The following is a 54,515-nucleotide window of genomic DNA, read 5'->3' on the forward strand; positions in this document are numbered from 1 at the left end:
TAGGGGTGATGCAGGGGGCCGCGTTGCGCGGTGCAGAATCGTCCGCATCCCGCTGCGCACTCGACGAATGCGCAGAAGTGATGGTCAACCTGATCCTGATTAGCGGGAATATCAGGTAGGTCGACTCCTACCCGTCAAAAAATCAGTTCGTCCAAGACGGCTTCGGCCTTCTCAGTGATCCGCACCCGCTCGCCTTCCATACAAACGAAGCCATCACGGTGCAGGTATCCCCAGAGCCTGTGCCCAATGGGGCCGTAATGGTCCAGAAAGGTGTCGAGCCTGGCGCTATGGCCTAAGCCGCGAATGTATTCAGCGGCCACCTTCATAATCGGTGTCATCTCGCAGGGATGGTCTGCGGATAAGCGAAGTGCTGTCATTTTGCGCTCCCAGCTTTGATTACAAGAGAGGCAAGGTGTACGGCTACCAGCGAAGCAGTGGTAATGAGCCGCAAAGTTCGGTTGCCGAGATCTGCCACCAGAATGGCGCGAGAGGTGTCAATCTTGGCTGCTGCGGGGATGCGAAACATTTTCTTAGATCGCATATGCGTAGCCCTCGACGCGACGGCTGATGCGCAGCTCGGCGGTACGGCGTTCCGGAGCCCGACGGTCACGGCGTATTGACTGGTCGTCAATGGCACTGTGAATAGCAATCAGCGCCGCTAGGACGATGCACATCGGCGATATTATCCGCCGTTTAATTGCCTCTGAAACCAAAGCCGTCTGCCGGTGCACACCCAGCTTGTACATAGCGTTGCTCAACCTCTTAACCACCGTGCCTGGCGCTATACCCAAGAGTTTCGCAATTTCTTTTGCTGTCATGCCTTGCGCCGTAGACAGCACGCACTGCAGTTCGCGAGTTGCCAGCCCCATACCGAGGTGGCCCTTCCAATTGCCGGTAATGATCGTCGAATCCATGTTGAATCCTCGGTGGTGTGGGGCTGCATTGGAATGTCGGGCCTGACCAAGATGCCTACTACGTCCGCCCGTTCGCATACAAACAGTTGGCCTGGATCAGCTTTTTTCACGGGGCGCCGACATTCCGATGCAGCCTTTTGCAAGGTGATCGGGCCGTCTCTTCCGGCTGTCATCCAGTCCTCGGCACTGGCGCCGCTCCGTGCCCGCCGCTGATTGCAGGTCGTGAGTAGTCGTTGGTTTGGGCCGTGAGCTTCCTCCCCGCGGCGTCAATCAGCATCTGTTCGCCGTGGATCGCAGGTCTATACAACATGCACGCTGCAGCTCGTTTGCCCGGGGAAGTGGGGCAGGGTGCATGAGGTCCGGCGCCCCTCAATGCCGAAGCTCGGGGCGCTAATTCGAATCGATGTGTCTCCCTTCTGCCGCTGGGATTCGCGGGGCGCATTGCTTGCCGGGTCTTTCGTGCCAACTGGGCTTAACGGTTTGAGCCTTTCGCTCTCGATCAGCCGTACAGGGTCGTCCCTGTCGTGGGCAGCCTTTCGGGGCTGTCTAATCGCCGGTCGCCGGTAGAGGCAATGCGGTCTGTTGTGTTTTAGCGTTGACTGTTAAAGAGCGGTCGGCCCGTAGGCCGTCGCCTGTACGTCGGCGATGTGAGAAAATTACAGCATGTAATTATCATGGTCAATACGCCGTGTAATAAATATCTGAAAAAGGGTCATGCGTCTGTTTCGGTAGGTGCTACCCAGGCAATTCGGACGACGGAATCACTGCTCTCCGTGATGCTCACGCCCTCCTGCTCAGCAATGTCGCTACGGAACTTCGCCCAGTCCTCCGCATTTTCGCCCTCGGCAATCGAGATGGTGAGCTCTCGAGACTTTTGCGCTGCGGGAGAGTTGATGAGCCGAGTAATTCGCGTGCACATAGCGCTGTAACTGGACGGGGTGGTTGTCGCACGTTTCGTCTTTGCCACTGGGTACCTCCTTGGTTTGCTGTATGGATATACAGTAAATTTCCTGTGGACCAAAGGCAAGGGAAAGCAGTACAAATTCTCCTTCCGCTGTGGAGCGGGCGTAAAAAAGCCCGCGCTTGGCGGGCTGTCTTATACAAGGTTTGGAGGCTCTAAGGCTTGTAGCCCGAAGCGTTGGTCGAGCGAACGCAACCGTTACGATCGAAATTGACGTTAAACGCTTGCTTGTAATGATCGCTCCAGTAGGTTGTGCTCCCGGCGCCAGCAGATCGCTTGTCTGTAGCGTTTCCGTAGATACTTTCTACCTGCGCTCTTGTCATTCCTGGCTGAACAACGCCTTGCACTTTGGCTTTGCGTAAATCCTGATCACCCAGCCCAGTAGAGCAGCCTGATGGCGTGGCTGCGCCTTTTGAATCTGAACGCGGCACTGCAGATGTTGTTCGGTAGGTGTCTGCCGTCTCCAGCCTCACCTTGGGGCGCGCCATGGTCGTTTCTTCTCCCCCCGGCTGATCGTAGGGTTGCGCGCGGACACAACGTCATCCAGCGCGTGGTGCGATGGGCAATTCGCGTTAGCCGTAAATGTGATTTTCCCTGCAGCGTCCACGCACTTGAACACCGTCTGCCCGCTGGCAGCGGTAGCTGTGATAGCGCACAGTAGCGCAAGCAATGATCCGGATAGATAGGGCAGTGACTTCATGCAAAATCGTCCATGACGTTGTTCCTATTCTGTGGCGAGAGAAGCGGTTACAGCTTCCCCATGACTCGAACTGCTACGCCGATGATTCGACAATCTTCGCCGCACTCAACCATCTTATAGGCTGGGTTAAGGGGTTTGAGATAGCGGATCCCGCCATCCTCGACCAGCTTCTTGAAAGTAGCTTCGTTGCTCGACGGCAGCTTGGCAATAACCAGTTTACCAGGCTTCACGTCAGCCTCTGTATCGACCAGGATCATCATTCCTTCAGGCACACTCGTTCCCGTAGGTGCGGTCATCGAATCTCCCTTCACATCAAGCCAGAACGCGGCGCCCTTCGAGTCGTAATCCGAAATCTCGTACCTGTCGGAAAATCCAGGTGGGAACGGTTCAATGGCTTCTGCCCAAGCCCCTGCTGATACCCAGCTTATGACCGGGTATCTGAAAGACATTTTCGGCTGAATCGTGGCGGCCACGTTGCTGGGTTCCGGGGCGGCGCCAACGTTCATCCTTGGAAGGTCCAACTCCTTGAGCACTTTCTGAATCATGTCCAAAGGGGGTTCACGCCGACCACCCAGCCAATGTGCAATCGCGCCCTGAGTTACGCCCACGCGCTCAGCCAAAGCCTCTTGTGTGACTTTGAGTTCTTTCATCCTGGCCTTCGCCAGCTCATACCAAGTTTTCATGCGCGCATCATTACGCTCTGTATTTAGGGCTTCAAGTGACATAGCGTAATAGTTCCTTGCCTGCCATAATTACTGAATGTAATATCCCCGGACACGCACGGAGACTCCATATGTCCAACATGAAGACGATTCGCGAGCAGGTTGACATGACGCAGTCTGCCTTGGCTGAAGCTGTCGGCCTCACGCAGGGCGCAATTGCCCATTACGAAAATGATCGCCGCAAGCCAGGGCTCGATGAATGCCGCCGGATCGTTGCAGCGCTAAACCAACGCGGTGCAAGGGTAACCCTCGATGAGGTTTTTCCTCCATCGAAGGCAGTGGCCTGACTGGTACCAATTCTGTACCTGCTGGCGCCGCGGCAGCAGTGGAATGAAATAGCTGTCGTTTCATCCAGTACTAGAAACAGCAGACGAAAAAAAACCGCCTGGCAGGGCGGCTTCTTCAACAACAAAACGTGGGACCGATTATGCACACCCAGATCACCCCCCGCAATACCCGCGATGATTCGTCATTGATGGTGCAAAACCAAACCATGACGCGCCATGTCATGTCTTCGCGCGAGATTGCTGAGCTTCTAGGCTCGCGACACGACAAGGTCAAACAGTCGATAGACCGCCTGATCGCGCGCGGCACAATTGTCCAACCCCCAGTGGGGGATGAACAGGAGCCAGACAGCCTGGGCCGTCCCCGCTCGATCAAGGTCTACCTGATCAAAAAGCGTGACACCTATGTGATCGTCGCCCAGCTCAGCCCCGAGTTCACCGCGCATCTCGTCGACCGCTGGCAGGAACTGGAAGAGCAGGGCCAGCATCCACGACTGCCGACCAACTTCGCCGAAGCACTACAAGTCGCCGCCGACCAGGCGCGCGAGAACCAGCACCTGCACCTGGTGATTGAGCAGCAAGCGCCCAAGGTGGCCGCACTGGAGCAGCTTGCCGGCACTCGCGGCTCGATCTGCATCACCGAGGCCGCTAAGCACTTGGGCATGGGCCCTTTGAAGCTTTTCGCCTGGATGGCCGCCAATCGCTGGATCTATCGTCGCACAAGCTTCGCCAACTGGTCGGCCTTCCAGCCTCGCCTTTCTGCTGGCCTGCTTGAGCACAAGCTGGTCCGTATCCCCAACAACGAATCCGAAGAGCTGAAGACGGTAGAGCAGGTGATGGTTACCCGCCGCGGTCTCGTCGTGCTCGCAGAAAAGATTGGAGCTGCATCGTGAGTGTTCAAGCAATGTCCTGGGCACTGTCCCGCCGCGACCTGGGTAAAGACTCGAGCGCGCGCCATGTGCTGCTGTGCCTGGCCAACTATGCCGCCGCCGACGGCCGTGGTGCTTTCCCATCGGCCAAGACCCTGACCGAAGACACTGGCCTGTCCGAGCGCACCGTGCGTTCGAAGCTGGACCTGCTGGAAGGTCGGGGCCTCATAGTTCGCGGCAATCAGGCCCTGGCCGCCGTGTACATCGATCGCCATGACCGCCGCCCAGTGGTGTACGACTTGATGCTCAAGCGGGGTGCAGTAGATGCACCCCGTGAAGTGGTACCGGGGTGCAGCCAGCAACAGAACGGGGTGCAACCTACGACAGAACGGGGTGCAGCCATTGCACCCAATACATCACTTAACCATCAATTAACCGAACAGCAGCAGTCGCACGAGTTTGCGGATGTCATCGCTGAGCAGGACATGGCCGCCGTTGCAGCGCTGGATGGATCTGGAGAAGCTCGCCAGCGCTTCTCGATGGACCCCGAATGGTCACCACGAACGGGAGCGCTGTCTGCCCAACTCAAGATCATGGGCATCGCCACGGAGCTCACCGATGAGACCTTCGGTTCGTTCATGGGCTTCCACATCGCCAAGCCTGATATCCGCGATACCGACGGCGGCTGGCATCACCGGCTGGCCAAGTGGATCAAGCGGCAGGCTGCCGAGAAGAGTTCGGCCCCGGACTTCAACGACACCAGCTGGGCTGATGACTTGGGGGTTCTATGACCAAGCCAAAGCCCACCCAAAGCTTCAAGGCGCTGATCGGCGACGTCCAAGATCGTACCCAACTGACCGCCAAGATGAGCAGGATCCCCGTTTCTGCGCATGCTCCCAAGCAGTTAGCGCCCGGCACCGTCGGCGTCGTGAACGCTCTGTTCAAGGAATTGCAGGCCATCTTCCCAGCCTTCAAACAGGCCTGGCCGGATGACGATGCCTTGGCCACTGCGAAGCGCAGCTGGATCAAGGCATTCATCGTTGCCGGTATCAACACGCTCGAGCAGATCAGGTTCGGCGTTGAGCGCTGCCGTGCACTGTGCAGGCCTTTCGTGCCGAGCGTGGGTGAATTCGTGGCCATGTGCCAACCGACGCCGGAGATGCTGGGTATCCCTGCATACGACAAGGCGTTCCGCGAGGCGCTGGAAAACGCCCACCCGAGTCGAGCCAGCTCCCGCACCTGGTCGCACCCAGCAGTGCGCCATGCCGCACTGCAATGCGAGATGCACAACCTGGGCGACCAAATCTCGGAGAAGGCCAGCAAGATTTTCGACCGCGCCTACGACATCACCATCCGTCAGCTGATGGCTGGGCTCCCGCTTGATGACATCGCGATCGGCATCGGGCACGACAGCCAGAAGTCCGAACTGGAGCGCGCCAATGAGCAAGCCGATCGGCAGACCCGGGAGCGAATCATTCAGCAAGGCATACCAGCAGACGGCGCCTCGGCGCGCGCGCTGCTGATGGCGAAATTTGGGAAGAGGGCTTCTTCATGACCAAGCGCAGCTGGCAGGTAGTCGTCCCTGGCTACAGCCCGTTCCGCATGGGCGGAGAACCCATGGATTACGCCGAGGCCTTGGCCACGGCTCGTTCGATTTGGCCGTTGGCCGAGGTGTACTGATGAATATTCGACAGACCAAGTTGACCAAGGCCGCCCGCGGCCGTGATTGCCAGGTGCGCGTCCCCGGTGTGTGCAACGGCAACCCTGAAACCACCGTGCTGGCGCACTACCGACTGGCCGGTACCAACGGCATGGGCTGCAAGCCGAACGACTTCCAGGCCGCCTGGGCTTGCTCGGCCTGCCATGACTACGTTGACGGGCGCGGCTCCAGCCGCCGGGGTGCCGATCGCGAGGAATCGCGCTTACTTCATGCCGAGGGCGTTATGCGCACTCAGCACATCCTGATTCGTGAAGGGAAGGTGGCATCGTGATGATCAGTAATGAGACGCGGGAGCAATTCGAAGTATGGGCGGCAACCAAGGGCATGGCTCTGCACCTGGATCGGGGCGAGTCCGGCCTGTATGTAAGCCGGGTCACGCAGAACTACATGGACTGCTGGGTTGCATCACGGGCGGCGGTGAAGCTGCCAGAGCCGTGCGCATGGATCGGCGATTACGCTGCTTGTGGCGGCGGCAAGGCCGTGTTTGATCGATTTTTAATGGAAAAGATAACTGACCGTATGTGCGAGAAGACGCCGGTATATGACATGGCGGGCTTGATGACCGTCGGCCTGATGGGGGGCGAACGGTGAAGCTTTTCGCGCCGAAGGTCATCAAGCCGCGCAAGGCGCGCGCTCCCTCGGTTGACCGCGAGGGGTTGGAGCAAGCAGCTTTGCTGCGCGAAATCGCCTTCCGCCACCCAGCCGCGTTCAAGCTGATTTATCACGTACCCAACGGCGGCCACCGTCACAAGGCTGTCGCGGTGAAGCTGAAAGAGCAGGGCGTCAAGGCAGGCATTCCCGACCTCGTCCTGCCGATGGCGCGTGGTGGGTACTTCGGCCTGTACATCGAATTCAAGGCCACGCCGCCTTTTGATGCCGCTGTATCGCCCGGCCAGGATGCCTACATCCATGCGCTGACCGAACAGGGCTATCTCGCCATTGTGTGCCGAGGGCACTTCGATGCGATCGAGCAGCTCCGCGCCTACCTGCTGCTCCCGCCGACGAGAGCTGCAGCATGAGCAAGACCCGCGCCGTGAAATTTTCCGACGCCGAGATCCGCAGGCAGGCCGCCGACCCGGACGTGCATGACTTGCGTGACCCCCGTCACCCCGGCCTGTACCTGCGCTTCGGACAGGACCGTCAGCGCGGCTCCTGGTACCTGGTCAAGGGCAAGTCCTGGAACCGTATCTCCGGCTATCCCGATCTCGGCGCCGCGGCAGTGTTGGCCGAACTGCCAGCCTTGCGTCAGCGCCTGCTGCGCGACCCGGCAGCGGCGGTCGCCCTGGGTGGTCTGGCCACGGTCGGTCAGCTGCTCGACTGGTACGGCGACCGCATGAGCCGCGATCGCTCCCTTTCAGACAAGCGCAAGGCCGGTGCCAAGTCGGCCATCGCCTGCCACCTCAAGCCGCGCCTGGAAGACGTGCCCGTGCGCGAGGTGACAGCGCCGGTGCTGGACAAGCACCTCATGTGGCCCGCTCAGGAAGACCTCTCGCTGTCCTACGTTCACCAGCTGTTTACCCTGCTGGTGCTCGCGTTCCGCCAGGCGCACAAGCTGGGCATGATCGAAGCAAACCCGGTGGCGGGCCTCAAGTTCGTCGACTTCACCAAGGCACGCATCGTGCCCAAGGCCGCACGGCTGCGCGGCGTGCACCTGGCAACCGTGGTCCCGATGCTGGCAGATCTGTTTGATACCGAGCCGGCCGAGGCCATGCTGGCGCTGATGATGCTGTGCCACGGTACCCGCGTGGGCGAGACACGGCTGGCACGTTGGCCCGACATCAGCCTGGCCGACGGCGAGTGGTTCATCCCTGCACAGAACACGAAGACCCGCACCGAGCATCGCCTGCCTCTCACCGCCCAGGCTCAGGCGCTGCTGACGCGCTACCGAGCGATCCAGATCGCCCAGGGCTACGACGGCACCTACCTGTTCCCATCACGTCGTGGCCGTGCACTGAGCGAAGGCCAGGCCAGCGCCATATTCACTCGGATGGGGAAGGGTGAGTGGACCAGCCACGACCTGCGCAAGGTGGCGCGCACCGCGTGGACCGACCTGGGCATCGACGGGCACATCGGCGAGATGTTGCTCAACCATTCGCTGGGCAAGATCGCCTCGACCTACATCAACACCCAGGCTCGGGCGCAGCGCCTGCTGGCCTTGGAAAAGTGGCATGGCTGGTTAGATGGCCGTGGCTTTCAGGCTATTCACAACCTGACAGACGCCCAATACGAAGAATCGGAAAAACCGCTGCAAGCCACGAACGACGTGGGCTGCGAGGCGATTTCGGAAATTGTGAATGGCGAGGTTTCAAAAGCATGAAAAAGAGCCATGGGCCTGCTTTCCGCGCTGCTCGCATTGAGCTCGCCAAGTGCTCGGCATGCCGTGGTCGCGCTGTGACGCAGGGCGTTTTCCATGAGCTGCCATGCGACCAGTGCAACGCGTCCGGCTGGGTTTCGGCTGAGACCGGCCAACCGCTACCGCTCGAGGCGCTGGTGACCCAGCTCAGCCTGCGGCTGCGAGCCGCCGAACAGCTGATCGAACAGTTGAAGCGGCCGGTGCCGATGAATGGCCCGGCCGCCCAGTACACACAGAACAATCGCCGCGGCGCCGGCGGCACGAACTTTACCGGCGACTGAGCCACTGTTTTTTGATTGGAGAGCACACCATGAAACTCATCGGCGCCCGTCAGGCCTGGACCGACTCGCAGCACGAATCCAATGCATCCATCACCGCCGTGGCCAGTGAGAAGGCCGAGTCGGCATCGAAAATTAGGCGGTCCCGCATAACCCGCCATGAGGTTGTTTTCCCCGCCCTGGGCGATGAGAAGGAAGAGCGCGTGCTGATGGCTCGCCAGCGTATTTCGATCAGTGAAACCCGTCGCACGCCTCTCGGTCGCTCGACTGCTCGAGCTGCACACCTGGTAACGATGGGGAAGATCCAGCGCGCCATTGGCACGTTGCCGTTCCAGGTGGAGCAGCTTGGCCACTTCCTGTACCACCCATGCATGACCATGCAGCACGTCATGAATGCGGAGAAGCTCATCCTGGCCGACACCGACTTATCCACCATGACAGCTGCCAAAGCGGCCAAGGCGCGCTGCCTGGTTACGATTGCGCTTCAGTCCTACAAGGCGACGATCACCGGCGCCCCTGAGTGGGGCCCAGCGCGCGTGGCTGAATCAATGAAGGCCTTCTATGGTGCTGCGATCGAACCGAAGCACTGGGATCGTGACTGGCTTGCCTTGTGGGAGCAGCTCAAGGCGGTGATCCATGCGAGAGATACTGAGGCTCAGGCGCCGGTATGGCAGGTGATTCACGCGGAGAAAGACGAGAACGCAGCGTAAAATCTTGACATGGTGGGGAATTGCCAGTACTTTCCCCATAGTGCGCAAGTCACGTCAGACGCACCGAACATTTAACAAAGAAACCCGGCCTTCGAGCCGGGTTTTTTGTTCCTTAAGCAGCCTCGACCGAGACGGCCAGGCGTTTACCCAGGGCCGCAAGCGCGGCTTCGACTTGCTCGATCTTCGAGCTGTGTTCGAAGTCCAAAAGGCGATCAACCTTGGTCTGCGACGACTGAAGCAGCCTAGCCAGATCGGCTTTGCGCATATTCGCCTCACGCATAGCGTTCCAGAGCGAAACCTTTGCGGCCAGCAAGGTCGGCAGATGCACAACGCGCTCGCCCTTGACAGGCGCCGAGGGTAGAGGGATCGGACGAGATTGATCCACGTAAATGGTCAAAGCCAGCTCAAGGCCTTCAACGGCATTGGCCAGCAGTTCTTCCTCTGTATCACCGGCGCTGTGCGCCTCGGGGATATCGCGGCACGAAGACCAAAAGGAGCCGGCCTCCGCGTGAACCTTTATTGCATAGCTGAACATGTGTCTTTCCTCTTCGTGTGACTGATAAGCCCGGTTCAAAGGGTAGAGCCTCAGTCCTTGAGGCCCAGTTGTTTGATGATCGTCTTCCTGAGTCCTTCGCCTATTTCCTTGGCTCCGTGGTCTGGAAGTACCGTCTGCTTGCCGTTGTAGAAGATCTTGAAGTGCTTACTACGTTGCTTCGAGATTTCCACTCCTTGTGCTAGCAGCCACCGCTTGAACTCGTTACAGCTCATCAGCCCTCCTGTGTGTCTTGCTGATGTGGTTATTATACATCATATGTGTGTGAATGCAACACTTATGATGAATATATCTCTGTTGTATCCATAGCCAGGTTGGGCCGAAAGGCGACTCCTGGACACGGTATGGCCGGTCGTCACGTGATGCGAAAGAACACCGGCATCCAAGCATCCCTTCGCTTGTTACCACCTCGGGGAGGGCTTGGTGGGCAGCGTGGGAAGACACGCACGTTATGCAGATGAATGCGCAGGCTGATGCGCACCCGCAAGAGTGACGCTCACTGACCTGCCTTTCCGAGGCAGGCTAGACCAGTCCGCCGCGACGTTAATCGCTCGTCACTCACGGAAAGCCGGAAATCAGTACCGGTCATCTGCACCTATCTCAAGCCTCGCCATACGCCGGGGCTTTCCCGCGTTTGGAGTAGCGATGGACCCGACCGACCTCGGCCCAGGCACAGCCACTTGGCTGGGCGGCACGGGCACTGTATTGCTGGGCGGATTCTTGTGGTTGCGCAAGTTCCTATCGAAGGACGCCACCGACAGGGCCATGGACAACGCCGACATTGGTACCGTCCGCCGCCTGAATGAACTGCTTGATTCCGAGCGCGCCCGGGCGAATGCCGCAGAGGCTCGCGCGGACCAGTTTGCAAAGGAACGAAACGAACTTGCTGCCGCAGTTGGCCGTATGGAGGGCAAGATCGAAGCCCTCACTGGCCAGGTCGCCCAACTTACCGCTCAGGTCACCAGCTCTAGTGCAGAGGTTGCACAGCTGCGGGCCCGGCTTGGAGGCTTTAACTGATGGACAGATGTGCAATGGAATTCATCGCCCGACGATGGTGGAGGCGAGTAGAGGTATGGGTGATTGCTGTGCTGTTGGTAGCCGGGGGCTTGGTCCTTGGCTTCCAGGCTGCTCAATGGTCGCTCGCCAGCTCCTACGTCACACAAGTCGCTCAGGTTCGCCATGCCTATGACGAAGCCCTGAAGCAGCGCGACCTTCGCCTGACCAAGCTGGCCAACAGCACTACCGAGGCGGCAGTGAAAGTGGAGCAGGCCGCCAGCAGCGCCACCCAGGCGGCCGACACCGCCAGCAAGGCCGTCGACAAGGCGACTGAAGCGGTGGATCGGGCCAGTCAGTAACACGCGTTCGAGGTCGCTATGTTCAAGCTGCAATCGAGAGGCCTCGCTGATGGCCTGGCCGAACTGACTGACATCGAGCAGCGCCAGATACCATTCGCCACAGCACTGGCACTGACCGAGACGGCGAAGCTGATCAAATCCTCGATTGAGGACGAGATGCGCGCGGTCTTCGACAGGCCAACGCCCTACACCATGAACGCCCTGCGCCTTATCCCCGCTACCAAGCAGAAGCTCGAAGCGCGGGTATGGATCAAGGACGAGGCCGACGGCGCAGCGCCAGCGACAAGGTGGCTGACACCAGAGGTCTACGGTGGCCCCCGGAACAACAAGCGCAGTGAGTCGCTATTGCGTGCTCGAGGCATCCTGCCCGAGGGCAAGTTCGTCGTGCCCGCCAAGGGCATGAAGCTGGACAACTACGGCAACATCGGGCGTGGTCAGTTGCAGAAGATACTGTCGGGCCTCGGTGCCCAGGGTGAGCGGCTGCAGAACAGCACAGACAGCAGACGCAGTGCCGGTAATCGCTCGCGATACTTCGTGATGCGCAAAGGCCGCGAGGCTATCGGGATTGCTGAACGCGTAGGCACCAGGCGCGGGGATATCCAGATGGTGCTGGCCTTTGTCAGCAAGCCTGGGTACGCCAAGACGCTCGACTTCTTCGAGATCGGGGACCGGGTCGCTGATCGTGAGCTCGCTGCGCAGTTCGAGAAGGCATTCGATCGCGCCCTGTCCACCCGGAGGCGCTGATCTCAACGCACCGCGATGGTGCAGAATGATGCAAATCGGTCATTCTGCACCAAAATGGTGCGAAAGGGTCCTTTCCCCCCACCCCCGGGGTGAGGGTAATTCGAGCCCCGTCCTTCAACTATGTATGACTTTTTTCTAGGGGGGTTGGTTGTTGTTTTTTCGCTGGGCTGAAAGACCCGTAATAGAGCGGTTTCAGCGAAAAAATACACCAACCTGACCCCCTGAAATACCAACCAAACACCAACCGGCCTGCGGTAGCTTCCCGCCTCGTCATTGGAGGAGGCATATGGAGCCGAAACCTCACTGGCTGAACAAGAGCAGCATGGCCGCCAGCCTCGGCATTACCGTGCAAGCGTTCGATAAGTGGAAGGTCGAACCCATCGCCCGAATCGGTCGCGAAAACTTCTACGACGTGCGCTCAATCCTGGACAACCGCCTGAAGCTGGCTGAGCAGAAAGCAGCGGCGGACGAGCAGCCTTCCGGTATCGATCCCCTCATTGAGTACAAGCTGCTTGAGGAGCGGCGCGGGTTGACCGCGGCTCAGCGGATCGGCCAGGAGAACAAGAACGCTGTATCAGCCCGGCAACTGGTGCCGGTCGACTTCATCACCTTCGCGCTTTCGCGGGTGGTGGCCCAGATCGGGTCCGTGCTCGACACGGTCGCCCACAAGGTGAAACGCAAGCATCCCGAGATCGGGCCGCGCCATGTCGAAGCCATGCAACGCGAAATCGCTCTCGCCCGGAACATAGCCTCTGAGCTAGGCGACCAACTACCTGAGATTCTCGATGAGTACCTTGCCACCCTGGATGACTGATCTGCGTAAAGCGATCAAGGCCGGGCTGCAAGCGCTATTCAAAGAGCCTCCACTAACGTTGGTGGATTGGGCAGACACGCATTTCTACCTCTCGTCCGAGTCTTCCTATCAAGAGGGGAAATGGGAAACGGCGCCGTTCCAGGTTGCCCTGCTCAATGCCATGGGCAATGACCTCATCCAGTTCTTCAACCTGATGAAGTCTGCCCGGGTCGGCTACACCAAAATGCTCATGGCTAACGTGGGCTACAAGATCCAGCACAAGCGGCGGAGTGTGGCCGTCTTCTCGCCGACCGACCCCGATGCTGAAGAGCTGATGAAGCAGCACATCGAGACGATGGTCAGGGATGTGCCGACGCTCCTGGAGCTTGCCCCGTGGCACGGCAAGAAGCACAGGGATAGCTCGCTGAGTTCGAAGCGTTTCCAGAACAAAAAGATGCTCTGGTGCCGCGGCGGCAAGGCCAGTCGAAACTACCGCGGTATCTCCGCCGACGAGGTCGTGTACGACGAGCTGTCCAATTTCGAGCAGAACGTAGAGGGCGAGGGCGCTCCAACGTTTCTCGGGGACAAGCGCCTTGAGGGCGCGATCTTCAAGAAATCAATCAGGGGCTCGACGCCCAAGATCAAAGGCACGTGCCAGATCGAGAAGGCCGTTGAGGAGTCGCCGTACCTGCTGCGTTTCAACATTCCGTGTCCGCATTGCGGTCGTGAGCAGCACCTGAAATGGGGTGGCAAGGATTGCGACTTTGGCATCAAGTGGGAACGGGACGAGCATGGCGAGATCACCCAGGCCTGGTATGTGTGCGAGCACACGAAATGCGTGGTCTGGTATCACGAAATGGTCGAGGCAGCTCACCGCGGGCGCTGGATCTGTGAGAAGTCAGGTATCTGGACCCGCGACAGCATTGACTGGTACGGGGCCGACGATGAGTTGAGAGCAACCCCACGAAGCGTCAGCTTTCACGTCTGGACCGCCTACAGCACTTTCACCACTTGGCTGGAAATGGTGCTGGAGTTCGACAAGGTCAAGGACAACCGCGAGAACCTGATCGCTTTCGTCAACACGACACTGGGCGAAACATGGGAAGACGACCAGGGCGAGAAGGTTGACTGGGAGCTGCTCTATGGTCGTCGCGAAGTCTACCCACAGGTGCATCCGCGCGGCCTGACCCTGATGGGCTCGATCGATACCCAGGATGACCGGTACGAGGGCAGAGTCTGGGCTTTCGGTCTGGGCGAAGAAGCCTGGCTGGTCGACAAGTGGGTGCTCATGGGCGACCCGGCCAGCGAAGAGCTCCGCAAGAAGGTACGCCTCAAGGTGCGGCAGCAATACGTGCGCGGTGACGGCGCCAAGATGGGCGTGGAGCGCTGGTGCTGGGACTCCGGCGGCCACTACACCGACGAGGTCTACGCCGAAAGCCGTGCCCTTGGCGACACTTGGGTGATCCCGGTCAAAGGTGCCAACGTTCCAGGCAAACCGATCGCCAACTGGCCGAAGTCGCGCAACGCGAAGAAGGTCTACCTCACTGAGGTGGGCACTGAGAACGCCAAAGAGTTGATCTACAGCCGTCTCAAGATCCAGCCCAACACTTCCGGTGTACCGGTACCGGGCTGCGTTCACTTCCCCGCCAATGACGACATCTGCGGTGAGGACGAGCTGAAGCAGCTCACAGCCGAAACCAAAGAACTGAAGATCGAGAAAGGCAGGCGGGTGTATCGCTGGACGGCCAAAGGTCGCCGCAACGAGGCACTCGACTGTTTCGTGTACGCCCTGGCCGCCCTGCGCATCAGCCAGCATCGTTTCGGCCTCGATCTTGAAATGCTCGCTGGCGCCAAGCGCGCTGTTCCGCAACGAGGCACCCGTAGCCGGGTACGAGGATGACAATCATGACCCCAGCGCAATCGCGCCTGGCCGCCGTGCAGGATGCAATCGACAAGATCCTGAAGGGTGGCCAGAGCGTTCGCTACGGCGAGCGTCAGGTAACCCGGGCTGACCTGGGCGCGCTGCGCAAGCTTGAAATCGCTTACACGGCGGAAGTCGCCGCCGAAGCCAACCGCTCCCGCGGCCGCAACCGAATCAGCTATATGAGGATCTGACATGGCCTGGTGGACACGTACCACTCCAGAAGAGCGGATGGTGCGTGAAGCCACGCGCGCCGTCTCCGGCCTGGTGCAAAGCCAACCCCGTGCGCAGGGCGGTGGTGGTGGAAGTGAAACGCGCTGGCGCGGTGCGTCGCGCATGTTGCGCAGCATGTCGAGCTGGATCCCGTTTCTGGGTAGCCCGAACCGCGATCTGAGTTCGCCCGAGCGCAAGACCCTGGTGGCCCGTTCGCGCGATGCCATGCGCAACCACCTCATTGCCCGCGCTGCCATCGTCCGCACGCGAACCAACGTGGTGGGTACTGGCCTCATCTGCCGGCCGCAGGTCGACCATGAGGCCTTGGGCCTGACGGAAGAACAGGCTGACGAGCTCAACGCACAGATCCAGCGGGAATGGGAGCTGTACGCCGGCGACCCACGCGAGTGTGACGCCGAAGCAACACTGAACCACTACCAGCAACAGGCGCTTGCGCTGGTCTCGGCAATGACCGGCGGCGACTGCTTCGTGGCGACGCCGTGGATCGAACGCCCGGGCACCGTTTACAACACCCGCCTGCAGCTGATCGAAACAGACCGGGTTTCCAACCCGCACGGCCAGCCCGATAACGAGCGCCTGGTAGAGGGCGTCGAGTTCGACGACTACGGTGCGCCGGTGGCCTACCACATCTGCAACGGGTACCCGGACGACAAGTTCCTGAAGTACCCGCTGCGTTGGGAGCGGGTCGAGGTGTTCGGTGCAGAGACTGGTCGGCGCCGAGTGCTGCAAATCTGGTGTGACAAGGAACGTCCAGGCCTCAAGCGCGGGGCTCCGTACCTGGCGCCAATCCTTGAGCCGTTGCAGAAGCTCGAGCGGTATGCCAGTGCCGAACTGATGGCGGCGGTGATCTCGGCTATGTTCACCGTTTTCATCAAGAAGGGGCCTGATTTCAACTCAGGCAGTGGACATGCCCAGGCTGCGTTTGGTGATGAGAGCGAAATCCCAGGCGATGTTGGGCCAGCTCCACTGGAGTTGGGAGAAGGCGCGATTGTCGACTTGGCGCCCGGCGAAGAGCCCATGGTTGCCAACCCCGCCAGACCCAACGCCCAGTTCGATCCTTTCTTCTCGGCGATCGTGAAAGAAATCGGTGCTGCATTGGAGCTTCCTCTGGAAGAGCTGATGCTGCACTACAGCAGCAGCTACAGCGCCGCGCGCGCGGCCATGCTGCAGGCCTGGCGCTTCTACACCATGCGGCGTTGGTGGCTGGTGTGCGACTTCTGTCAGCCCAGCTATGAGCTGATGTTCGATGAAGCTGTGGCGGCCGGCCGGATTCGTGCGCCGGGCTACCGGGACCCGGCTCTGCGCCGCGCCTATACCCAGGCCATCTGGATCGGCCCGGCGCGCGGTGCTATCGACGAGCTCAAAGAGGCCAAGGCGGCCCGCGAGCGCATCGACGTGGGCATCAGCAACGAAACCATGGAAACAGCGGCGATGTCCGGCGAGACCTGGCAGCAGGTCAACCGGCAGCGCGCGCGCGAGCTCAAGCAGCGCCGCGACAACGGAACAACCGCAGCAACCGTGGCTGCCGCGCCAAAGCCGCTCGTTCCCGAGCCTGAACCACCTGAAGACGAGGAATGACCCATGCCAAGAGCCTTTGAGCTGGCTTCTGCTCAGCCTTGGCTGATGCTCCCCAACGCCTTGGAGAACCTGCTCGCCATATCCGAGCGAATGGGGGATCCGGTGGCCTTGGAGACAAAGCTGGGTCGCAAGCTGGACAACAGCCACTCGGTCAGCATCCGCAATGGTGTGGCCATCGTGCCTGTGATCGGCCCGATTTTTCGCTACGCCAACTTGTTCACCGAGATCAGCGGCGCGACCAGTACCCAGGTGCTGGCAACCGACATTCGGGAAGCGCTGGATAACCCGGCGCTGCAGTCGATCATCCTCAACATCGACAGTCCGGGCGGCGTGGCAAGCGGCATCAACGAGCTTTCCGAAATGATCCACGCGGGCCGAGCGAAGAAGAAGATCGTGGCGTACATCGGCGGGAGCGGGGCGAGCGGTGCCTACTGGATCGCCTCCGCCGCGCACGAAATCGTCATCGACGACACAGGAATCGCAGGCAGCGTCGGCGTAGTGGTCGAGGCGGTGGTCGATAGCGAGAAGGCCACCGGTCGCAAGAGCTACCAGATTGTAAGCCGGAACGCACCAAACAAGCGTCCTGACCTGGCTACGGAAGAAGGCCGGGCAAAGGTCGCCGAGACAGTCGACGCGCTCGAGGATGTGTTCGTGGCCAAGGTCGCGCGCAACCTGGGCGTTGATGCAGAGAAAGTACCTGGCATGGGTGACCATGGCGGGTTGCGTGTGGGGCAGGCGGCCGTTTCGGCTGGTCTGGCTCACCGAACGGGCTCGCTTGAGGGCCTGATCACCGAGCTGTCCAAGCCGGCAGCGAAAATCACGAGGAAAAACACCATGACGAAAGTCAGCAACACCGCTGAGTTGCAGGCGGCCATCGCTGCCGGCGGCGATCTTACTGCCATCGAGGTCAGCACCCCGGAAAAGATCGATGTAGAGACCCTTCGCAAGGAAGCGGCAGCGACCGCTACCGCCAGCGAAAAGGACCGCATCACCGGTATCCAGGCGTTGGCGGCCCCCGGCTTCGAAACCGAAGTGCAAGCTGCCATCGACGGCGGACTCACTGTCGAGGCCGCAGGCCTGAGCTTGTTCAAGGCTGCTCAGGACCGCGGTGTGACCTTGGACAGCATCAAGCGTGATGCCAAGAAGGTCGATCCCGCGTCCGCATCCGCGGGCAAAGGCACGCCTGAGTTCTCCACCAAATCCATCTGGGCCTCTCGCAAAGGAGCGAAAGCATGAACTACGACATCGTCACCCAGGGCGCGCGCACCGCGGCCTTCCTCCTGAACGAGGCCTCCGGTGAGCGCTCTCGCGAGCAGATCCTGCTTCTGAAAGGCAATACCGCCTACCCGCCAGGCCAGATCCTGTCGAAGAACGCGGCCGGCAAGTACGTGGCGTTCGCCGCGCCTGCCGAGGGCGCAGCCGTTGAGATCGCGATTCTGTATGAAGGCCGTCCCGCTGATACCACTGCCGATCGCTACGCGGCCGCCGTAGTGCGCGACTGCGAGGTGGTCGAAAGCCTGCTGGTCGGTCTGACTGAACCAGCGCGTACTGCTCTGCTCGCCGCTGGCATCATCCTGCGCTGATTTTCAGCACCTCATTCCCCTAACCGCCGCTGGCGGTTTTTTTGTTTTTGGAGATCGGAATGGCCGATTTGAGCATTTTCAATGGTGATGTATTCGGCACCATTGCCATGACCACCGCTATCAACCAGCCTGTTGAAGGCCAGGCGGTGCCTACTCGCTTGGATTCGCTCTTCGAAGAAGAGGGCGTAACCACCACCGCCGTGTTCATCGAGCGCGAGCACGACAATCTGACTCTGGTACCGGCTGCCGAGCGCGGCGCGCCAAGCGATCCAACCACTGGCCCGGGCCGCGACATGATCCCGTTCCAGACCATCCACCTGCCAACCCGCGCGGTTATTCGCGCTGACGAAGTCCAGGGTATCCGTGCGTTCGGTTCGGAAAGCGAACTCGAGACAGTCCAGGCAATGGTTGAAAAGCGCTTGCTGAAAATGCGTAAACGCCTGGAAGCGACCATCCGCTACCAGCGCGTGGGCGCCATCACCGGCAAGGTGTTCGACGCTGACGGCACCCGAGTGCTGCTGGACCTGTATGCCCGATTCGAGATCGAGCAGCAGACCGTGGCTTTCACCATGGGCACCACTACTACCAAGCTGCTGGCCAAAGTGACTGAAGCCAAGCGCCGGGCGGAAGACGCTGTAGGCGGTACCGGTATCATCGCGGGCTGGCTGGGCATTGCCGGACGCAACTGGTTCGACGCATTCACGAACCACGAATCGGTGCAGAAGGCGTTCGATCGCTGGAACGATGGCCAGTTCTTGCGCGACGACCATCGCCGTGATGGCTTCAGCTTCGGTGGTGTGAACTGGGAAGAGTTCTACGGCAACCTGGGCGGCGTCCAGTTCATGGATCCCGACGTTGCCTACCTGGTGCCGGTAGGCGTGGATGGCCTGTTCATCACCAACTTCGCGCCGGCCGACTACATGGAAACGGTCAACACCACCGGTGTGCCGTTCTATGCCAGCCAGGAAATGTTGCGCCACAACAAGGGCGTGGACATGGAAGCCCAGAGCAACCCGCTGAGCATCTGTACCCTGCCGCGCGCCATCATCAAGTTGACCAAGTAATGGGCCGCTCGGAGTTCGACCAGGCCTTCGAGGGCGCGGACGACGAGCTGTTCAGCACCTTCGGCCAGCGGGGTGAGTGCTTCTACGACTCACGGGAAGGGGCGCCGCCCCAGGCCGTGAGCGTGGTGCTGCAGACAAACGTCAGCGATCCGGCTGGCGGCAGCTTCGTTGCCGTCCACCTGGCCGCCGACCTGCGCATCAGCCAGGTGCCCAATCCATGCAAGGGCGATTTGCTCACCGTTGACTGCAAACGCTACCTGCTCGATGAGTACGTGGGCACAGACGGCCTCATCAATCGCTTCTCACTCATGCCGGCGGACTGACTATGGACAACCCACTGACCCTGGGTCGAAAAGCGCTGATCGAGCGACTTACCACGATTTCCGTGGCCAACGGTTACTTCACCTCGACCGGCGCGAACGTGAAAACGGGCTGGCTCAATGAGCAGCTTCAGGCTCGCACCGTCAGCTTTCCCATCATCGTTGTGCAAAAGGGACGGGGCCAAGCGCCGATGCCCGGCCCCATGGCGCTCAAGGCCTTCTCAGGCTTCAGCATCGTGGGCGCCGTGGACGCGGGTATGGACGACTACGAGGACGCTATCGAAGCGCTTGAGCATGACCTGCTCAAATGCCTGGTTCCCGTGCAAGGCCGCGCCCTGGACTGGCTGCCGAAAGGTGTTACCGGCATCACAGTCGGTACCCCCGAGACCTTCCCGCCAGGTGAGTCACTGAAGGCCGCAACGGTCCTCATTCCCGTGCAGCTGCACACCATCATTCAGGGGGAACACCCTCATGTCCGACAAAGCCGATAAAACCGACAAGGCACCAGGCATTCGAGTGCCCAGCACCGTCAAGGCCACCGAACCGGTCGCCGAGGCGGAGCGTGCATTGCCGCGCTTCGAAGTGGAGCTGCTCAAGCCTCACACCCATGCCCGCACGGACTACGCGCCGGGCGACAAAATCAAAGTCACTGCCGAGCAGCGCACCTGGTTGAAAGACCTGGGCGTGATCGCTGGCGACACCTCGGAGAAGTAAGACATGCCACAGATTGAAACCTTCCTGGTCGGTGGCCAGGTGAAGATGCGCAAGTACGGTGTCGGCGGCCCATTCATGCCCGTGGGCCTGGTCTCGACTCTGACCCAGGCCATCGAAACCAACGACATCACACTGGCCGATACCACCACCCCGCAGGGTGGCGAGTATGACTCCATCAGCCGGATCAGCAGCATGTCGCTGACCATGAACTGGCGCGAGTTCTACACCGCGAACCTGGCGGCCATCTACTGGGGCACCATCGACCGTGTGCCTGCTTCGACTGTCACCGACGAGCCGCACAGTGCGAGCAAGGGCGGCACCATCCTGCTGGACAAGATGCCATTGACCATCACCTCGGTGAAGCTGGCGGCTGGCGGTGCGACTGCCTATGACGACGGTGACGACTGGCAAATGACAGGCTCGGGCATCGAGATACTGGAAGCGGGCGCGATCGCCGATGGCGCTCAGTTGCTGATCACCTATGCCTCTGCGTCCGTGGACATTATCGAGGCTCTGACCGGCAGCGGCGAGGTCTACGAGTTCCTGTTCGAAGGTGCGAACGCCGCGGGCACGAAAAATCGCGTCAACCTGCAGTACTTCCGATGCCAGCTCAGCCCGGCCGCCAGCGCGGACTGGATCAGCACCGATGATTTCATGGGCAGTGAGGTCACCGCCAAGGTGCTTTCCGATCCCAAGAAGACCGGCGCCGGCAAGTCGAAGTACATGCGCATCATGAAAGAAACCGCTGCGGCCTGACACCGCGCCTGTAACCCGGCCCGCTTCCGCGGGCTTTCTTTACTGGGAAGTGCAGCATGAGTGAAATGACCGCCTCGAAGGTCGCTATGATCGATGGAAGGGAAGTGATCTTCCGAGAGCTTACAGTTGCGGAGATCCGCTTGATGATGTCGGAAGAGCCTGAGTCTGACGGGCTGGGCGGTTCCTTTTTCGAGGACATCCGCCTCTCTGATTTACGGCGCTTCACCAATCTGGAAGTCGGCCAGGTGGAAGGCATGAGGCCAAGTCAGCTCCGCGCCGTAATCACCCACATAAAGGGGCAGAACCCCGATTTTTTCGCGTGGCTGGCCAGGGTCAACAACCCGCCGGCCAGGCTCTGAAGAACCTCGACGACTGCATCTGCGCCCTGATCCGAATCGGGCACCACCAGGTGCTTTCCTACCCATGGCGCCTGTTCCTGCGCGCTTTGAAGGGCTGAAATCATGCGTGACATCGAACTCCGGCTGACGGCTGACCTGGACGGCGCCACCAAGGAAGTAGCCGGGTTTCGCAAAGAATACGGCGAGATGGTCAAGGTGGTTGAAAAGCCCCTGCGCCAGGTCAATGCATTCCGCGAACTGGAATCGAACGTCGAAAAGACCGGTCGAGCTATGCAGGATGCTCGGGAGCGGGTTCGCCAGCTCGGCGCCGAACTGGCTCGAGCCGAAACACCATCTCGCAAGCTGCAGGAAACGTATCGCGCTTCGGTCCGCGATCTGGAGCGCCTGGGCCGCGTCGAGGCACAGCAGGTAACTCAGCTGAACCAAATGGGCGCAGGTTTGCGCGCCGCTGGCTTGGATACGCGAAACCTTGCCGCCGAGCAAACCCGACTCAGCACCGCATACAACAAAGCGCTGGCGGCTGGGCGGGCAGATACCTCGCTCAACAGTGCCAAAACAGCGCTTGGTGCTGGCGCGGCACGCGAAACACAGGCCGAACTGCTTCGGTTGCGGCAGCAGTATTCGCTGGTGAAGGCGTCTGGTGAGTTGTCTGCCCGCGATCTTGGGATCGCCCAAGACAACTACCGTCGCAAGGTCAGCGAAACGTTGGCACGGCTGCGTGAGATGCGTGCCGTCAACGCCGCGCCAGTGAAGACCGTGCCGGTTCTGGCTGATACAGCGCGGCAAAGCCTTGGCATCAATCAGCTCAGGGCGCTGCGCGTACAAATCGCGACCCTTACCGCCGACTACCAGCGCCTGACTCGCTCGGGAGTTCTGTCCGCTACAGAGCGGGCGGTAGCTGAAGCGCAGTATCGCCGCAAGGTCGAAGAATCTCGGCGCGCTATCGCGGCCTTGTCTGGAGAGCAGCAACGTTCCGGTTCCAGCTCCCGAGGTGGTGGCGGAGGCTTCTCGGACAATTTGACCCTGGCGCGGGCGCAGCCTCGGCCGTTGCTGTGGCGGCGGCTTACCTGCGTACGACCGACAGCGCCAAAAAGATGGACGCCCAGCTTCGGCTTACCACTTCGTCACAAGCTGAGTTCAACGAGGCTCAGCGCGCTACCTTCGAAATAGCTCAGCGCAACCAAGCTCCGCTGGCCGACGTAGTCACGCTCTATAGCCGGCTCCAGCCCGCCATGGCGCAAATGGGAAGAGGGCAGAAGGACACGCTCAGTATCATCGATGCGGTAACCCAGTCACTGCGGATCAGTGGGGCGACGGCGTCCGAAACCGGAAGCACCATTACTCAGTTCTCTCAGGCGCTGGGCTCAGGGGTGCTTCGCGGAGAGGAATTCAACTCTATCGCTGAGAACTCCCCTCGGCTTTTGAGGGCATTGGCGGAGGGGTTGAAGGTACCCACCGGGGCACTTCGGAATATGGCATCAGAGGGCCAATTGACCGCTGATGTAATCGTCAACACGCTGCTGGGACAGCTTCCGAAACTTGCGGCGGAGGCGGCGCAACTGCCGGAAACCTTCGGTGGAGCTCTTACAAAGCTCAACAATCAACTGGCTGTGTCGGTAAAGCAGTTTGATGAGTGGTCCGGACTCTCCTCGGATGCGATTGAGCTTGCGCAAGGCCTCACTGCGGCCCTCAAAGGGCTGTCCAGCGGCGAGTTCGGGGACTTCTTTCGCAAAGACAAGCAGTCCATTGCAGGCTTCAATAACGAGATCAGCGTCGTGATGGCGCGAATTCGCGATTTGCAAAATGTCCGATCGGGGCTGAAGAACGATTCTCAAACAGCCCTGTTTCAATGGAAGTTTTGGGATCGCGGTGAGATCGACTCTGAACTGGCGGCCTTGCGCAAGCTTGTGACGGATATGGCTGCCCAGCGCGACAAGCTGGAAGCGGATCAGCGCGGAAGCAACGACGAGCAAGATAGACTCGCTGCCGAGCGCTTGGCGTCTGCTCAGAAAAGCGCTGACGAACAGAAAAAGCTGCAGTCGCAGGTCGTCACTGATACGGAGGCTGCGCTCAAGGCCCAAATATCCGCCGAGAAAAAAGCCAATAGCGACCTTGAAAAAGCGAAAGCTGCCCAGCTCAAGACCCAGGAAAAGTATAGCAAGGCTCTATCTGCCCTCGGGGCAGCCACTGGGAACGACGGGTCCTTTGCCTCGGCGCAAGCGCTGAAGCTTGGGGCGCGCCAAGCGCTTCAGCGCGGGGATGTTGATGCGGCCAAGGAACAGGCGAACGCTGCACTGGATATTTTGCAGAAACTGGCCGATTCCGGTGCAAATACTTATGGGTTTGCCGGATTCATCAAAGAGCTGCAAGGAATTGAAGTTGCAGCAGATGGAATCAATGTCAAAAAGGCCGAGGACAGCATTGAAAAAGCGAAAGACAAAGCGGACGAGCTAAAGTCAAAGCTGGATGCGTTGAAATCGGTCGTCATTACGCCAATGATGGATCCAGAAGCGCTCGCAGCAGTACGCAAGCAGATTCAGGATTTGAAAATCTTGATCGGGCAGCAATTCGAAACGCCCATCAACGTAGCGCCAAGCACTGAGATGCTGGCCATCGCCGGACAGGTTCCTGCCGTACAGTTTCCTACCGCAGGGGAATCGGCACCGGCAGCGCCAACATCGCTTGTCCCGTCTAAAACCTCTACAAAATCTCAGAAGCTCAACTATCAACCGGGCGTCAACAGCTACTCGCTGCAGGATACGGTAGTCCCGGTTCAGCCAGTGGTTGAGGAGGACGCGTACCAGAAAATGGTGCGCGAGGTCGCCGCGCGCGGCAAGGTGCAGGTACCGGTAGAGCCTTTGATTCCAGATGGGGCGATAGTGGACATGGATGTCCCGGTAACTCCAAAACTGGACGAAGCCTCGGTGGATGCTGCGAAGAGCCAGGTTGCAGTTATTGCGGAACAGATGCGCCAGGCGTTGATCGTGCCTATGACTATCGTCGCACCTAACGGATCTACCAGCGTCTCCGGCCCTGATCCGGATGTTCCGCAATTCGCTCGCGGCGATATGGTTCGTGGTCCTGGTACCGGAACCAGTGACAGCATCCTGGCTCGGCTTTCGAACGGCGAATTCGTGATGCGAGCAGCTGCGGTCCAGCACTATGGCCCACAACTGCTGCGGCAACTAAACGAGCGCCGCTTGCCCAAGTTCGCAACGGGTGGGCTGGTAGCGCCGCGAATGATGCCCAGTATTCCAGCGCCCGCGGCGTCGATTCTGAATCAGATTGATCCGCCTATGCCGGAAAGCATGGGGACCGTCGCTCTCTCGGTAGGGGGCGAGACTTATCACTTGCAGGCCCCTCAACAGGACTTCCAGCGGCTGATCAGGAATCAGCGCCTCAAGTTCGGTAAGAACAATTGAGGATGTGCAACCAATCAGACCCACCTCGGTGGGTTTTTTCATTTCTGGAGTAACGGATGAGCCTGCCGCTGATCATGCTGGGGGGCATCCCCATTGTTCTGGATGCCGGCGCACCGGATCAGTCCGACAACCCGCTGCTGGGGGAATTCGTCATCCGGCTGTCCGGCGGCGAAGGCGTCAAGATGACCCACTGGGGCAAAGCCGCCGGCACCATCAGCGGCCAGGGTTGGATGCCGCCGGGGTTGGATGGCCTGGACTACAGCCAGCCGCTTGAACTGCGCCTCACCGCGCAGGAGAGCATGGTGAGCAATGCGCAGATCCTCGTGCTGCCCAGCACTCCGCGCGACGATTGGGCGCCCTGGGCATTCGCTTTGGTCGGGGCCCGGTGGGTCGAAGCGCCATGCGTGATGGATGGCCTGGTCGTGACGATCGAGAAGATGGTCGGCGCCACCAAGTACATGGCGCAGTGGATGCCGGTCTACAACGTGTTCGCCAGCAAGCCTCCCAAGACGCAGAGCTCGGGCCAAGGCAGTTTTGGCTGGACCATCGCCTGGGAAGAGGTCTGATGCTGATCAACGGATTGCCGCTCAATGCCGCGGCGCTGGGCGGCCTGCAGGGTGATTCCAGTGCAACTGAGCCACTACCGATCGTGCCGGGCCGGGCGTTCCGCTGGCGGCTGCGGGTCACCGTAGGCGGCAGTGATGTAACCGCCAGGCTCACCGGCCAGGTGCATGTCGACCGCGAGCGCGGCGCTGCCGGCCTGGCGGACTTCACGCTGCAGATGCATGCGGGGCCTGTAGTGCCGATGGATTGGGTAGGGGCCGAGGTCGCGATCGACTACATCAGCACTGCCGCGGGTGTCACCAGCGAGAAGCGCCGCTACACCGGCCGCATCGTCACCACGGAATGGGGCTCGCTAGCCAGGCTGCTGGTGTGCCATTGCGGCGATCAGCTGCAGCAGCGCGTCGAGGCGATGAGCACCGAGGCAGTTGAGGCGCTGATCCCTTCCTACTGGTCAGACGAGGTGTTCGAAGCGGTAGACGGGCGCAGCCGATGGGACTATGCCCAGGAGCGTTTGACCTCTGTGCAAGGCAGCCTGGACTCGTCAGCTACTGGCGAGCTACGGCTCACCAGCTGGTACGCGGGCAACATCGACTTCACGTTCGGCGGCGGCACCACGGTCTACGACTCGGTTGCACTGTCCTATGCCGATCTCACCAGCTTGACCAACACCGTCGAGATTGAAGCGAACTACCGTTTTCCTCGCCTGCGCCAGCTCAACGAGAACTTCACCTGGGTGCATCCAGATACCAACGGCCTGGGCGGGCTCAGCGGGTTCTGCCAATGGCGGCCCGACAGCACAGAGCTGCCGGATGTGGCCATGGTTCGCGATTCAGTCACCGGCAGTGGCCTGAGCCTGGTGCGCAACCCCGGCTACAACCGAGTGCCGCTCAGTGCCCCTGACCCGTGTGGGAACGGCCAGCCCTGGGTGAACAACTACGCCGACCTGCTGCTGGCGGCCTCGCTCACGGGCGGCCGCCGCTGGAGCCAACCGGTAACCGAGAAGTACACCCTCAAGGTGGTGGCCGAGACCAGCGTCGCGCAGGCCGGTGAGGTGATCGCCAGGGAGTCCTTGTCGATCGAGTACACCAACGATCTGGCCGATGGCTGGGAAAGCACAGCGTTCGGTATTGATGCGCCCCGGCCTGTGGCGCCCGGCACTGGCAATGGCGTGGGCGGCAATGGGGCCGGCGGCGTCGGCGGGGCGCCTGCGCAAGATGGTGGCGAGACCGGCCACAAGGACCAGCGTGATGAGGCGCAGCGCCTGGGCGCTTTCCGGTGCCTGCTGCATCAAGCCAAGACCTCGATCATCCAGGCGCACAGCGGGACCCGGGTCAGCTGGGAATCGCCGACCAGCATGGTGATGGACGTCGATCTGGTGCACACGTTGGCGATCAGTGACCAGGGCATCAGCGCAGCGGCGCGGTGCAGCCATGTCTACGACACGTTTGACCTGGCTGCCGGCAGCGCCATTACCACCCTGACGATCACCGTCATGCGTGGTGGCGGCAACGCCGAAGATGCGCTCGAGCCGCCGGCCGCCTCAGTCGAGCCGCAACCTGAGCCGGATGGGCCCGACCCCATAGGGCGGAGCCTGCCGACCCAGCTCGGCGGCAAGAGGGGCGCGCCGGCATACAAGGAAGACCTCGATGGATTCGCGGGCAACTATGACAACGCTGACCCGACGCTGGAGGTTTTCCCCCGGCGTTTTCAGGTGACCTCAATCGACATACCCGAAGAGGACACCGACGAAAAAACCGTTGATATCGCGGCGACCTACCGGGTCGTCATTCCCAACGACCTTCTGGAGTTGTAAGCCATGTCAGAGACCGAGCGGCGCGCCTTGGGCGTTGCCCTGGAGACGAATCGGCGGGCGAGTGGCGCCGCCATGGAATCATCCCGGCGCGCAATTGGCCCAGCAATGGAAGCAGAGCGCCGCGGCTCAGGGGCCCAGATTGCCGACGACATCCAGCGCCTGGGTGGAGTGCAACGCCGAAGCACGACCCTGTCGCGGATCGAGCGCCGCGGTGGGATCGGTGGGCAGACCGGATCTGGGGTCTGGGCCGCTCCCAATGTCGGCACCGGGGGTGGTATCGCCAGCCCACTTACCGAGGCCGATTACACCAAGCGCGAATACTGGCCAGACGGAATTCTCAGCAGCGATGGCCTGTTCAACATGCCGGCGCTGAAAACCTTGGTGATGACCGACAACGATGGCGCGAGTGTCACCGTCAACTTCGCGAAGCCGGTCACGCCGGCGAAGGTGCCATAGATGCGCTTCATCAATAACTGGATCACCCAGCTGACTCAGCCCATGGCGGCTGCGGCAACCACGCTGCCTGTGCCAGGCGCAGCGCTCTCGCGTTTGGCGGCCGGCACGTACTTGCTCACGCTGGTCAACTCTGCGAATGCACTGGACCAGACCCAGTGGGAAGTCATCGAAGTGACTGTGGCCAATGGCGTCGCAACCGTCACCCGCGCTCGGGAAGAAACCACAGCACGGGCCTGGCCAACCGGCACATTGATTTATTGCGGCGTTACAGCCGGCACTCTCAACCGGTTCGCACAGACGATTGAATCGCTCGTCGCGCGGGTGACGGCGCTCGAAGGCGGGGGCGGCGTCGATCCGGAGCCGGAGCCATCCGATGGCGCACTTACTGACCCTGCCGGAAGCGCTCTTACCGACCAGGCACAGAACACCCTCGTACCGGCGGCCTGATCCCCGCCGCCTTGATAAAACGGACATTCCAATGGCAAACGTTCAGCACACTGATAGCGGCACCACCGACCCACAGCTCGCACCGCCGAGCATTGGCGCCCACTACACCAATACTGCCAGCGGTCAGACTTGGGTCGCCCATGGCACGGCTCGTGTCGAGGATTGGGGTAGCCCACTTCCTGGGCACGCGCTTGTGGCGACTGGCAATGAGCTGGCCCTCAACCATAAGCAGCCGATCACCGTGTGGCGGCTGACCCCCGGGCAATTCAATCCGCTCCTGGTCCTGCCCGATATCACCGAGCCCGGATTCTATGAAGTGCTGCTGGTGCTCGAGAACACATCAGGTGTCCAGTTCGAAATCAATGTGGTGGGTGGCGGCAATACCGAGCGGATGGACGGAATACTGAGAGTTGCGACCAGTTCTGCCACCGCGTACCGCCTTCATTGCTGGGTGCCACTCGAATCAGTTGGGGGCTCTAATTTCTGGACCTTGTCAGATCGCACTTATCATGCTGAAGGTAGTGATTACATCCCGAGATCAGATAATACGTCGCTCACAATTGCCGGTGCTGACAGGAAGTTTTCATGGAGTTTCAACAATACGCGCTCCGCTGACCTCATCCTTAAGGAAGTAGGTAATAGTAATCGTATGGATCCTATAGTTGATGTCGAACTTTTGATCCTAAACTTCACCGGGGGAGTTGTTACGATCACAGTTGACACGGCTGAGGGTTATCCGCTGAAAGACGTTACTCAAATTATAGTGCAGCCCAATACTGGGCAGCGTTACACGCTCACTTTCTGTCGCAGCAGATGGTCGGTGGCCAAAATACAAGAGGTTTAGGGGGCGAGATGGAGCGAACGTTGGTTTGGCCTTGGCATGGCATGATAACCGCCGAGACATTACAACTTCCCAATGGCGCGACTCGCCCGACACAAGAACTGTCGTTTTCACCCGCCAATGCTGCAGGGCCCGGCGACAATCACAGGATTGTAGTGGAAGGGGTAGCGCCTATCTCTGACGCCGAGGCGGCGCAAGCGCCGGCTGGCGGCCAGTACTGGTCGGGTCGAGCGCTTGTTACCTCGGGTCGGCTTTATGAAAAGGAGATTGGTTGGCTATATCAGGCCTTGGATGGTAGTCGCTGGTCGGTGACTATGCCGATCCGCAATATCCAGCCAGCCACCTCAACGCTCCGGCTTACATTCAAGCGTTTTGGCGAGTTCACCAGGGCGCCGGAGTCGATAAGTCTCACTCAGCAATTTCAAGTGGGGTTGCTGTCTGAAGATGATCGGAAGTTATATTTCGCTGATTTTGGAAACAGTCAGACTCACTCTATACGCCTGCATAGCGTGAGCGACACAGGCCGCACAGCTATCATTTCATGGTGTATATCGAACGCGGGAAATGGCTTTGATCCCCATGCTCGGCCCTACACTTATCTGAAAGTCTCGCTGATTGGAAGTGGAAGTGAGATCGCCGCCAGCTACGAAATTCTGTACGACAAAACCCGAGTGCGTAGGGATGACCAACCGATAGCGATAGAGGACTACGGCTTTGCTGTAGATCCAAGCCGGAACTGGGTGGAGACCAACCGTGAGCCCTTTGGGGATGGGGGACCCAATTCAGGAACCCGGTATTTCTACGACTACGTGCCAACCACGACGTTGAAGGTCATGAAGGGGGATGACCTGTTCCCCGGTCCAGTCTCGGTAAACAGGCGTCAGACCTGGATACCCTTCATTTCTTTCCAGGGTGAGACCCCTGTCCCGTGCACTTTCAGTTGTGTGTACCGGGCTGAGCGGCCAATGCCGGTCATCAACGTAGTGACTGACGAGCAGGTCGTGCACCTCATATACACCGACGGGCACGGCGGTGTTGAGAACGACGGCAAGTACCATTTTGAGGGCAGTACCGCAGCCGAGGGCGCACTCACAATCACGATCGCTCACGGTGATTACCGCTGGACCAGGTCTTACACGTTCTCGTCGCAAAGCGTATTGAATGACCTCGTATACACCACGGCCTATTTCAACGGTGAGCAGCTTCCGAACATCGGTACCGGCCGGGCTGGATTTGGAATCATAGCAACGGGCGAGCTGTGGGCGGACGTTGGCCAGTTTCGACCGTCGGTGGGGGTCAGCATGGCTAATGTCAGCGACGTGACCTACTTCTACCTGTACAGCAACAACTGTCTGGCCCTGGCCACTGTCACCGATTACCCCAAGCACAAGTTCTATGGGGCGATTACCCCGGATGGATTTATTCCACCAGTGGGCGAGCACCCGACTGACTTCAGCCCTCACTTCGGTAGTTATCACCCTTTCACCGGTCAACTGATGCTGGGTTCTTCCAAGCCGGTCAACTGGATCTAACCCCTCTTTTGAAACAGGAGCAGCCAGCCATGCAGCCGGCCCGCCAAGACCTGCCCGTCGTTCCGGGCGCAACGTACCGCGACACGATCCGAATCATGCAGCCGGTGTTCGTGTACCGGGATATCACCGGCATTGCCGGCGCACCGGTGGTGCTGCAGGTGCCCGATCACGGCCTGGCCTCGGACTGGCCAGTGTGGGTGCGCGGCGCAGTCGGCATGCCGGACTTGAATCGGGAGCCGTTCAAGCAGCTGCCGCACCGCGCCAGGCGGCTATCAGCCGACAGCCTCGAGGTGAACAGCCAATCGGCAGTCGGGCTGCGGCCGTCGGGCGGACAGTTGGTGTACCGGCCACCGGTGGACCTGACCGATGCCACGGTGGTGCTCACCATCTTCAGCGGCGCCGATGCGCTGTTTGTCCTGGGGGAGGGGGCAGGGCTGGAAGTCACGGCGCCGGGCACCATCGCGCGCACGCTGACGGCGGCCCAGACCCTGCTCCTGGCGCCGGGCGGCATGACCTACACCTTCGACCTGCTGTTCCCCGGCGGGGTAGTCACGCGCTACTTCACGGGGGCGTTCACATGACCTGCAGCCCCAACGTCATCACCTTCGAAGTCGAGAAGGCCGGCGCCGCGGCGCTCGAGCGTGAATACGCCATTGCCATCGACTTGATCGAGCGCGAGGTCATCACGATCGGTGAGCAGGGTCCGCCCGGCGTGGGCATCCCGGGCCCCGCCGGCGGATCCGCAGTGCAGCGCCTGGCCGGCGAAACACTCAGCGCGCTGGTGGCCGTGTACGAGCTGGCCGGCGTTGTGTTCCGGCTCGACCAGGCCGACGGCGAGCATATCGCGCTGCTGCTGGGCATCACCCTCACTGCTGCCGATGCCGGCGCCACGCTGAATATCCAGCGCACTGGCGTCATCGACGATGCGGCCTGGGCCTGGAACATCGGCCGGGTATGGCTGGGCGCCGATGGTGCGCTCACCCAGGTGCCCCCCACCCAAGGTTTCAACCTGCTTATCGGTGCGGCGGTTTCGCCAACCCGCCTGATCCTCAACCTGCAAGACCCTATCGACCTGGAGTAATACCCATGCCTGCACCTCGTTTTCTTCGCCTCGTTTCCGGCATCCAAAAAATGGTTGAGGCGCTGCAGGCCTCGGCCGGCGCCGCTGATGCCGACAAGGTCGTGGCCACCGGCGCCGATGGCCGCCTCGATGCAAGCCTGATGCCCTTGGGTATCGGCGCCAATACCACCATCGTGCCGGCGTCTGAGCAGCTGACCGCTGGCAACTTCATCAACTTCTTCAACGACGCCGGCACGCTCAAGGCGCGCAAGGCCGACAACACCAACGGCCGCCAGGCGGATGGCTTCGTGACCAGCGCTTTCGCTTCTGCCGCCAGTACCACCGTCTACCCCATGGACGGTGTGAACTCGGGCTTGACCGGTCTGACCGTGGGCACCAAGTACTTCCTCGGCACCGCCGGCGGGGTCATCGCGGCGCCTTTGGACGAAACCCTGGCCGCCAACTACGGCAAGCTCTCCCAGCAGCTGGGCGTGGCCAAGTCGGCGACCGAGCTGGTCACCTCGGACTATGAACCGGTGATGATCTAATGACCGAACGGACTCCGCTCGTCCTCATTGGAGGCGTGAAAAAACAACTGCCTGCCGGGGATACACTGGCGAAGTCCATAGTGGGCCTGGGCCGGGCAGACAATACGCCCGACCTGGAGAAGCCGGTCAGTCAGCCAGTGCAGGATGCACTTGGCCAGAAGGCTGATCTGGACTCCGGTGGCAAGTTGCCGATTGCCCAGCTTCCGGCACTGTCCACCAGCAGCGTCAGCGAAGGCTCGAACCTCTACTACACGGATGCCCGGGTTCGTAGCGTGACGCTGAACGGTGTGGTGTTCACGGTGAACTCCGCTGTGGTCGCAAGTGATTCGCTGCTGGCAGCCATCGGCAAGATCCAGACCCAGCTGAACAACCGCCTGCTGACTACCGGCACGGCGGCTGCGGCCACCAAACTGGCGACTGCTCGCACCATCAACGGTGTGAACTTCGACGGCACGGCCAACATCACGATTGTCGACAGCAGCAGGATCGCCACGGCCCTGATGGGGGCGCCCAACGGTGTCGCGACACTGGACACCAGCGGCATGGTCCCTGCCAGCCAGCTTCCGTCCTATGTCGACGATGTGCTGGAGTACCCGACCTTCTCGGCCCTGCCAGCCACGGGTGAGCCCGGCAAGATCTACATCACGGTCACGCCCTACACGGACGCCAACGGAGTCACCAGCTCCCAGTTCCGGTGGAGTGGCAGTGCCTACGCCCCGATCATTGCCAGCCCTGGCAGCACGGATGCGGTGACGGAGGGCAGTACCAACGTCTACTTCACCGAGGCGCGGGTACGCAGCACCGCCCTATTCGGTTTCACCGTAGGGGGCAACGCTGCACTGGCGGCGGGCGACACGTTCCTACAGGCCTTTGGCAAGCTCCAAGCCCAGCTGAACAACAAGCTTGCCTCGACCGGTACCGCAGCGGCTGCAACCAAGCTGGCCACGGCCCGTTCTATCGGCTTGTCGGGCGATGCCAGTGGCTCGGTCAACTTCGATGGCAGCGCGGCTGTCACGATCTCGGTGACCATTGCACAGGCCACGAAGCTCAGGACCGCCCGGTTGATCGGCGGCGCGGCCTTTGATGGCACGGCTGACATCGAGGTCAATGCCAACTGGATGGGCAACACGGCTGAGGCAGCAATGCCTACGGGCACTGCCAACTACAGCGCGCGTGCTGGCCGGGCCTACATCGAAGGGATCTACGGAGGCCTCGCCAAAGGCTTTCCGATTGACTTCGGTAACCGGATTCAGATCTGTGGCCATGGCCTGGCTGTCACCGAGGTGTACACGGAATGGACCTCCGGCCGTTCTCGCATGTTTGTCCGTGCCCGGGGTGATGTGAACACCCATGTGTGGACGACTCCGAGAGAAGTTGCCTTCATGGACACGGTGCAGTCTCTGTCCGATGCAAACCTCAGCCGGTCTGGTGGGCCGGACTCCGCAATGACTGGTGAGCTCCAGAGCTCCGCCATCAACTTCTTTCGGGCTACATCCGGGAACTACGGCACGATCTTCCGGCAGGACCCCAGCTATTTCTACCTGTTGGTGACCGCCAAGGATGACAAGCAGGGCGGGTGGACCACCCAGCGTCCGTTGACTCTTAACCTTGAAACCGGTGTGCTCGGTATCAATGGCAATGCCGGGACAGCTTCGAAGCTGGCCAACGCACGCAAGATCAACGGCGTGAACTTCGACGGTAGCTCTGACATCATCATCACGGATGACACGAAGGAGCCTTCGATTGGTGGGGGCACGTCTGCCCAGTACTGGAGGGGTGACAAGACGTGGCAGGACCTTCCGAAGTTCGTTCGGGATACGGCTATTGCCGGGGTTTCGTTTGCCACGAATGCCGCAATTGCAGCGACTGATTCGGTGCTGTCGGCACTGGGCAAGTTGCAGGCACAGATCAACGCGGCTCAGGGCCTGCTGATCATGGCGCCTTTTGATGCGTTCGCCATGTGGCACTTCGACAAGGGGGACACCGAGGGCTGGATAGCGTCAGGCGCGACCCTGAACGGTGCCGGTGGCTCATTGACCGTGACTTCCACCACGGCTGACCCGTACATCGTGTCTCCGGTCATGGCGCTGCCCGGGGCGCTGTTTACCGTGCTCCGCATGAAGATCACCCGCAAGGCGGGTAGCGGCTGGGATGGCAAGTTCTACAGCAGGACGGCTTCTCACTCGTGGGGCAATTACTACAAGCAGGTGCCGAACCCGAACCTCGCTGTCGGCCAGAGTGTGATCCTCGATGTCGACATGGCTGCTCTGACCCTTGGCGGCACGGACTGGGTTGACAACATCATCCTGCAAGTGCGGCTGGACCTCGGTGCCAGCACGGCAGACGTGTTCGATGTCGACTGGGTAGGAATTGGCCGGGTAGCTCCAAACCGTGCCAGCCTGCCTCTGTCCGGTGGCCGGATGATCGGCGCCCTCGACGAAGCACCCAACGTAACGGTAGCTCTGAGCAACGGTGTGCTGGATGCAGCCTCGGCGCAGGCCAACACCGTCACTGGCACAGGCAATGGCAACCTGACCAGCTTCGGTACCGCGCAAGAAGGCGTGACCCGGAAGATCCTGTTTGCAGGGGCCATGACTATCCAGAACACGAACATTCAGCTGCCAAACGGGCTGGCCACGCTGGTCACCGAGTTTGGTGACTCGTGCGAGATCCTCGGTATGCCCGGCAACGCATGGAAACTGCTGTACTACACCCGGTACAGCGGCAGGCCCTTGCGCCCGGCGAACCTCGTCAACGTGTCTGAGCTGGGTGGGCCGTACCGTACGCAAGCCACCGGTCAGGTGAAGATCGGCAGCCTGTCCTGCACGATCACCACGGGCAACAACCCCATCCAGCTGACGTACAACTTGGTCGTGCAGCACGCGGGTAGCAACAACTCCGGGATCATGATCAAGCGTAACGGTGTGCAGCTGAGCAACGCCTCGTGGATCATTCCCGGCCCCGACACTAACTTCAACTACAAGCAGGGCTCGATTATCGATCAGCCCGGCGCTGGTACTTGGACCTACGAGTTCTACTGGAACGTTGAGACGACTGTAGACAGCTTGTCCACAGTGACGGCGACGGACTCCAGATTCACCCGGTTCATCGTTGCTCAGGAGATTTTCACTTGAATTTCATGACCTATGACGCAAAGGGCATGGTTCTGTCCCTGATGCAATGTCCAACGATCCCGCAAGGTGTCTCCGGGCTGGAGTTGACGGACGACCAGTACGCGGCGGTCAAGAAAGAGCCTTGGATGTGGGTGGTAGACCTGACCACCAAGGCCTTGATCCGTATGACCTCCGCACAGTCCGCAGCAGCGCAGCCGAAGGTGACGGCAGGGGAACGGATGGCCTTGCTGAATGACGACTACCAGAGAGCCATGGCGGGCCTGCAATCGGGGTGGCCGGACTACGAGATCAAGACGTGGACCATCCAGGCAGAAGAGGCCAAGCAGTGGGTAGCGGCGGACGTGGACACAAAGCCCTCGACGCCCTTCCTGACCCAACTCTGGACAGAGCGGCAGAACCTCGGCTGGACCGAGCCCTTCGCTGATCTGGTTTCCAGGGTGATCGCAAACAACGATGGGTACACGACGATGGTTGCGCGGTACACAGCAGTACGTCATGTGGCAGAGAGGAACATCGGGCTCGCCACCGATCCAGCAACCGTGACTTGGAGCTTTTCATGACTGTGTTCGCCACGAAGTTGCAGACGGAGCAGGACGGCAAGCTGAACATACTGCTTGGCGTTCTGCGCCTGGAGGACGATAAGCACGGCACGATTGAGGTGCCTGCAGGCTTTGTGACCAATTTCGCATCGTTGCAGGTCTTCCATAACATCCTGCTGTTCGCCGTCTATGCCCTGATGGTGACCTATGGCAATCGCGCCTGCACAGTTCACGACTACCTCTACAGCCAAGGCCAGCTCACACGCAGGGAATGCGACGACCTGTTCTACCGGGCGCTGCGCGCCGACGGCGTAGCCAAGTGGCGTGCAGCACTGTTCTGGGCCGGCGTCCGGATTGGTGGCGCTGGTCATTTCCGCCGGAAAATATAAGGCCCATCTAGCATTGATCCGAGAGCTACGAATCATTAGCAAGCAGGCGTCTACTGGTCCTGTCTAAATTGAATACGCTTGAGGCTCGGTCGGCGGCGACGTTTTTCTGTTCAACTTAAACTGCCAATATCCAACGTCATGCCATGCGCCGTGCTTGTAGCCCACCTCAGGGAAGGTTCCAATGTGTACGAATCCCATCTTCTCGTGTAGGGCAATGCTGCCAGGGTTCGGTAGTGAAATGCCCGCGAAGGCTGAACGAAAACCTTGGTGCTGAAGGATAGGTATCAGTGCTGAGTAAAGGCTGCGGCCAACGCCACTCCGCCTTTCCGCCTCCGCTATGTAGACAGTGACATCCACTGCCCAACGGTATGCCGCACGCGCCCGGTGCTGGCTTGCATACGCGTACCCTATAACCCTGTCTTCGCGTAAGGCAACCAAGTAAGGGTGCGTGGCCAAGGCGCTCACGATCCTCTGCTGCATTTCTTCAACCGATGGTGGCACCTCCTCGAACGATATCGAGGTTCCCGCAACCACCGGCGCGTAGATAGCCTGGATCTCAGAGGCGTCTTCTGGACGTGCGGCCCTTATTTCAATCGTCATGGCGGCCTCAGATTGATCGCTGGTTGACTCGGGAAGTCAGTTGCTCAGCGCTCTCTTTGCGTTCTGAGTATCGGTCGACCAGATGATCCTGGTGGTCACGAAGCAGCATTGTGAATTTCACTAGTTCCTCCATCACGTCGACGATACGGTCGTAGTAGGGAGAAGGTTTCATCCGGTCGTTGTCGTCGAACTCCATGTAGGCTTTGGGTACCGACGACTGGTTCGGGATGGTGATCATGCGCATCCAGCGACCTAGTACGCGGAGCTGGTTGACCACGTTGAATGACTGCGAGCCCCCACAAACTTGCATCACTGCCAGGGTCTTGCCCTGGGTAGGACGTACCGCTCCGAGCGCCAGTGGAACCCAGTCGATCTGCGCTTTGAATACGCCCGACATCGCCCCATGACGTTCCGGGGAACACCAAACCTGACCTTCGGACCACTGCATTAGATCTCGTAGTTCCTGCACCTTGGGATGATCAACCGTCACGTCATCTGGAAGGGGCAGCCCGGAAGGATTAAATATCCTTGTCTCAGCTCCAAAATGCTCCAGCAGTCGAGCAGATTCTTCCACTACGAGGCGGCTGAAAGACCGCTCACGGGTCGATCCGTAGAGAAGCAAAATCCTTGGCTTTTGAGTGCCTGAACTAGTCGTAACCGGATCGGAATCGAACAAATCAAGATCAAGATTAGGCAGTTGGCTTGTCATGTGTTCTCCAGATCAAAGGGTGCCGACGCGGTCAAGCTCTCGCTTTATTTCATCGCGTGTGATGGTGCCGAAAGGGATGCCGAAAAATGCTTGGCAACGCTGCTTAATGCGCGCCAGGGTTTCATCAAAGGCAGCCTCGACCTCTGCTTCATCGCCCTCAACGTCTGAAGGGTCCGCAAGACCCCAATGAGACTTGATGGCCGAGCCAAAGTAGATTGGGCAGGACTCGCCAGCCGCCTTGTCACAGACGGTGATGACGATATCCGGCGGGCAATCCTCGAACGCGTCACTGCCTTTACTGCTCAGACCCTTGATAGAGATGCCTGCGCGCTCCAGGGTGGTCAGACTGCGCGGCAGCACGGTTCCTTTGGGGACGCTTCCCGAACTCACAGCTTCGAAATCTACCGGAGCCAGATGGTTGAACATTGCTTCGGAAAGAATGCTCCGGCAGCTGTTGGCTGTGCACATGAACAAGACTCGCATGGATAGCTCCTACCGCGCTCAACGCGGGCTTTAGAGGCTTAGGCGCAGTGCCAAGGCCAAAAGGGTGATCAGTAGAACCGGGAGTGTCAGCAGCGCGCCGACTTTGAAGTAGTAGCCCCATGTGATGCGCACGCCCTTACGCTCCAGCACGTGTAGCCAGAGCAATGTGGCCAGACTGCCGATGGGTGTGATTTTGGGGCCAAGATCACAGCCAATTATGTTGGCGTAGATCATCGCATCGCGAACCAAACCTTCGGCCTCACTGCCTTGTATTGATAGGGCGCCAACCAGAACGCTGGGCATGTTGTTCATCACGGAAGACAACAACGCTGACAGCAGGCCTGTGCCGATTGCCGCGCTCCACAGCCCATGTGTGGCCAACTGATCAAATACTTGGGTCAGCAGATCGGTGAGTCCAGCGTTCTTCAGGCCGTAGACCACCAGGTACATACCCAACGAGAAAATCACCACCTGCCAAGGTGCTTCCCGCAATACTCGACGGGTAGAAATTCGGTGGCCTCGGGCGGCTACTGCAAAAAGGACTGCCGCGCAGAACGCTGCGACCGCGCTTATCGGAATGCCAAGGGGTTCAAGAGCGAACAGGCCGACTAACAGAATGAGTAGTGTCCACCAGCCCATAACGAATGTGGTGTGGTCACGAATGGCTTCCTTCGGTTGTCGCAGGGCATCGAGCGCGTAGTGCCTCGGCAGGTCACGGCGAAAGAACAGGAACAGTACCGCCAACGTGGCGGTGGTGCTAACTAGGCTCACCGGAACCATTATGGAAGCGTACTCAGCAAAGCCGATCCCGAAGTAATCTGCAGAGACAATGTTGACCAGGTTTGATACCACCAGTGGGAGGCTCGCGGTGTCTGCAATGAAGCCAGCGGCCATTACAAACGCCAAGGTCGCAGCGGGTGAAAAACGCAGCGAGACAAGCATCGACATAACGATAGGCGTGAGTATCAGGGCTGCGCCATCGTTGGCAAAAAGAGCTGACACAGCTGCGCCCAGCAACACACAAAACGCAAAGAGGCGGTATCCGCTTCCATTTGCCCAGCGAGCCACATGCAACGCCGCCCACTCGAAGAATCCCGCCTCGTCCAAGAGAAGGCTGATGATTATGACGGCGATAAAAGTCGCTGTGGCATTCCAGACGATGGCCCAGACAATGGGTATGTCATGTAGTGACACCGCACCCACAGCCAAAGCAATAAGAGCACCGAGGGCTGCACTCCATCCCACTCCTAGGCCTTTTGGCTGCCAGATGACCAAAGTAAGAGTGAATGCAAAAACAGCAAGTGCGATCAGCATGAGAGATAGGCTCGATAGGTTCAGCAGCAGGTAATTTCACGGACAGGGCGTCCGTCCATAGTCTGCAAACGGGCAGAGTTGCCCCTCAGCCACTCTTCATTTTCCCGGAGGGTCACCTGCAAAACGTCATTAATCCAGGAAGGAAGGTTTGGGTTGAGGCGGTAGTAGACCCATTGTCCCTGTCGGCGATCCAGGAGCACGCCACTGCTGCGCAGCTGTGCGAGGTGCCGACTGATCTTCGGTTGACTGTCATCCATGGCGCACATCAGCTCGCAGACACAAAGCTCACCATGGCTGGCGATCAGTAGCGTGGTACGGGTGCGAGTCTCATCAGCCATGCATTTGAAAAATTCAGGAGGAGAAATCATCAGGGGAGACCTATAGATATGCACAACTGAATATACGTATATCCATATGTTCTATGCAAGTGGTGACTCAGGATTGATCGATAGTCAGTTTCATTCAGATACCTTGACCCGCGACCAGGCGGGTTTTTTTTGCCCGGAGGAAAGTATGCCCCTCACCGAGATGCAGTTTCTGCAGATCATTCCCAACGCCGGCCAGACAGCCGGCGTTTTTGTTCCTGTGCTGAATGCGGCCATGGCCACCTTCAATATCATCACCCCGGCGAGGGCTGCAGCCTTCGTTGCCCAGGTAGGTCATGAGTCCACCAACTTCACCCGCCTGGTGGAGAACCTGAATTACTCGGTGGAGGCGCTGCTGTCAAAATTCAGCCGCGAGCGGATCACCGAGGCCCAGGCCCGACAGTACGGCAGGACCGCTGCGCGCAAGGCCGACCAAGTGTCCATTGCCAACTGCATCTATGGCGGGGAGTGGGGCAGGCTCAAGCTGGGCAACACTGAGCCGGGCGATGGATGGAAATTCCGCGGGCGATCACTGATCCAGGTAACCGGCCGCGCGAACTACAGGGCGTGCGGGCGATCGCTCGGGCTGGATCTGCTCGCAAGCCCGGAGCTGCTCGAGCAGCCCAGGCATGCAGCAATGGCCGCCGGTTGGTTCTGGTCGTCGCAGAAGCTGAATGCGCTGGCGGACGCCGGCAACTTGGGTGATATCGGCAGCGTCATCAACACCGGGAAGCCCGGGCGTGTGCCGCTGGGCGCCGAGGAACGCAAAGCCATCTATCAACGAGCGCTGAAGGTGCTGGCGTGAGCGCTGCGCAAAAGGTGCTGGCCTGCATCGCCATCGCGCTCGCCATGGTTGCGCTGAGTGGCGCTGCGCTGTATGCCGCCTACAGTCACGGCGTCACCGTGACCAATGCCGCGCGGGACGTCGAGTGGTTGCAGGCCGTGGCCACCCAGCAGACTGAACGTGCGCAGGCGGTGCAGGCCGCGCGCACCGAAGAACAACGCCTCCAGCGCGAGGCCAACCAGGTAGGAAACGATGCGAGAGAAAAGAACGCTGCTGCCGACGCTGATGGCCGCGGCCTTGATGCTGCTGGCGACCGGCTGCACGTCCAGGCCGGAAAGCTTGCCGCCAGCGCTGGCGCCTGCACCAGTGATACCGGCTCTGCCGATCGAGGCACGTCAGCCACCCGCGCCGCCATGGTGCTCTCCCAACTGCTCGAGCGCGCTGATGCGCGAGCGGGAGACTTGGCAAAGGCTTATGACCGAGCCCGAATAGCCGGGCAGGCCTGCGAGCAGGCGTATGACTCGCTGCTAACAGTGAAGACATTGCCCGTGAACTAGCGGCAACGATTCGCATCGTTGGGGTTCGCACAATTGCCCGAGCGCGCTGAGAACGATAGGGAAACCCAAAAGGGATTTATGAACGCACCCGAATAATGTGGTGGGTGAGCGATCAGCACAGCCGTTAAAGCGGATTGGAAGCTATTCGCCGTCGGTATCGACTATGTGCTTGAGATGCTTCCAAGGTTGTAGGTGCAGCTCCTGTGCAGAGCAATGCGCCGAATGTTGAAACACTGTGTCACCGAGTTCTTCAGGCTGCCCCGCGCCACATTGCCGGCAATACAGCATGTCTCCGTTCAGCAGCCAAGCATGGTGCCAATTGAGCAAATGGACAGTATTCACGGTGGTGTTCCAGAGAATGGGTGTTATCTAGACATCTCCACCTATCAATGGTTCAACTGATGTGACAAAAGCTTGACAGGGCTCTCGGGCTAGCCCTGTCCGTTGTTAAAATGTTGGCGTGCATTCCATCTGCTATCAGTATTCGCTCGTATGCAGATAGTCTAGGATGTCGCGCCGAAAAACCTTGGAGCAGCAGCATGCGTGTTTCAGTCCGAACGCTCAGCGCCGAGATCTTACCTGCCTGCCTCAGGCAAGGAGACAGCCCCTATGCCTATGAGGTGACCAGCTACGACGGCGCTGTGACATATTTCAGTACTGGAGTAGAAGCCGCAGCCTACGCGACGGTCCTACATAGACAACGTTGCGAACTGCTCGGCGTGGAAAACGATCGGGAGTTTTAATGCGCCTTTTTCGCCAACCGAATCTGGTTGGGAACCTCCTACAGGTCATTCCCAGAACTGTTTCCAACGATCCACAGCAGATCGCGCCACGGGAACCTGCTCTGACCGCCCATCAGCTTGCAAGTCGGACTGTGCACGAACGGTTTGCTTGAGTCGCGAAGCTGCTGGTACCCATCGCAGGTTCTGCAGCGAATGTGAGGGAAGGGGTCATCGTGCACGGACCAGAGCTTTGCCCAGGTGTCGATGTCACTCAGCTTGGGTGTGAGGTTCAGCCATTCCAGCGTGTCCATGTGCGCCTCCGTTGTCCTTGGCCAATGATAGCCGCCTGTGCCGTTCCTCGCCGCAGGATTGCAAAGTCTCGCTGGCTGGTGCAAGAATACTGTACATATGAACAGTATAAGAGCCATGCCATGGACAGCCCATTCCAATCCGAAGCCCTCGATATCTCCCTCGACGACCTGCTGTGCATCCGCGCGCCCGGCACCTACCTGGTGCGCGTCGCCGGTGACAGCATGACCCGCGCTGGGATATTCGACGGTGACCTACTGATCGTCGACAAGGGCGCGGAAGTGAAGAAGGGGCAGGTGATAATCGGGGTGGTGAATCAGGAGCCGATGGTGAAGCGTCTGGACTATGTTCGGGGTATGCCGGTGTTGAAGTCCGAAGGCGATGGCCACCACCATCGCTTCATCATGGAAGGCGACGAGTTCACCGTGTGGGGCGTCGTGAAGCACAGCGTGCGTCAGCATGGCATCGAGCCATGAGGTGCCAAGTGACGCGCAGGATGCGCCTGGGCACAGCGATTGAGGCGGCAGAGATCCATGGGCTGCCAGCGACCGTGAGCGATCTGCGGATTAACGAAGAGCTGTGCCAGGCCTCAGGCCGGAACCGGAATGCTGCCCTGATTAAGGGCGGGAATTTGATCGATAACCATCCGCTTCACATACCTTGTGCAATAGAATCCGCATCAGGTATTGGTTCATCAGATTGCGAACTCCCTGAAGAGCTGATTGAATATTTGAGTAGTGATCGAATGGCATTTCACCATCCAACTGCTTAACCCGCTCCAGGGAGCACGAATGCCATCACTGGAAGGTAGTAACAAGGTGGTTAAGCCTGATTCCGCATGGTCGGTGTTTTTGGTCTTCTTGCGCTTAGGACTGACGTCCTTCGGAGGTCCGATTGCGCATCTTGGGTACTTTCGTGAAGAGTTCGTTGCCCGGCGACAATGGCTTAGTGAGCGCAGCTATGTAGATTTGGTTGCCCTGTGTCAGTTCCTTCCTGGGCCTGCGAGTAGTCAGGTTGGTATAGGGTTAGGATTATCACGTGCTGGATTCTGCGGAGCTATTGCTGCTTGGGCAGGGTTCACATTGCCATCTGCCACAGTTTTGGTGTTGTTCGCTAAGGGGATGTCCACAGGTGAGAGTGCTTTCCCAAGCGGTTTGCTTCACGGCCTTAAAATTGTCGCGGTCGCTGTCGTTGCTCAAGCAGTCTGGGGTATGGCCCGCAATCTTTGCACGGATGTGCCTCGCGTTACCATCGCTGCATTCTCCGCTTGCGCTGCACTGCTATGGCCGAATGCAATGGGGCAGATTGGTGTGATCGTCTGCGCTGCCGTGGTTGGTCTGATGCTGTTTGAACCCACTACAGACCAACCCGCAGAATCTTTATCGATCTCGATCAGTCGGAAAGTTGGCATGATCTCATTGGGAGTGTTTTTCAGCTTGTTAGCTGGTCTCCCATTATTGATGGAGGCCTGGCCTACTCAAACGCTATCTATGGTGCACGATTTTTACCGAGCCGGTTCATTTGTATTCGGAGGGGGGCATGTGGTGCTGCCATTGCTCCAGACCGCAACGGTGCCTAACGGGTTGGTAGATAAAGACACTTTCCTAGCTGGGTACGGCTTAGTGCAAGCTGTACCGGGGCCGCTTTTTACTTTTGCGGCATTTCTAGGGGCCTCTATGAACGTCCACCCCTCTGGATGGGTGGGCGCGTCAGTGTGTCTCATTGCGATCTTCGCGCCATCATTCCTCCTCATGGTCGGAGTTTTACCATTCTGGGCTCGATTGCAGCATAGCTTTCGCACCCAGGCGGCGCTGACGGGTGTCAACGCAGCAGTGGTTGGGCTTCTTCTCGCGGCCTTGTACGATCCGGTCTGGACGAGCGCCATACTCAAACCCCAAGACTTCGGATTGGCGCTGATAGCCTTTGTGAGTCTAATGTTTTGGAAAGCCCCACCTTGGTTGGTAGTCATGGGCAGCGGCTTGATCGGATGGTTACTGAGCACTGTCTTTTAGGGAGACCCAATCTGCGCTGCTACAAGCATCGGCCCAGAAACCGCGCGTGATTTGACCGGGCTTCTATTGATGCGCCGTCATGATGGTGCAGGAATGTGGGGTGAGAATTGGTCGGCGGGTGTGCGGAATCTCGTACCATTTTTTGTACCAATTGGTGTTCCCTTGAGGGGGTTTCGGGGGTTTGAACTACCCCGAAGGCCCCGTAAACACCCCTATTTGAATACACCAGCTAATCCGCACATAAGTCCTTACCGGTTTTTCCGTTGGGGAATGGCCGAGTGAAGTTCGGCCAGGTATGAAACTGACCGAGGCGGGTAGCGAGAGTTTTAGAACGATCGGTTATAAGGGCGATAAGTCGCCGGGTAAGCATTCGCGGGTAGAACCCGCTCCCACAGGTCGGCGGCGCTTGACGGCTACTTGAGATTACCGCTGAGAAACTGCCGGAGGCGTTCGCTTTTCGGATTGGCCAGCACCTGGGAGGGCGGGCCTTCTTCTTCGACCAGCCCCTGATGCAGGAAAAGCACCTGGCTCGAGACTTCGCGGGCGAAGCTCATCTCGTGGGTGACCATGATCATGGTCCGGCCTTCCTCGGCCAGGCCCTTGATCACCTTCAGCACCTCACCCACCAGCTCCGGGTCGAGCGCCGAGGTAGGTTCGTCGAACAGCATGACCTCCGGTTCCATGGCCAGTGCGCGAGCGATGGCCACGCGTTGCTGCTGGCCGCCCGAGAGGAACGCTGGATACTGGCTGGCAACCCGCTCAGGCAAGCCGACCTTGTCCAGGTAGCGCAACGCGCGGGCCCGCGCTTCGTCCTTGTCGATGCCCAGCACCCGGCGTGGCGCCATGGTGATGTTGTCGAGCACGGTCATGTGGCTCCAAAGGTTGAAGTGCTGGAACACCATGGCCAGGCGCGTGCGCAGGCGCTGCAATTCTTCGGCGTCGGCAACCCGCATGCCGCTGTGGTCGCTGATCATCTGGATCGGCTTGCCATCCAGGCTCATGGCGCCGTCGTCGGGCTGCTCGAGAAAATTGATGCAGCGCAAAAAGGTGCTCTTGCCCGAGCCGCTGGCGCCGATCAGGCTGATCACGTCACCCGTGCTGGCCTTGAGCGAGACGCCCTTGAGCACCTTGTTGTCGCCATAGCTCTTGTGCAGGCCGTCGATGGTCAGTTTGTACATGCGCAACACGTCCTCAAGGTTGAAGTAGATAACCGCTGCGGCAGGCCTGGGTACCCGCGACATGGGCCACCAGCATGCCAGCGGTGGCCATGCGCCGCAGCGAGCGGGCGTACATCAGGCCAGGCTGACGATTGCGCACCGGGGTAACCGTATTGCTCAGCGGATCGATGATCTCGGCGATCAACTGGTCGGCTTCCAGGTACTGTCCGGGCATCGCGCTGTACACCAGCAGCCCACCCACCGGCGCTGTAACCGGTTCTACGGCAGCAAGCGGCGTTGCTGCGGCGAGCAACGCCGGCAGCTCGGCCGGCTGGCGGTCGATGGCACCAACGCCGGCCAGGTAGTCGAGGATGGCCTGGCAGTCGCCGCTGGCCATCGGATGGTTGACGTCGCCCTGGCCGCGCAATTCGACAGTGACCGAAAAGCTGCCCATGGCGATCGGGAAGCGCTCGCCGAAACGTTGCTGCAGCTGCCACCACAACAGGCTGAAGCACTCGTCGAACGACTGCCCGCCCGAATCGGTGGCCAACAGACTGGCCTGGGCGCCCAGATAGCGCGCCAGCGGCTCTACCTGCGGCCAGGCCTCGGGCGTGGTGTAAAGATGCTGCACGGCTTCGAAGTCGCAGTGCAGGTCCAGCACCATATCGGCGTCGCACGCCAGGCGCTGTAGGGTCAGGCGCTGCGACTGCAGGGCGGTGGCGGGCTGCAGCCGGTTCAGCCCATCTCGCAGATGCGTGCGGATCAACGCGGTATTGCGCGCGACGTCCCCACCCAGCAGGCTCTCGACGGCGCACCCGACCTGATCGGCCAGGTCGACGAAACGGCGATTGAAGTTCTCGCCGGTTTCCAGCTCGTAGCGGCCCATGGGGGTGTCCATGACGATCTGGTCGAGCCCGGCCGGGTTGGCGATGGGCACCACCACGACCTGCCAGCGCAGTTGCCCGGCGCTTTCCAGTTCGGCCAGGCGCTGACGCAGGTGCCAGGCGACTAGCATCCCCGGCAGCTCGTCGGCATGCAGCGAGGCTTGGATGTAGACCTTGCCGGCACTGGTCGGGCCGTAGCTGAAGCTGTGTATCTGGCGCGCGGTGCCCGGCAGCGGGGCCAGCAGTTCATGAATGTCGTGTTGCATGTTCAGGTCCTAGTGCGTCGGGCCGAGAAAGGCCAGCCAGCGGCGTTCGGCCAGGCGAAACAGTCCGACCAGAGCGAAGGTGACGGTCAGGTAGATCAGCGCGGCGATACCGAAGGATTGGAAGGTCAGGAAGGTCGCCGAATTGGCGTCACGCGCGACCTTGAGAATGTCCGGGATGGTGGCGGTGAACGCCACCGTGGTCGAGTGCAGCATGAGGATCACTTCGTTGCTGTAGTAGGGCAACGAACGGCGCAGGGCGGACGGCATGATCACGTAGGCATACAGCTTCCAACCGCTGAGGCCGTAGGCTTTGGCCGCCTCGACCTCGCCGTGGTTCATGCTGCGGATGGCCCCGGCGAAGATTTCCGTGGTGTACGCGCAGGTGTTCAGCGCGAATGCCAGCACCGTGCAGTTCATCGCGTCGCGGAAGAAGTCGTTGAGCAGAGGCTGCCCACGCACCGCCTCCAGGCTGTAGATGCCGGTGTAGCAGATCAGCAGCTGGATATAGAGCGGGGTGCCGCGGAACAGGTACGTGTAGAACTGCACTGGCCAGCGTACCCAGCGCCGATTCGAGACCCGTGCGATCGACAGCGGCACCGAGAACACGAAGCCGATCACCAGGGCGGCAGTGAGCAGCCACAGGGTCATCGCCAGGCCGGTGATGTTTTGCCCGTCGGAGTAGAGGAACGGTCGCCAGTATTCTTGAAGAAGCTCGATCATCGCAGGGCCTCCCGGGTGCCCGCGCTGTAGCGTCGTTCAAGCCAGCGCAGGGCGATGTTGGAAGCACTGGTGATCAACAGGTAGATGAGCGCGGCCAACACCAGGAAGTAGAACAACTGATAAGTGCTCTTGCCCGCGTCCTGGGCGGCCTTGACCAGATCGGCCAGGCCGATGATCGACACCAGCGCCGTGGCCTTGAGCATGACCATCCAGTTATTGCCGATACCGGGCAGGGCGTAGCGCATCATCTGCGGAAAAACGACATAGCGAAAGCGCTGCGAGCGCTTGAGGCCATAGGCCGTGGCCGCTTCGAGTTGCCCGCGCGGTACTGCCAGCATGGCACCGCGAAAGGTCTCGGTGAAATAGGCGCCGTAGATGAAACCCAGGGTGATGACCCCAGCGGCGAAAGGATCGATTTCGATGTAGTCCCATTCCAGCGCTTCGGTAATACCGGTCAGCCAGGTTTGCAGGCTGTAGAAAATCAGCAGCATCAGCACCAGGTCGGGCACGCCGCGAATCAGGGTGGTGTAGAGCTGCGCAGGCACGCGCAGCGCCGCAGCGCCGGACAGCTTGGCGCTGGCGCCGATCAGGCCCAGCACCACGCTGACCAGCAGCGAGAGCAGGGAAAGCTTGATGGTCATCCAGGTGCCCTCGAGCAGCAAAGGGCCGAAGCCCTTCAAGCTGAACGCAGACAACCCGAGGTACTGCAAAAGGTCATCGAACATGAATCTGGCCTTTGCCGATCAAAAAAACGCCCATCCCCGAGCAGGAATGGGCGCTGTCATCGCGGGGGTTTATTTACCGCTGTACAGGTTCAGCTCACCGAAGTGTTTCTTCTGGATTTCGCTGTAGGTGCCATCATCATGTAACGCTTTGATACCTTTATCGATGAACGCCTTGAGTTCCTTGTTACCTTTGGCGATACCCACGGCCGTCTTGGCCGGCAACAGCTCGCTATCGATAGCCTCGCTGACTTCATAGCCAGCACCCTGTGGCGACTTCAGGAAGCCCAGCTCGGCCTGCAGCATGTCTTGGATGGACGCGTCGAGACGACCCGAGATCAAGTCGGCGTACACTTGGTCCTGATTCTGATAGGCCTGGGTTTTCACCCCAGCCTTGTCGAGCACGGCCTTGGCATAGGCTTCCTGGATGGTGCCTTGCTCGTAGCCGACGGTCTTGCCCTTGAGCGACGCCACGTCGGTGCTCAGGTCTGCACCTTTCTTGAACACCAACGAAGTCGGGCCCGAGAACAGTTCGTTGGAGAAGTCGATGACTTTCTCCCGCGCCGGGGTGACGGTCATCGAGGAAATCACGCCATCGAATTTCTTCGCCTTGAGCCCGGGAATCATGCCGTCGAAATCGCTTTCGACCCACTTGCAGGTCACTTTCAGTTCCTTGCAGATGGCATTGCCCAGATCGATGTCGAAACCCACCAGGCTGCCGTCGGCGGCCTTGGATTCGAACGGTGCGTAGGAAGGATCGACCCCGAAGCGCAACTCCTTGTATTCCTTGGCTATTGCGCTGCCGGCCGAAAACGCCAGGGCCAGAGCAGAAAGGGTCAGCAATGCTTTTTTCATCGTGCAGTCCTTAAAACCAGTTGAATGCGTTGGTGAGGGCGATGTGCGTTACCGGCAAGTGCCAGACATCATTTTGATAGCAATTTCCGCACCATAGTCCCAGTGCAGACCGCTCTGAGCAAGGTTGTGTCGCGTGGCAGCAAGTTTTGCCATGGCCCGAGTCCGCTTGGATGTCCGCGCTGCGCGTCATTGGTACAGCAATGCCCTGAAATAATCCACGGCAAAAAAATGCATCTCGACGGTGCATTCAGAAGGGTCAGGCCAACAGGTCCTGCAGGGTCGCCAGGCTGTCCGCTTCAGCCACCGGTTTGTCGTGGCGCCAGCGCAACATGCGCGGGAAGCGCACCGCAATACCGCTTCTGTGGCGCTTGGACAAGGCAATGCCCTCGAAGCCCAATTCGAAGACCAGCGTCGGGGTCACGCTGCGCACCGGGCCGAACTTCTCCACGGTGGTCTTGCGAACGATCGCGTCGACCTTGCGCATTTCTTCATCGGTTAACCCGGAATAGGCCTTTGCGAAGGGCACCAGCGTTCGCTCGGACGCTTCGGGTGGGCCATCCCACACGGCGAACGTGTAATCGCTGTACAGGCTCGCCCGGCGCCCATGGCCGGCCTGGGCATAGATCAATACCGCGTCGACGCTGAACGGGTCGACCTTCCATTTCCACCAGGTGCCCATGTCCTTGGTGCGGCCGACGCCATACAGCGAATCGCGCGCCTTGAGCATCATGCCTTCCACACCCAGCGCGCGCGACGCTTCACGCTGTCGGCCGAGGTCTTGCCAATCGTCGCCGGTCAGTACCGGCGAGGGGCGCAGCACGGGGTCGGCGGCCTGCGCGATGACCTGTTCCATCCGCGTGCGACGTTCGTGCTGCGGGCGGTTGCGCCAGTCTTCCCCTGCCCATTCGAGCAGATCGTAGGCGAGCACCACCACCGGAATCTCTTCAAGGATTTTCTTGCTCAAGGTTTTACGGCCGATGCGCTGCTGCAGCAGGGCGAACGGCTGCACGGCGGGTGCATCGGCCGACGCACTCGATGACTCGTCCAGGCTGAAATGTTCAGGTGCCACATCGGTTGCTGGCGGGGTTTTCCAGACCACGATCTCACCGTCGATGACCGTACCGTCAGGCAGGCTCGCGGTCAGTGAGTGCAGCTCCGGGAAGCGATCCGATACCAGTTCCTCGCCGCGCGACCAGATCCACAAGCGCCCCTCGCGCTTGACCAGCTGGGCGCGAATTCCATCCCACTTCCATTCCACCTGCCAGTCGCTGCTGGGGCCCAGCAAGGTGTCGAACTGATCGACCGGTTGCTGCAGGGAGTGGGCGAGGAAAAACGGGTAGGGCTGGCCACCCCGTTGGGCATGTTCGTCCGCCGATTCCTGGGCGATGAGCTTGAGGTAACTTTCGGCGACCGGACGGTGCGACAGATCGGTGTAGCCCACCAGGCGCTGGGCGACGCGCTTGCTGTCGATACCGGCCATCTGCGCCAGCGCGCGGGTGACCAACAGCTTCGACACACCGACGCGAAAGCTGCCGGTGATCAGCTTCAGGCACAGCATCAAGCTGGCCCGATCCAGCTGCGCCCACAGCGGCGGCAAGCGCGCGTGGAGCTCCTCGGGCGGCAGCCCGCGCAGGGGCAACAGGGCGTTTTCCAGCCACCAGGCCAGGCCTTCGTCGCTGCTTTGCTCAGCTTCGGGCAGCAACAGCGAGAAGGTCTCGGCCAGGTCACCTACGGCTTGATAGCTTTCTTCGAACAACCACTCGGGCACGTTCGCCAGTTTGATCGCCAGCTCGCGCAGGATCTTGGTCGGCACCAGCTGCCGTGGACGGCCACCGGAAAGGAAATACACCGCCCAGGCAGCATCGGCCGGTTGCGCCTGACGGAAGTAATCTTCCAGAAACTGGCGCTTGGCATTGGTCGAGGTGGTTTCGTCGAGATTGGCATACAACTGCGCGAAAGCTTTCAAGACGCGACCTCCTGAGGTTCCTCTTCATTGCCGTACTCAGTGGTGAACCCCTGTGCGTCCAGGCCGATGTCGCGCAGATAGCGCACCAGCACCTCTACCGAGCCGTGGGTGACCATGACCCGCTCGGCTCCGGTCTGCTCGATGGCCCACAGCAGGCCTGGCCAGTCGGCGTGGTCGGACAGCACGAAGCCTCGATCCACACCGCGGCGGCGACGGGTGCCGCGCAGACGCATCCAGCCACTGGCGAAGGCGTCGCTGTACTCACCAAAGCGACGCATCCAGGTACTGCCTCCGGCCGAGGGCGGGGCGATGATCAACGCGTTGCGCAGTGCCGGGTCGGTTTTCTTGAAGTCCCCGGCGTATTGCGTTTCCGGAATATAGACGCCGGCATCGCGGTAGACGCGGTTCAGCGGTTCGACCGAGCCGTGGGCCAGAATCGGTCCGATGCCGGCGTCGATGCCATGCAGCAAGCGCTGGGCCTTGCCGAAGGCGTAGGCGAACAACACGCTGGCCTTGCCTTGCTCGGCGTTGGCTCGCCACCACTGGTTCACTTCTTCGAAGATCTCCGCTTGCGGCTGCCAGCGATAGATCGGCAGGCCGAAGGTCGATTCAGTGATGAAGGTGTGGCAGCGCACCGGCTCGAAGGGCGCGCACGTGCCATCTGGCTCGACCTTGTAGTCGCCCGAGGCTACCCACACCTCACCTTTGTATTCCAGGCGGACCTGGGCCGAGCCCAGTACGTGTCCGGCAGGATGGAAACTCAAGGTCACACCGTTGTGCTGCAGGACTTCGCCGTACTCGAGCAATTGCAGATTTATGTCCTGGCCCAGGCGAGTGCGCAGGATGCCTTCGCCGGGTGCTGCGGTCAGATAGTGTTCGTTGCCCGTGTGCGCGTGGTCGCCGTGACCGTGGGTGATCACCGCGCGCTCGACGGGCTTCCACGGATCGATATAGAAATCGCCGGCGGTGCAATACAGACCTTCGGGACGAGCGACGACAAGATCCATGGCAAGTCGGCCAGGTAATGGGTGTGTTGTTATGAGGGGGTGGGGCCGGGGAAAGTTCGAAGGCATACGCCTTGACGAGCGCTGCGCGTGGCCCGTGACGCAGGCATGAAAAAGCCCCTGCGATGAGGGGCTTGTTTCAGAATCTGGCTCCACGACCTGGACTCGAACCAGGGACCCAATGATTAACAGTCATTTGCTCTACCAACTGAGCTATCGCGGAATCTGCTGCGTATGTTACTGATTGCTAAGGGGAAGTCAAGCTTTCCCCTTAGCAAGGTTGTTACAGCACCTTGACGATGGCCTTGATCACGCCGTCGATATTGCTTTGGTTCAAGGCGGCCACGCAGATGCGCCCGGTATCCAGCGCGTAAATGCCGAACTCGCTGCGCAGGCGCCCGACCTGCTCGGCGCTCAGCCCGGAATACGAAAACATCCCCGCCTGGCGAGCGACGAAGGTGAAGTCACGGTTGGCGCCCTGGGCAGCCAGGCCCTCGACCATTTGCAGGCGCATGCCGCGAATGCGTTGGCGCATCTCGCCCAGCTCGGCTTCCCACATGGCTCGCAGTTCGGGGCTGTTGAGCACGTTGGCGACGATCATCGCGCCATGGGTCGGCGGGTTGGAGTAGTTGGTACGAATGACCCGCTTGATCTGCGACAGCACGCGCGCGCGCTCGTCGCTCGACTGGGTGACGATCGACAGCGCACCCACCCGCTCCCCATACAGCGAGAACGACTTGGAAAACGAACTGGAAACGAAGAAGCTCAAGCCCGACTCGGCGAACAGGCGCACGGCCGCCGCGTCTTCCTCGATGCCGTCGCCAAAGCCCTGATAAGCCATGTCGAGGAACGGCACGTGGCCCTTGCGCTTGACTACATCCAGCACGTTGACCCAGTCCGCCGCGTTGAGGTCGACACCGGTGGGGTTGTGACAGCACGCATGCAGCACGACGATGGAGCCTGCGGGCAAGGCGTCGAGGTCTTCGAGCATGCCTGAACGGTTCACGTCGTTGCTGGTCGCATCATAGTAACGGTAGTTGCGGACACCGAAGCCCGCAGCTTCGAACAGCGCACGGTGGTTTTCCCAGCTGGGATCACTGATCGCGACGACCGCATCGGGCGACAGCTGCTTGAGGAAATCTGCACCGATCTTCAGGGCGCCGGTACCGCCAACGGCCTGCGTGGTGACCACACGGCCCGCTGCCAGCAGGGGCGACTGGGCACCGAATATCAAGGTCTGTACGGCCTTGTCGTAGGCAGCGATGCCGTCGATGGGCAGATAGCCACGGGCCGCGTGCTGTGCAACGCGCTGCGCTTCGGCTTCGATCACCGCGCGCAGCAGGGGAATTCGCCCCTCTTCGTTGCAGTACACGCCCACACCCAGGTTCACCTTGTCGGTGCGGGTGTCGGCGTTGAATGCTTCGTTGAGGCCCAGGATAGGATCGCGGGGTGCCAATTCGACAGCGGAAAACAGGCTCATTTTTACCGTAGCTCTGATCGGGAGTAAGGAAGGGTGCACGCTTCATCCATGCTGCGCGAAGCGGTGCGCGGGTGGGATGTCAGTATAAAGACGCTTGGCTGACGGGGCGACAGGTTGCACCTGGTTTTACCTGTTTTTGCCGATTTATTTTCGACCATTGGTCCTGCGATTACTGGGGGGCTTGGGCCTTGCCCTTGAAACTCGTAGGAACAGGCGCAAACTAGGGTTAAGTACTGTCTATAAATACAGTCGGAAATGTCCGGCTGGTGCGACTCATGAGGTGTGGCATGTCCGAGTTTCAACTCGTTACCCGTTTCGAACCTGCTGGCGATCAGCCAGAAGCCATTCGCCTGATGGTGGAGGGTATCGAGGCGGGCCTGGCGCACCAGACATTGCTGGGGGTAACCGGGTCGGGCAAGACGTTCAGCATTGCCAACGTGATTGCCCAGGTGCAGCGGCCAACACTGGTGCTGGCGCCCAACAAGACCCTGGCAGCTCAGCTGTACGGTGAGTTCAAGGCGTTCTTTCCAAACAACGCCGTCGAGTATTTCGTCTCCTACTACGACTACTATCAGCCCGAAGCCTACGTGCCGTCGTCGGACACCTTCATCGAGAAGGATTCCTCGATCAACGATCACATCGAGCAGATGCGCCTGTCCGCCACCAAGGCACTGCTCGAGCGCAAGGACGCCATCATCGTTACCACGGTGTCGTGCATCTACGGCCTGGGCAGCCCTGAAACCTATCTGAAAATGGTCCTGCACGTGGACCGTGGCGACAAGCTCGACCAGCGCGCGTTGTTGCGCCGTCTGGCCGACCTGCAATACACCCGCAACGAAATGGACTTCGCCCGCGCCACGTTCCGTGTGCGCGGCGACGTCATCGATGTGTTCCCGGCAGAATCCGATCTTGAAGCCATCCGTATCGAGCTGTTCGATGACGAGGTCGAGAACATTGCCGCCTTCGACCCGCTGACCGGCGAGGTGACGCGCAAACTGCCGCGCTTCACCTTCTACCCCAAGAGCCACTACGTTACTCCGCGCGAGACCCTGCTCGGCGCCGTGGAAGGCATCAAGGAAGAGCTCAAGGAGCGCCTGGACTACTTTCGCGACAAGAACAAGCTGGTTGAAGCCCAGCGGCTGGAGCAACGGACCCGCTTCGATCTCGAAATGATCCTCGAGCTGGGCTATTGCAACGGCATCGAAAACTATTCGCGCTACCTCTCCGGCCGCCCTTCGGGCGCCGCTCCGCCCACGTTGTACGATTATCTGCCAGCCGACGCCCTGCTGGTGATCGACGAGTCCCATGTCAGCGTTCCGCAGGTCGGGGCGATGTACAAGGGCGACCGCTCGCGCAAGGAAACCCTGGTCGAGTAC

67 protein-coding genes and 1 tRNA gene (1 of these 68 only partly in view) are annotated in these 54,515 nt (G+C 60.2%); 45 read left to right on the forward strand and 23 right to left on the reverse strand.

Going from position 1 to position 54,515, the window contains the following annotated elements; genetic code table 11:
* Positions 1-134: 134 nt before the first annotated feature.
* The 6 genes from ONG87_RS05715 to ONG87_RS05730 form a co-directional block, all read right to left on the reverse strand.
* Complete coding sequence (locus tag ONG87_RS05715) at positions 135-377, reverse strand: hypothetical protein (protein WP_264382383.1); 243 nt, start codon at positions 375-377, stop codon at positions 135-137.
* A gap of 153 nt (positions 378-530) precedes the next feature.
* Positions 531-914 (reverse strand): helix-turn-helix domain-containing protein, encoded by a 384-nt coding sequence (locus ONG87_RS05720; protein ID WP_264382384.1) that lies wholly within the window; start codon positions 912-914, stop codon positions 531-533.
* A 712-nt stretch (positions 915-1,626) separates the two neighbouring features.
* Positions 1,627-1,833 carry a DUF1654 domain-containing protein gene (locus ONG87_RS21125; RefSeq protein WP_367400474.1) on the reverse strand — a complete coding sequence of 69 codons (207 nt, stop codon included), beginning with the start codon at positions 1,831-1,833 and terminating at the stop codon, positions 1,627-1,629.
* A gap of 197 nt (positions 1,834-2,030) precedes the next feature.
* Complete coding sequence (bamE, locus tag ONG87_RS05725; RefSeq protein ID WP_264382385.1) at positions 2,031-2,363, reverse strand: outer membrane protein assembly factor BamE; 333 nt, start codon at positions 2,361-2,363, stop codon at positions 2,031-2,033.
* A complete protein-coding gene (locus tag ONG87_RS21130) occupies positions 2,345-2,575 on the reverse strand; it encodes a DUF4124 domain-containing protein (RefSeq protein ID WP_367400459.1) in 231 nt (76 codons plus the stop codon). Before ONG87_RS21130 ends, bamE begins: the two co-directional genes overlap by 19 nt.
* Before the next feature lie 47 nt (positions 2,576-2,622).
* Positions 2,623-3,300 (reverse strand): LexA family transcriptional regulator, encoded by a 678-nt coding sequence (locus ONG87_RS05730; RefSeq protein ID WP_264382386.1) that lies wholly within the window; start codon positions 3,298-3,300, stop codon positions 2,623-2,625.
* 68 nt (positions 3,301-3,368) lie between these two features.
* Here ONG87_RS05730 and ONG87_RS05735 point away from each other — a divergent pair, with 68 nt between their 5' ends.
* The 11 genes from ONG87_RS05735 (at position 3,369) to ONG87_RS05785 (ending at position 9,511) form a co-directional block, all read left to right on the forward strand.
* On the forward strand, positions 3,369-3,584 hold the full coding sequence (locus tag ONG87_RS05735) for a helix-turn-helix transcriptional regulator (protein WP_264382387.1): 216 nt from the start codon (positions 3,369-3,371) through the stop codon (positions 3,582-3,584).
* Between the two features lie 140 nt (positions 3,585-3,724).
* Complete coding sequence (locus tag ONG87_RS05740) at positions 3,725-4,474, forward strand: phage antirepressor KilAC domain-containing protein (RefSeq protein WP_264382388.1); 750 nt, start codon at positions 3,725-3,727, stop codon at positions 4,472-4,474.
* On the forward strand, positions 4,471-5,241 hold the full coding sequence (locus ONG87_RS05745; RefSeq protein WP_264382389.1) for a DnaT-like ssDNA-binding domain-containing protein: 771 nt from the start codon (positions 4,471-4,473) through the stop codon (positions 5,239-5,241). Before ONG87_RS05740 ends, ONG87_RS05745 begins: the two co-directional genes overlap by 4 nt.
* A 74-nt stretch (positions 5,242-5,315) precedes the next feature.
* Positions 5,316-6,005, forward strand: a complete 690-nt coding sequence (locus tag ONG87_RS05750; protein ID WP_264382828.1) for a replication protein P — start codon at positions 5,316-5,318, stop codon at positions 6,003-6,005.
* Entirely contained in the window at positions 6,002-6,130 is a 129-nt protein-coding gene (locus tag ONG87_RS05755; protein ID WP_264382390.1) for a hypothetical protein, read from the forward strand. Before ONG87_RS05750 ends, ONG87_RS05755 begins: the two co-directional genes overlap by 4 nt.
* A 5-nt stretch (positions 6,131-6,135) precedes the next feature.
* Complete coding sequence (locus ONG87_RS05760) at positions 6,136-6,441, forward strand: DUF1364 domain-containing protein (RefSeq protein WP_264382829.1); 306 nt, start codon at positions 6,136-6,138, stop codon at positions 6,439-6,441.
* The gene (locus tag ONG87_RS05765; RefSeq protein WP_264382391.1) at positions 6,441-6,761 is read left to right on the forward strand and encodes a hypothetical protein; all 321 of its coding nucleotides are present in this window, start codon (positions 6,441-6,443) and stop codon (positions 6,759-6,761) included. Before ONG87_RS05760 ends, ONG87_RS05765 begins: the two co-directional genes overlap by 1 nt.
* Positions 6,758-7,189, forward strand: a complete 432-nt coding sequence (locus tag ONG87_RS05770) for a VRR-NUC domain-containing protein (RefSeq protein ID WP_264382392.1) — start codon at positions 6,758-6,760, stop codon at positions 7,187-7,189. The genes ONG87_RS05765 and ONG87_RS05770 overlap by 4 nt, the downstream gene beginning before the upstream one ends.
* Complete coding sequence (locus tag ONG87_RS05775) at positions 7,186-8,487, forward strand: site-specific integrase (protein ID WP_264382393.1); 1,302 nt, start codon at positions 7,186-7,188, stop codon at positions 8,485-8,487. Before ONG87_RS05770 ends, ONG87_RS05775 begins: the two co-directional genes overlap by 4 nt.
* Positions 8,484-8,804: a hypothetical protein gene (locus ONG87_RS05780; RefSeq protein WP_264382394.1), complete on the forward strand. Its 321-nt coding sequence runs from the start codon at positions 8,484-8,486 to the stop codon at positions 8,802-8,804. Before ONG87_RS05775 ends, ONG87_RS05780 begins: the two co-directional genes overlap by 4 nt.
* 29 nt (positions 8,805-8,833) lie before the next feature.
* Positions 8,834-9,511, forward strand: coding sequence for a hypothetical protein (locus ONG87_RS05785; protein WP_264382395.1), 678 nt, complete (start codon positions 8,834-8,836; stop codon positions 9,509-9,511).
* Between the two features lie 112 nt (positions 9,512-9,623).
* Here the strand turns inward: ONG87_RS05785 and ONG87_RS05790 are convergent, their stop codons facing one another.
* Together ONG87_RS05790 and ONG87_RS05795 are read right to left on the reverse strand one after the other, a co-directional pair.
* Entirely contained in the window at positions 9,624-10,046 is a 423-nt protein-coding gene (locus tag ONG87_RS05790; protein ID WP_264382396.1) for a type II toxin-antitoxin system HicB family antitoxin, read from the reverse strand.
* Between the two features lie 50 nt (positions 10,047-10,096).
* Positions 10,097-10,279, reverse strand: coding sequence for a type II toxin-antitoxin system HicA family toxin (locus ONG87_RS05795; protein WP_264382397.1), 183 nt, complete (start codon positions 10,277-10,279; stop codon positions 10,097-10,099).
* 430 nt (positions 10,280-10,709) lie between these two features.
* Between ONG87_RS05795 and ONG87_RS05800 the strand changes: the two genes are divergently transcribed.
* The 29 genes from ONG87_RS05800 to ONG87_RS05940 all read left to right on the forward strand — a co-directional run bounded on the left by ONG87_RS05800 (position 10,710) and on the right by ONG87_RS05940 (position 36,230).
* Positions 10,710-11,081, forward strand: coding sequence for a chemotaxis protein (locus ONG87_RS05800; protein WP_264382398.1), 372 nt, complete (start codon positions 10,710-10,712; stop codon positions 11,079-11,081).
* A complete protein-coding gene (locus ONG87_RS05805) occupies positions 11,081-11,419 on the forward strand; it encodes a hypothetical protein (protein WP_264382399.1) in 339 nt (112 codons plus the stop codon). The genes ONG87_RS05800 and ONG87_RS05805 overlap by 1 nt, the downstream gene beginning before the upstream one ends.
* Before the next feature lie 18 nt (positions 11,420-11,437).
* On the forward strand, positions 11,438-12,163 hold the full coding sequence (locus tag ONG87_RS05810; protein WP_264382400.1) for a hypothetical protein: 726 nt from the start codon (positions 11,438-11,440) through the stop codon (positions 12,161-12,163).
* A gap of 286 nt (positions 12,164-12,449) precedes the next feature.
* The gene (locus ONG87_RS05815) at positions 12,450-12,977 is read left to right on the forward strand and encodes a terminase small subunit (RefSeq protein ID WP_264382401.1); all 528 of its coding nucleotides are present in this window, start codon (positions 12,450-12,452) and stop codon (positions 12,975-12,977) included.
* A complete protein-coding gene (locus ONG87_RS05820; RefSeq protein ID WP_264382402.1) occupies positions 12,949-14,856 on the forward strand; it encodes a phage terminase large subunit family protein in 1,908 nt (635 codons plus the stop codon). Before ONG87_RS05815 ends, ONG87_RS05820 begins: the two co-directional genes overlap by 29 nt.
* Before the next feature lie 5 nt (positions 14,857-14,861).
* Positions 14,862-15,071 carry a hypothetical protein gene (locus tag ONG87_RS05825; protein WP_264382403.1) on the forward strand — a complete coding sequence of 70 codons (210 nt, stop codon included), beginning with the start codon at positions 14,862-14,864 and terminating at the stop codon, positions 15,069-15,071.
* Positions 15,072-15,108: 37 nt separating this feature from the next.
* On the forward strand, positions 15,109-16,689 hold the full coding sequence (locus ONG87_RS05830; RefSeq protein ID WP_264382404.1) for a phage portal protein: 1,581 nt from the start codon (positions 15,109-15,111) through the stop codon (positions 16,687-16,689).
* Positions 16,690-16,692: 3 nt separating this feature from the next.
* Positions 16,693-17,925 (forward strand): S49 family peptidase, encoded by a 1,233-nt coding sequence (locus ONG87_RS05835; RefSeq protein WP_264382405.1) that lies wholly within the window; start codon positions 16,693-16,695, stop codon positions 17,923-17,925.
* Complete coding sequence (locus tag ONG87_RS05840; protein WP_264382406.1) at positions 17,922-18,272, forward strand: head decoration protein; 351 nt, start codon at positions 17,922-17,924, stop codon at positions 18,270-18,272. The genes ONG87_RS05835 and ONG87_RS05840 overlap by 4 nt, the downstream gene beginning before the upstream one ends.
* Positions 18,273-18,331: 59 nt before the next feature.
* Positions 18,332-19,336, forward strand: coding sequence for a major capsid protein (locus ONG87_RS05845; RefSeq protein WP_264382407.1), 1,005 nt, complete (start codon positions 18,332-18,334; stop codon positions 19,334-19,336).
* Complete coding sequence (locus ONG87_RS05850) at positions 19,336-19,659, forward strand: hypothetical protein (protein WP_185793096.1); 324 nt, start codon at positions 19,336-19,338, stop codon at positions 19,657-19,659. Before ONG87_RS05845 ends, ONG87_RS05850 begins: the two co-directional genes overlap by 1 nt.
* Positions 19,660-19,661: 2 nt before the next feature.
* Positions 19,662-20,147, forward strand: coding sequence for a hypothetical protein (locus ONG87_RS05855; protein WP_264382408.1), 486 nt, complete (start codon positions 19,662-19,664; stop codon positions 20,145-20,147).
* On the forward strand, positions 20,128-20,370 hold the full coding sequence (locus ONG87_RS05860) for a hypothetical protein (RefSeq protein WP_264382409.1): 243 nt from the start codon (positions 20,128-20,130) through the stop codon (positions 20,368-20,370). Before ONG87_RS05855 ends, ONG87_RS05860 begins: the two co-directional genes overlap by 20 nt.
* A 3-nt stretch (positions 20,371-20,373) precedes the next feature.
* Positions 20,374-21,126, forward strand: a complete 753-nt coding sequence (locus ONG87_RS05865) for a hypothetical protein (protein WP_264382410.1) — start codon at positions 20,374-20,376, stop codon at positions 21,124-21,126.
* 56 nt (positions 21,127-21,182) lie between these two features.
* A complete protein-coding gene (locus tag ONG87_RS05870; protein WP_264382411.1) occupies positions 21,183-21,485 on the forward strand; it encodes a hypothetical protein in 303 nt (100 codons plus the stop codon).
* Between the two features lie 102 nt (positions 21,486-21,587).
* Positions 21,588-22,655 (forward strand): hypothetical protein, encoded by a 1,068-nt coding sequence (locus tag ONG87_RS05875; protein WP_264382412.1) that lies wholly within the window; start codon positions 21,588-21,590, stop codon positions 22,653-22,655.
* Positions 22,580-24,907 (forward strand): tape measure protein, encoded by a 2,328-nt coding sequence (locus ONG87_RS05880; protein WP_264382413.1) that lies wholly within the window; start codon positions 22,580-22,582, stop codon positions 24,905-24,907. Before ONG87_RS05875 ends, ONG87_RS05880 begins: the two co-directional genes overlap by 76 nt.
* Positions 24,908-24,963: 56 nt before the next feature.
* Positions 24,964-25,473: a hypothetical protein gene (locus ONG87_RS05885; RefSeq protein WP_264382414.1), complete on the forward strand. Its 510-nt coding sequence runs from the start codon at positions 24,964-24,966 to the stop codon at positions 25,471-25,473.
* Complete coding sequence (locus tag ONG87_RS05890) at positions 25,473-27,284, forward strand: hypothetical protein (RefSeq protein ID WP_264382415.1); 1,812 nt, start codon at positions 25,473-25,475, stop codon at positions 27,282-27,284. Before ONG87_RS05885 ends, ONG87_RS05890 begins: the two co-directional genes overlap by 1 nt.
* A 105-nt stretch (positions 27,285-27,389) precedes the next feature.
* The gene (locus ONG87_RS05895) at positions 27,390-27,740 is read left to right on the forward strand and encodes a hypothetical protein (protein WP_264382416.1); all 351 of its coding nucleotides are present in this window, start codon (positions 27,390-27,392) and stop codon (positions 27,738-27,740) included.
* Entirely contained in the window at positions 27,741-28,187 is a 447-nt protein-coding gene (locus ONG87_RS05900; RefSeq protein WP_264382417.1) for a hypothetical protein, read from the forward strand.
* Positions 28,188-28,218: 31 nt separating this feature from the next.
* Positions 28,219-29,031: a hypothetical protein gene (locus tag ONG87_RS05905; RefSeq protein ID WP_264382418.1), complete on the forward strand. Its 813-nt coding sequence runs from the start codon at positions 28,219-28,221 to the stop codon at positions 29,029-29,031.
* A gap of 8 nt (positions 29,032-29,039) precedes the next feature.
* Positions 29,040-30,560, forward strand: a complete 1,521-nt coding sequence (locus ONG87_RS05910) for a hypothetical protein (protein WP_264382419.1) — start codon at positions 29,040-29,042, stop codon at positions 30,558-30,560.
* Positions 30,561-30,589: 29 nt separating this feature from the next.
* Positions 30,590-31,141, forward strand: coding sequence for a hypothetical protein (locus ONG87_RS05915; RefSeq protein ID WP_264382420.1), 552 nt, complete (start codon positions 30,590-30,592; stop codon positions 31,139-31,141).
* Positions 31,138-31,641, forward strand: coding sequence for a capsid cement protein (locus ONG87_RS05920; RefSeq protein ID WP_264382421.1), 504 nt, complete (start codon positions 31,138-31,140; stop codon positions 31,639-31,641). Before ONG87_RS05915 ends, ONG87_RS05920 begins: the two co-directional genes overlap by 4 nt.
* A 5-nt stretch (positions 31,642-31,646) precedes the next feature.
* Positions 31,647-32,168, forward strand: a complete 522-nt coding sequence (locus tag ONG87_RS05925; protein WP_264382422.1) for a hypothetical protein — start codon at positions 31,647-31,649, stop codon at positions 32,166-32,168.
* Positions 32,168-35,302: a hypothetical protein gene (locus ONG87_RS05930; RefSeq protein ID WP_264382423.1), complete on the forward strand. Its 3,135-nt coding sequence runs from the start codon at positions 32,168-32,170 to the stop codon at positions 35,300-35,302. Before ONG87_RS05925 ends, ONG87_RS05930 begins: the two co-directional genes overlap by 1 nt.
* The gene (locus ONG87_RS05935) at positions 35,299-35,862 is read left to right on the forward strand and encodes a hypothetical protein (RefSeq protein ID WP_264382424.1); all 564 of its coding nucleotides are present in this window, start codon (positions 35,299-35,301) and stop codon (positions 35,860-35,862) included. Before ONG87_RS05930 ends, ONG87_RS05935 begins: the two co-directional genes overlap by 4 nt.
* Complete coding sequence (locus ONG87_RS05940; protein WP_264382425.1) at positions 35,859-36,230, forward strand: DUF1353 domain-containing protein; 372 nt, start codon at positions 35,859-35,861, stop codon at positions 36,228-36,230. The genes ONG87_RS05935 and ONG87_RS05940 overlap by 4 nt, the downstream gene beginning before the upstream one ends.
* Positions 36,231-36,293: 63 nt before the next feature.
* On the opposite strand, the gene ONG87_RS05945 is transcribed toward ONG87_RS05940, so the two are convergent.
* Genes ONG87_RS05945 through ONG87_RS05965 form a run of 5 tightly spaced genes read right to left on the reverse strand, consistent with a single transcriptional unit; the run spans position 36,294 to position 39,704 of the window.
* Complete coding sequence (locus ONG87_RS05945; protein ID WP_264382426.1) at positions 36,294-36,830, reverse strand: arsinothricin resistance N-acetyltransferase ArsN1 family B; 537 nt, start codon at positions 36,828-36,830, stop codon at positions 36,294-36,296.
* Positions 36,831-36,837: 7 nt separating this feature from the next.
* On the reverse strand, positions 36,838-37,539 hold the full coding sequence (gene arsH, locus ONG87_RS05950) for an arsenical resistance protein ArsH (protein WP_264382427.1): 702 nt from the start codon (positions 37,537-37,539) through the stop codon (positions 36,838-36,840).
* A 12-nt stretch (positions 37,540-37,551) separates the two neighbouring features.
* Complete coding sequence (locus ONG87_RS05955) at positions 37,552-38,022, reverse strand: arsenate reductase ArsC (RefSeq protein WP_264382428.1); 471 nt, start codon at positions 38,020-38,022, stop codon at positions 37,552-37,554.
* A gap of 30 nt (positions 38,023-38,052) precedes the next feature.
* On the reverse strand, positions 38,053-39,336 hold the full coding sequence (locus ONG87_RS05960) for an arsenic transporter (protein WP_264382429.1): 1,284 nt from the start codon (positions 39,334-39,336) through the stop codon (positions 38,053-38,055).
* A 20-nt stretch (positions 39,337-39,356) separates the two neighbouring features.
* Entirely contained in the window at positions 39,357-39,704 is a 348-nt protein-coding gene (locus tag ONG87_RS05965; protein WP_264382430.1) for a metalloregulator ArsR/SmtB family transcription factor, read from the reverse strand.
* 145 nt (positions 39,705-39,849) lie between these two features.
* Here ONG87_RS05965 and ONG87_RS05970 point away from each other — a divergent pair, with 145 nt between their 5' ends.
* Positions 39,850-40,506, forward strand: coding sequence for a glycoside hydrolase family 19 protein (locus tag ONG87_RS05970; protein WP_264382431.1), 657 nt, complete (start codon positions 39,850-39,852; stop codon positions 40,504-40,506).
* A 44-nt stretch (positions 40,507-40,550) separates the two neighbouring features.
* Positions 40,551-41,042: a DUF2514 domain-containing protein gene (locus ONG87_RS05975; protein WP_264382830.1), complete on the forward strand. Its 492-nt coding sequence runs from the start codon at positions 40,551-40,553 to the stop codon at positions 41,040-41,042.
* 781 nt (positions 41,043-41,823) lie between these two features.
* On the opposite strand, the gene ONG87_RS05980 is transcribed toward ONG87_RS05975, so the two are convergent.
* On the reverse strand, positions 41,824-42,075 hold the full coding sequence (locus ONG87_RS05980) for a hypothetical protein (RefSeq protein WP_185793115.1): 252 nt from the start codon (positions 42,073-42,075) through the stop codon (positions 41,824-41,826).
* A gap of 120 nt (positions 42,076-42,195) precedes the next feature.
* Between ONG87_RS05980 and ONG87_RS05985 the strand changes: the two genes are divergently transcribed.
* Positions 42,196-42,549 (forward strand): LexA family transcriptional regulator, encoded by a 354-nt coding sequence (locus ONG87_RS05985; RefSeq protein WP_264382432.1) that lies wholly within the window; start codon positions 42,196-42,198, stop codon positions 42,547-42,549.
* A 315-nt stretch (positions 42,550-42,864) separates the two neighbouring features.
* The gene (chrA, locus tag ONG87_RS05990) at positions 42,865-44,085 is read left to right on the forward strand and encodes a chromate efflux transporter (protein ID WP_264382433.1); all 1,221 of its coding nucleotides are present in this window, start codon (positions 42,865-42,867) and stop codon (positions 44,083-44,085) included.
* Positions 44,086-44,498: 413 nt separating this feature from the next.
* On the opposite strand, the gene ONG87_RS05995 is transcribed toward chrA, so the two are convergent.
* The 9 genes from ONG87_RS05995 to ONG87_RS06035 all read right to left on the reverse strand — a co-directional run bounded on the left by ONG87_RS05995 (position 44,499) and on the right by ONG87_RS06035 (position 53,139).
* The gene (locus ONG87_RS05995; protein WP_264382434.1) at positions 44,499-45,263 is read right to left on the reverse strand and encodes an ABC transporter ATP-binding protein; all 765 of its coding nucleotides are present in this window, start codon (positions 45,261-45,263) and stop codon (positions 44,499-44,501) included.
* A gap of 13 nt (positions 45,264-45,276) precedes the next feature.
* The gene (locus ONG87_RS06000; RefSeq protein ID WP_264382435.1) at positions 45,277-46,392 is read right to left on the reverse strand and encodes a succinylglutamate desuccinylase/aspartoacylase family protein; all 1,116 of its coding nucleotides are present in this window, start codon (positions 46,390-46,392) and stop codon (positions 45,277-45,279) included.
* Positions 46,393-46,401: 9 nt separating this feature from the next.
* Complete coding sequence (locus ONG87_RS06005; RefSeq protein WP_122479262.1) at positions 46,402-47,112, reverse strand: ABC transporter permease; 711 nt, start codon at positions 47,110-47,112, stop codon at positions 46,402-46,404.
* A complete protein-coding gene (locus ONG87_RS06010; protein WP_122479261.1) occupies positions 47,109-47,837 on the reverse strand; it encodes an ABC transporter permease in 729 nt (242 codons plus the stop codon). Before ONG87_RS06010 ends, ONG87_RS06005 begins: the two co-directional genes overlap by 4 nt.
* A 69-nt stretch (positions 47,838-47,906) precedes the next feature.
* Positions 47,907-48,689, reverse strand: coding sequence for a transporter substrate-binding domain-containing protein (locus ONG87_RS06015; RefSeq protein ID WP_264382436.1), 783 nt, complete (start codon positions 48,687-48,689; stop codon positions 47,907-47,909).
* Between the two features lie 256 nt (positions 48,690-48,945).
* On the reverse strand, positions 48,946-50,655 hold the full coding sequence (locus tag ONG87_RS06020) for an ATP-dependent DNA ligase (RefSeq protein WP_264382437.1): 1,710 nt from the start codon (positions 50,653-50,655) through the stop codon (positions 48,946-48,948).
* Entirely contained in the window at positions 50,652-51,662 is a 1,011-nt protein-coding gene (locus tag ONG87_RS06025; protein ID WP_264382438.1) for a ligase-associated DNA damage response exonuclease, read from the reverse strand. Before ONG87_RS06025 ends, ONG87_RS06020 begins: the two co-directional genes overlap by 4 nt.
* 144 nt (positions 51,663-51,806) lie before the next feature.
* Positions 51,807-51,882: transfer RNA gene (locus tag ONG87_RS06030), tRNA-Asn, on the reverse strand.
* Between the two features lie 60 nt (positions 51,883-51,942).
* Positions 51,943-53,139, reverse strand: a complete 1,197-nt coding sequence (locus ONG87_RS06035) for an amino acid aminotransferase (protein ID WP_264382439.1) — start codon at positions 53,137-53,139, stop codon at positions 51,943-51,945.
* 287 nt (positions 53,140-53,426) lie between these two features.
* Here ONG87_RS06035 and uvrB point away from each other — a divergent pair, with 287 nt between their 5' ends.
* Positions 53,427-54,515, forward strand: the 5' portion of a protein-coding gene (gene uvrB, locus ONG87_RS06040; RefSeq protein ID WP_122479256.1) for an excinuclease ABC subunit UvrB. Its footprint extends 927 nt past the window's final position; the window shows 1,089 of its 2,016 coding nt (coding positions 1-1,089); the start codon lies at positions 53,427-53,429; its stop codon lies off the right edge, out of view.

It is taken from the genome of Pseudomonas sp. MM227 (assembly GCF_947090715.1).
In the GTDB taxonomy this organism is placed as follows: Bacteria; Pseudomonadota; Gammaproteobacteria; order Pseudomonadales; family Pseudomonadaceae; genus Aquipseudomonas; species Aquipseudomonas baltica.

Coding starts and splice junctions, on each gene's coding strand:
- ONG87_RS05795 (WP_264382397.1), bottom strand. CDS start 10,279: ATGAGCTGTAACGAGTTCAAGCGGTGGCTGCTAGCACAAGGAGTGGAA.
- ONG87_RS05790 (WP_264382396.1), bottom strand. CDS start 10,046: ATGTTCAGCTATGCAATAAAGGTTCACGCGGAGGCCGGCTCCTTTTGG.
- ONG87_RS21130 (WP_367400459.1), bottom strand. CDS start 2,575: ATGAAGTCACTGCCCTATCTATCCGGATCATTGCTTGCGCTACTGTGC.
- ONG87_RS05835 (WP_264382405.1), top strand. CDS start 16,693: ATGCCAAGAGCCTTTGAGCTGGCTTCTGCTCAGCCTTGGCTGATGCTC.
- ONG87_RS05930 (WP_264382423.1), top strand. CDS start 32,168: ATGACCGAACGGACTCCGCTCGTCCTCATTGGAGGCGTGAAAAAACAA.
- ONG87_RS05800 (WP_264382398.1), top strand. CDS start 10,710: ATGGACCCGACCGACCTCGGCCCAGGCACAGCCACTTGGCTGGGCGGC.
- ONG87_RS05840 (WP_264382406.1), top strand. CDS start 17,922: ATGAACTACGACATCGTCACCCAGGGCGCGCGCACCGCGGCCTTCCTC.
- ONG87_RS06035 (WP_264382439.1), bottom strand. CDS start 53,139: ATGAGCCTGTTTTCCGCTGTCGAATTGGCACCCCGCGATCCTATCCTG.
- ONG87_RS05895 (WP_264382416.1), top strand. CDS start 27,390: ATGGAAGCAGAGCGCCGCGGCTCAGGGGCCCAGATTGCCGACGACATC.
- ONG87_RS05850 (WP_185793096.1), top strand. CDS start 19,336: ATGGGCCGCTCGGAGTTCGACCAGGCCTTCGAGGGCGCGGACGACGAG.
- ONG87_RS05910 (WP_264382419.1), top strand. CDS start 29,040: ATGGAGCGAACGTTGGTTTGGCCTTGGCATGGCATGATAACCGCCGAG.
- ONG87_RS05965 (WP_264382430.1), bottom strand. CDS start 39,704: ATGATTTCTCCTCCTGAATTTTTCAAATGCATGGCTGATGAGACTCGC.
- ONG87_RS05975 (WP_264382830.1), top strand. CDS start 40,551: ATGGTTGCGCTGAGTGGCGCTGCGCTGTATGCCGCCTACAGTCACGGC.
- ONG87_RS06005 (WP_122479262.1), bottom strand. CDS start 47,112: ATGATCGAGCTTCTTCAAGAATACTGGCGACCGTTCCTCTACTCCGAC.
- ONG87_RS05925 (WP_264382422.1), top strand. CDS start 31,647: ATGCCTGCACCTCGTTTTCTTCGCCTCGTTTCCGGCATCCAAAAAATG.
- chrA (WP_264382433.1), top strand. CDS start 42,865: ATGCCATCACTGGAAGGTAGTAACAAGGTGGTTAAGCCTGATTCCGCA.
- ONG87_RS05715 (WP_264382383.1), bottom strand. CDS start 377: ATGACAGCACTTCGCTTATCCGCAGACCATCCCTGCGAGATGACACCG.
- ONG87_RS05880 (WP_264382413.1), top strand. CDS start 22,580: ATGGACGCCCAGCTTCGGCTTACCACTTCGTCACAAGCTGAGTTCAAC.
- ONG87_RS05960 (WP_264382429.1), bottom strand. CDS start 39,336: ATGCTGATCGCACTTGCTGTTTTTGCATTCACTCTTACTTTGGTCATC.
- ONG87_RS05805 (WP_264382399.1), top strand. CDS start 11,081: ATGGACAGATGTGCAATGGAATTCATCGCCCGACGATGGTGGAGGCGA.
- ONG87_RS05855 (WP_264382408.1), top strand. CDS start 19,662: ATGGACAACCCACTGACCCTGGGTCGAAAAGCGCTGATCGAGCGACTT.
- ONG87_RS05970 (WP_264382431.1), top strand. CDS start 39,850: ATGCCCCTCACCGAGATGCAGTTTCTGCAGATCATTCCCAACGCCGGC.
- bamE (WP_264382385.1), bottom strand. CDS start 2,363: ATGGCGCGCCCCAAGGTGAGGCTGGAGACGGCAGACACCTACCGAACA.
- ONG87_RS05830 (WP_264382404.1), top strand. CDS start 15,109: ATGGTGCGTGAAGCCACGCGCGCCGTCTCCGGCCTGGTGCAAAGCCAA.
- ONG87_RS05785 (WP_264382395.1), top strand. CDS start 8,834: ATGAAACTCATCGGCGCCCGTCAGGCCTGGACCGACTCGCAGCACGAA.
- ONG87_RS05900 (WP_264382417.1), top strand. CDS start 27,741: ATGCGCTTCATCAATAACTGGATCACCCAGCTGACTCAGCCCATGGCG.
- ONG87_RS05750 (WP_264382828.1), top strand. CDS start 5,316: ATGAGCAGGATCCCCGTTTCTGCGCATGCTCCCAAGCAGTTAGCGCCC.
- ONG87_RS05955 (WP_264382428.1), bottom strand. CDS start 38,022: ATGCGAGTCTTGTTCATGTGCACAGCCAACAGCTGCCGGAGCATTCTT.
- ONG87_RS06015 (WP_264382436.1), bottom strand. CDS start 48,689: ATGAAAAAAGCATTGCTGACCCTTTCTGCTCTGGCCCTGGCGTTTTCG.
- ONG87_RS05820 (WP_264382402.1), top strand. CDS start 12,949: ATGAGTACCTTGCCACCCTGGATGACTGATCTGCGTAAAGCGATCAAG.
- ONG87_RS05985 (WP_264382432.1), top strand. CDS start 42,196: ATGGACAGCCCATTCCAATCCGAAGCCCTCGATATCTCCCTCGACGAC.
- ONG87_RS05915 (WP_264382420.1), top strand. CDS start 30,590: ATGCAGCCGGCCCGCCAAGACCTGCCCGTCGTTCCGGGCGCAACGTAC.
- ONG87_RS05945 (WP_264382426.1), bottom strand. CDS start 36,830: ATGACGATTGAAATAAGGGCCGCACGTCCAGAAGACGCCTCTGAGATC.
- ONG87_RS05890 (WP_264382415.1), top strand. CDS start 25,473: ATGCTGATCAACGGATTGCCGCTCAATGCCGCGGCGCTGGGCGGCCTG.
- arsH (WP_264382427.1), bottom strand. CDS start 37,539: ATGACAAGCCAACTGCCTAATCTTGATCTTGATTTGTTCGATTCCGAT.
- ONG87_RS05740 (WP_264382388.1), top strand. CDS start 3,725: ATGCACACCCAGATCACCCCCCGCAATACCCGCGATGATTCGTCATTG.
- ONG87_RS05865 (WP_264382410.1), top strand. CDS start 20,374: ATGCCACAGATTGAAACCTTCCTGGTCGGTGGCCAGGTGAAGATGCGC.
- ONG87_RS21125 (WP_367400474.1), bottom strand. CDS start 1,833: ATGTGCACGCGAATTACTCGGCTCATCAACTCTCCCGCAGCGCAAAAG.
- ONG87_RS05755 (WP_264382390.1), top strand. CDS start 6,002: ATGACCAAGCGCAGCTGGCAGGTAGTCGTCCCTGGCTACAGCCCGTTC.
- ONG87_RS05845 (WP_264382407.1), top strand. CDS start 18,332: ATGGCCGATTTGAGCATTTTCAATGGTGATGTATTCGGCACCATTGCC.
- ONG87_RS05825 (WP_264382403.1), top strand. CDS start 14,862: ATGACCCCAGCGCAATCGCGCCTGGCCGCCGTGCAGGATGCAATCGAC.
- ONG87_RS05775 (WP_264382393.1), top strand. CDS start 7,186: ATGAGCAAGACCCGCGCCGTGAAATTTTCCGACGCCGAGATCCGCAGG.
- ONG87_RS06025 (WP_264382438.1), bottom strand. CDS start 51,662: ATGGATCTTGTCGTCGCTCGTCCCGAAGGTCTGTATTGCACCGCCGGC.
- ONG87_RS05905 (WP_264382418.1), top strand. CDS start 28,219: ATGGCAAACGTTCAGCACACTGATAGCGGCACCACCGACCCACAGCTC.
- ONG87_RS05720 (WP_264382384.1), bottom strand. CDS start 914: ATGGATTCGACGATCATTACCGGCAATTGGAAGGGCCACCTCGGTATG.
- ONG87_RS05735 (WP_264382387.1), top strand. CDS start 3,369: ATGTCCAACATGAAGACGATTCGCGAGCAGGTTGACATGACGCAGTCT.
- ONG87_RS05940 (WP_264382425.1), top strand. CDS start 35,859: ATGACTGTGTTCGCCACGAAGTTGCAGACGGAGCAGGACGGCAAGCTG.
- ONG87_RS05875 (WP_264382412.1), top strand. CDS start 21,588: ATGCGTGACATCGAACTCCGGCTGACGGCTGACCTGGACGGCGCCACC.
- ONG87_RS05995 (WP_264382434.1), bottom strand. CDS start 45,263: ATGTACAAACTGACCATCGACGGCCTGCACAAGAGCTATGGCGACAAC.
- ONG87_RS06000 (WP_264382435.1), bottom strand. CDS start 46,392: ATGCAACACGACATTCATGAACTGCTGGCCCCGCTGCCGGGCACCGCG.
- ONG87_RS05860 (WP_264382409.1), top strand. CDS start 20,128: ATGTCCGACAAAGCCGATAAAACCGACAAGGCACCAGGCATTCGAGTG.
- ONG87_RS05810 (WP_264382400.1), top strand. CDS start 11,438: ATGTTCAAGCTGCAATCGAGAGGCCTCGCTGATGGCCTGGCCGAACTG.
- ONG87_RS05780 (WP_264382394.1), top strand. CDS start 8,484: ATGAAAAAGAGCCATGGGCCTGCTTTCCGCGCTGCTCGCATTGAGCTC.
- ONG87_RS05980 (WP_185793115.1), bottom strand. CDS start 42,075: ATGGACACGCTGGAATGGCTGAACCTCACACCCAAGCTGAGTGACATC.
- ONG87_RS05730 (WP_264382386.1), bottom strand. CDS start 3,300: ATGTCACTTGAAGCCCTAAATACAGAGCGTAATGATGCGCGCATGAAA.
- ONG87_RS05765 (WP_264382391.1), top strand. CDS start 6,441: ATGATCAGTAATGAGACGCGGGAGCAATTCGAAGTATGGGCGGCAACC.
- ONG87_RS06010 (WP_122479261.1), bottom strand. CDS start 47,837: ATGTTCGATGACCTTTTGCAGTACCTCGGGTTGTCTGCGTTCAGCTTG.
- ONG87_RS05885 (WP_264382414.1), top strand. CDS start 24,964: ATGAGCCTGCCGCTGATCATGCTGGGGGGCATCCCCATTGTTCTGGAT.
- ONG87_RS05870 (WP_264382411.1), top strand. CDS start 21,183: ATGAGTGAAATGACCGCCTCGAAGGTCGCTATGATCGATGGAAGGGAA.
- ONG87_RS05920 (WP_264382421.1), top strand. CDS start 31,138: ATGACCTGCAGCCCCAACGTCATCACCTTCGAAGTCGAGAAGGCCGGC.
- ONG87_RS05815 (WP_264382401.1), top strand. CDS start 12,450: ATGGAGCCGAAACCTCACTGGCTGAACAAGAGCAGCATGGCCGCCAGC.